47 protein-coding genes and 1 tRNA gene (1 of these 48 running past the window's edge) are annotated in these 57,671 nt (G+C 70.9%); 4 read left to right on the top strand and 44 right to left on the bottom strand.

What is annotated here, in order from left to right; genetic code table 11:
* Both D3105_RS03600 and D3105_RS03595 read left to right on the top strand, forming a co-directional pair.
* Positions 1–99, top strand: partial view of an ABC transporter permease gene (locus D3105_RS03600; RefSeq protein WP_118899906.1) — the 3' portion only. The gene continues 897 nt to the left of window position 1, outside the view; the window shows 99 of its 996 coding nt (coding positions 898–996); the start codon falls outside the window, past its left edge; the stop codon is at positions 97–99.
* Between the two features lie 46 nt (positions 100–145).
* Positions 146–550, top strand: a complete 405-nt coding sequence (locus tag D3105_RS03595) for a GntR family transcriptional regulator (RefSeq protein ID WP_118899904.1) — start codon at positions 146–148, stop codon at positions 548–550.
* 55 nt (positions 551–605) lie between these two features.
* Here D3105_RS03595 and D3105_RS03590 read toward each other — a convergent pair whose 3' ends face one another.
* The 31 genes from D3105_RS03590 to D3105_RS03440 form a co-directional block, all read right to left on the bottom strand.
* Complete coding sequence (locus D3105_RS03590) at positions 606–2,672, bottom strand: serine/threonine-protein kinase (protein ID WP_240646787.1); 2,067 nt, start codon at positions 2,670–2,672, stop codon at positions 606–608.
* 227 nt (positions 2,673–2,899) lie between these two features.
* Positions 2,900–3,337 carry a DUF6069 family protein gene (locus D3105_RS03585; RefSeq protein WP_240646786.1) on the bottom strand — a complete coding sequence of 146 codons (438 nt, stop codon included), beginning with the start codon at positions 3,335–3,337 and terminating at the stop codon, positions 2,900–2,902.
* Between the two features lie 150 nt (positions 3,338–3,487).
* On the bottom strand, positions 3,488–4,969 hold the full coding sequence (locus tag D3105_RS03580; RefSeq protein ID WP_118899902.1) for a vanadium-dependent haloperoxidase: 1,482 nt from the start codon (positions 4,967–4,969) through the stop codon (positions 3,488–3,490).
* 140 nt (positions 4,970–5,109) lie between these two features.
* On the bottom strand, positions 5,110–6,285 hold the full coding sequence (locus D3105_RS03575; RefSeq protein WP_118899900.1) for an acyl-CoA dehydrogenase family protein: 1,176 nt from the start codon (positions 6,283–6,285) through the stop codon (positions 5,110–5,112).
* Positions 6,282–6,866: an NADPH-dependent FMN reductase gene (locus D3105_RS03570; RefSeq protein ID WP_118899898.1), complete on the bottom strand. Its 585-nt coding sequence runs from the start codon at positions 6,864–6,866 to the stop codon at positions 6,282–6,284. The genes D3105_RS03575 and D3105_RS03570 overlap by 4 nt, the downstream gene beginning before the upstream one ends.
* Positions 6,867–6,896: 30 nt before the next feature.
* The gene (locus D3105_RS03565) at positions 6,897–8,147 is read right to left on the bottom strand and encodes an activator-dependent family glycosyltransferase (protein ID WP_118899896.1); all 1,251 of its coding nucleotides are present in this window, start codon (positions 8,145–8,147) and stop codon (positions 6,897–6,899) included.
* Between the two features lie 58 nt (positions 8,148–8,205).
* Positions 8,206–9,156 carry an NAD-dependent epimerase/dehydratase family protein gene (locus D3105_RS03560; protein ID WP_118899894.1) on the bottom strand — a complete coding sequence of 317 codons (951 nt, stop codon included), beginning with the start codon at positions 9,154–9,156 and terminating at the stop codon, positions 8,206–8,208.
* Positions 9,144–9,713: a dTDP-4-dehydrorhamnose 3,5-epimerase family protein gene (locus D3105_RS03555; RefSeq protein ID WP_118899892.1), complete on the bottom strand. Its 570-nt coding sequence runs from the start codon at positions 9,711–9,713 to the stop codon at positions 9,144–9,146. Before D3105_RS03555 ends, D3105_RS03560 begins: the two co-directional genes overlap by 13 nt.
* Before the next feature lie 51 nt (positions 9,714–9,764).
* Positions 9,765–11,330 carry an MDR family MFS transporter gene (locus D3105_RS03550; protein WP_118899889.1) on the bottom strand — a complete coding sequence of 522 codons (1,566 nt, stop codon included), beginning with the start codon at positions 11,328–11,330 and terminating at the stop codon, positions 9,765–9,767.
* A 137-nt stretch (positions 11,331–11,467) separates the two neighbouring features.
* Positions 11,468–12,637 (bottom strand): nucleotide disphospho-sugar-binding domain-containing protein, encoded by a 1,170-nt coding sequence (locus D3105_RS03545; protein ID WP_118899887.1) that lies wholly within the window; start codon positions 12,635–12,637, stop codon positions 11,468–11,470.
* A 94-nt stretch (positions 12,638–12,731) separates the two neighbouring features.
* The gene (locus D3105_RS03540) at positions 12,732–13,148 is read right to left on the bottom strand and encodes a cobalamin B12-binding domain-containing protein (protein ID WP_118899885.1); all 417 of its coding nucleotides are present in this window, start codon (positions 13,146–13,148) and stop codon (positions 12,732–12,734) included.
* Complete coding sequence (locus D3105_RS03535) at positions 13,145–14,320, bottom strand: nucleotide disphospho-sugar-binding domain-containing protein (protein WP_118899883.1); 1,176 nt, start codon at positions 14,318–14,320, stop codon at positions 13,145–13,147. Before D3105_RS03535 ends, D3105_RS03540 begins: the two co-directional genes overlap by 4 nt.
* A 33-nt stretch (positions 14,321–14,353) precedes the next feature.
* Positions 14,354–14,653 carry a VOC family protein gene (locus D3105_RS03530; protein ID WP_338103965.1) on the bottom strand — a complete coding sequence of 100 codons (300 nt, stop codon included), beginning with the start codon at positions 14,651–14,653 and terminating at the stop codon, positions 14,354–14,356.
* 47 nt (positions 14,654–14,700) lie between these two features.
* Positions 14,701–15,462, bottom strand: coding sequence for an SDR family oxidoreductase (locus D3105_RS03525; protein ID WP_118899879.1), 762 nt, complete (start codon positions 15,460–15,462; stop codon positions 14,701–14,703).
* A gap of 102 nt (positions 15,463–15,564) precedes the next feature.
* Complete coding sequence (locus D3105_RS03520) at positions 15,565–16,539, bottom strand: alpha/beta hydrolase (protein ID WP_206272640.1); 975 nt, start codon at positions 16,537–16,539, stop codon at positions 15,565–15,567.
* Positions 16,536–17,507: a Gfo/Idh/MocA family protein gene (locus tag D3105_RS03515; protein ID WP_206272638.1), complete on the bottom strand. Its 972-nt coding sequence runs from the start codon at positions 17,505–17,507 to the stop codon at positions 16,536–16,538. The genes D3105_RS03520 and D3105_RS03515 overlap by 4 nt, the downstream gene beginning before the upstream one ends.
* Positions 17,504–18,910 (bottom strand): NDP-hexose 2,3-dehydratase family protein, encoded by a 1,407-nt coding sequence (locus tag D3105_RS03510; RefSeq protein WP_118899874.1) that lies wholly within the window; start codon positions 18,908–18,910, stop codon positions 17,504–17,506. The genes D3105_RS03515 and D3105_RS03510 overlap by 4 nt, the downstream gene beginning before the upstream one ends.
* A 32-nt stretch (positions 18,911–18,942) precedes the next feature.
* Entirely contained in the window at positions 18,943–19,704 is a 762-nt protein-coding gene (locus tag D3105_RS03505; RefSeq protein ID WP_240646784.1) for an NAD-dependent epimerase/dehydratase family protein, read from the bottom strand.
* Positions 19,701–21,005 (bottom strand): lipopolysaccharide biosynthesis protein RfbH, encoded by a 1,305-nt coding sequence (rfbH, locus tag D3105_RS03500; protein WP_118899872.1) that lies wholly within the window; start codon positions 21,003–21,005, stop codon positions 19,701–19,703. The genes D3105_RS03505 and rfbH overlap by 4 nt, the downstream gene beginning before the upstream one ends.
* Positions 21,006–21,097: 92 nt before the next feature.
* Positions 21,098–22,084 carry a dTDP-glucose 4,6-dehydratase gene (gene rfbB / locus D3105_RS03495; protein WP_118899870.1) on the bottom strand — a complete coding sequence of 329 codons (987 nt, stop codon included), beginning with the start codon at positions 22,082–22,084 and terminating at the stop codon, positions 21,098–21,100.
* Entirely contained in the window at positions 22,081–23,148 is a 1,068-nt protein-coding gene (locus tag D3105_RS03490; protein WP_118899868.1) for a glucose-1-phosphate thymidylyltransferase, read from the bottom strand. The genes rfbB and D3105_RS03490 overlap by 4 nt, the downstream gene beginning before the upstream one ends.
* 383 nt (positions 23,149–23,531) lie before the next feature.
* On the bottom strand, positions 23,532–25,106 hold the full coding sequence (locus D3105_RS03485) for an acyl-CoA carboxylase subunit beta (RefSeq protein WP_118899866.1): 1,575 nt from the start codon (positions 25,104–25,106) through the stop codon (positions 23,532–23,534).
* Positions 25,107–25,193: 87 nt separating this feature from the next.
* Positions 25,194–25,775, bottom strand: coding sequence for an NADPH-dependent FMN reductase (locus tag D3105_RS03480; protein ID WP_118899864.1), 582 nt, complete (start codon positions 25,773–25,775; stop codon positions 25,194–25,196).
* 62 nt (positions 25,776–25,837) lie between these two features.
* A complete protein-coding gene (locus D3105_RS03475) occupies positions 25,838–28,084 on the bottom strand; it encodes an SDR family oxidoreductase (protein WP_118899862.1) in 2,247 nt (748 codons plus the stop codon).
* A 2-nt stretch (positions 28,085–28,086) separates the two neighbouring features.
* Positions 28,087–29,025, bottom strand: a complete 939-nt coding sequence (locus D3105_RS03470; RefSeq protein WP_240646783.1) for an aromatase/cyclase — start codon at positions 29,023–29,025, stop codon at positions 28,087–28,089.
* 35 nt (positions 29,026–29,060) lie between these two features.
* A complete protein-coding gene (gene fabG / locus D3105_RS03465; RefSeq protein WP_118899860.1) occupies positions 29,061–29,846 on the bottom strand; it encodes a 3-oxoacyl-ACP reductase FabG in 786 nt (261 codons plus the stop codon).
* A gap of 48 nt (positions 29,847–29,894) precedes the next feature.
* Positions 29,895–30,167, bottom strand: coding sequence for an acyl carrier protein (locus D3105_RS03460; RefSeq protein WP_118899858.1), 273 nt, complete (start codon positions 30,165–30,167; stop codon positions 29,895–29,897).
* 90 nt (positions 30,168–30,257) lie between these two features.
* Entirely contained in the window at positions 30,258–31,475 is a 1,218-nt protein-coding gene (locus D3105_RS03455) for a ketosynthase chain-length factor (RefSeq protein ID WP_118899856.1), read from the bottom strand.
* Positions 31,472–32,740, bottom strand: a complete 1,269-nt coding sequence (locus D3105_RS03450; RefSeq protein WP_118899853.1) for a beta-ketoacyl-[acyl-carrier-protein] synthase family protein — start codon at positions 32,738–32,740, stop codon at positions 31,472–31,474. Before D3105_RS03450 ends, D3105_RS03455 begins: the two co-directional genes overlap by 4 nt.
* Before the next feature lie 29 nt (positions 32,741–32,769).
* Entirely contained in the window at positions 32,770–33,099 is a 330-nt protein-coding gene (locus D3105_RS03445) for a TcmI family type II polyketide cyclase (RefSeq protein WP_118899851.1), read from the bottom strand.
* A 38-nt stretch (positions 33,100–33,137) separates the two neighbouring features.
* Positions 33,138–34,622 carry an FAD-dependent monooxygenase gene (locus D3105_RS03440; protein WP_118899846.1) on the bottom strand — a complete coding sequence of 495 codons (1,485 nt, stop codon included), beginning with the start codon at positions 34,620–34,622 and terminating at the stop codon, positions 33,138–33,140.
* A 371-nt stretch (positions 34,623–34,993) separates the two neighbouring features.
* Between D3105_RS03440 and D3105_RS03435 the strand changes: the two genes are divergently transcribed.
* Positions 34,994–35,908, top strand: a complete 915-nt coding sequence (locus D3105_RS03435) for a hypothetical protein (protein ID WP_123947562.1) — start codon at positions 34,994–34,996, stop codon at positions 35,906–35,908.
* A 294-nt stretch (positions 35,909–36,202) separates the two neighbouring features.
* Here D3105_RS03435 and D3105_RS03430 read toward each other — a convergent pair whose 3' ends face one another.
* From D3105_RS03430 to D3105_RS03375, 12 genes are all read right to left on the bottom strand, one after another.
* The gene (locus D3105_RS03430) at positions 36,203–36,988 is read right to left on the bottom strand and encodes a response regulator transcription factor (RefSeq protein WP_118899842.1); all 786 of its coding nucleotides are present in this window, start codon (positions 36,986–36,988) and stop codon (positions 36,203–36,205) included.
* A 503-nt stretch (positions 36,989–37,491) separates the two neighbouring features.
* A tRNA-Thr gene (locus D3105_RS03425) sits at positions 37,492–37,565 on the bottom strand.
* 98 nt (positions 37,566–37,663) lie between these two features.
* Complete coding sequence (locus tag D3105_RS03420; RefSeq protein WP_118899839.1) at positions 37,664–39,193, bottom strand: alpha/beta hydrolase; 1,530 nt, start codon at positions 39,191–39,193, stop codon at positions 37,664–37,666.
* A gap of 102 nt (positions 39,194–39,295) precedes the next feature.
* Positions 39,296–40,501 (bottom strand): DNA polymerase III subunit delta', encoded by a 1,206-nt coding sequence (locus tag D3105_RS03415; protein WP_118899837.1) that lies wholly within the window; start codon positions 40,499–40,501, stop codon positions 39,296–39,298.
* A gap of 152 nt (positions 40,502–40,653) precedes the next feature.
* Positions 40,654–43,896, bottom strand: a complete 3,243-nt coding sequence (gene tmk / locus D3105_RS03410) for a dTMP kinase (RefSeq protein ID WP_118899835.1) — start codon at positions 43,894–43,896, stop codon at positions 40,654–40,656.
* 191 nt (positions 43,897–44,087) lie between these two features.
* On the bottom strand, positions 44,088–46,979 hold the full coding sequence (gene topA / locus D3105_RS03405; protein ID WP_118899833.1) for a type I DNA topoisomerase: 2,892 nt from the start codon (positions 46,977–46,979) through the stop codon (positions 44,088–44,090).
* Positions 46,980–47,261: 282 nt separating this feature from the next.
* Positions 47,262–47,459 carry a hypothetical protein gene (locus D3105_RS03400; protein WP_010056059.1) on the bottom strand — a complete coding sequence of 66 codons (198 nt, stop codon included), beginning with the start codon at positions 47,457–47,459 and terminating at the stop codon, positions 47,262–47,264.
* 367 nt (positions 47,460–47,826) lie between these two features.
* Positions 47,827–49,362, bottom strand: a complete 1,536-nt coding sequence (locus tag D3105_RS03395; protein ID WP_118899831.1) for a N5-glutamine methyltransferase family protein — start codon at positions 49,360–49,362, stop codon at positions 47,827–47,829.
* 85 nt (positions 49,363–49,447) lie between these two features.
* The gene (locus D3105_RS03390; protein ID WP_118899828.1) at positions 49,448–50,119 is read right to left on the bottom strand and encodes a small secreted protein; all 672 of its coding nucleotides are present in this window, start codon (positions 50,117–50,119) and stop codon (positions 49,448–49,450) included.
* Between the two features lie 384 nt (positions 50,120–50,503).
* The gene (locus tag D3105_RS03385; protein WP_118899826.1) at positions 50,504–52,933 is read right to left on the bottom strand and encodes a sodium-translocating pyrophosphatase; all 2,430 of its coding nucleotides are present in this window, start codon (positions 52,931–52,933) and stop codon (positions 50,504–50,506) included.
* A gap of 514 nt (positions 52,934–53,447) precedes the next feature.
* Positions 53,448–53,891, bottom strand: a complete 444-nt coding sequence (locus D3105_RS03380) for an ATP-binding protein (RefSeq protein WP_118899922.1) — start codon at positions 53,889–53,891, stop codon at positions 53,448–53,450.
* A 199-nt stretch (positions 53,892–54,090) separates the two neighbouring features.
* A complete protein-coding gene (locus D3105_RS03375; protein WP_003967428.1) occupies positions 54,091–54,444 on the bottom strand; it encodes an STAS domain-containing protein in 354 nt (117 codons plus the stop codon).
* Positions 54,445–54,523: 79 nt separating this feature from the next.
* On the opposite strand from D3105_RS03375, the gene D3105_RS03370 reads away from it, so the two are divergent.
* Positions 54,524–57,004 carry a DEAD/DEAH box helicase gene (locus D3105_RS03370; protein ID WP_118899823.1) on the top strand — a complete coding sequence of 827 codons (2,481 nt, stop codon included), beginning with the start codon at positions 54,524–54,526 and terminating at the stop codon, positions 57,002–57,004.
* A gap of 59 nt (positions 57,005–57,063) precedes the next feature.
* Here D3105_RS03370 and D3105_RS03365 read toward each other — a convergent pair whose 3' ends face one another.
* A complete protein-coding gene (locus D3105_RS03365) occupies positions 57,064–57,615 on the bottom strand; it encodes an Rv3654c family TadE-like protein (RefSeq protein WP_118899920.1) in 552 nt (183 codons plus the stop codon).
* Positions 57,616–57,671: the final 56 nt, after the last annotated feature.

Below are 57,671 nucleotides of genomic sequence, written 5' to 3'. Positions count from 1 at the left end.
ATGGCGGGAATGCAGTGGCTCGCGGCAGGCATCCTGCTCGCCGGGACGGCCCTGCTCACGGCGTTCACCCTCTGGTGGACCTCGCGCCGCCCGCTGTGACCGACCGCCCCCTCCCCTACGTAAAGTGTCGGCAATCGAGCGGAAGGTGAAGTCCGTGGTCGTTTTCCGCATCGACCGGCGCAGTGGGGTGGCGACCTATCTCCAGATCGTCCGGCAGGTCGAGCAGGCGCTGCGCATGGGCGCGCTGGAGGAGGGCGACCGACTGCCCACGGCGGCCCAGGTCGCCGCGACCACGAAGGTCAACCCCAACACGACCCTCAAGGCCTACCGCGAGCTGGAACGCATGGGCCTCGCGGAGGTACGCCAGGGAGCGGGCACGTTCATCACCCGCACCCTCGCCCAGCCCCAGTCCGGCCCCGACTCCCCGCTCCGCACCGCCCTCACCGACTGGCTGACCCGGGCCCGCGCCGAGGGCCTCACGGGCCAGGACGTCACGGCGCTGTTCCACGCGGCGTTCGAGAACGCGTACCCGGGCGAGGCGCCGGACTGACGGGCGTCGGACGTCGGCCGGTTCCGGACCGTCGATTCCGGAGTGACGGGCCCGCTCAGGCGCGGTTGTAGCGATAGCCGCTGCCGTGGGCGGGCCCGACGTCGTGCAGGATGCCGGAGCCGGCGACGGTGAAGAACGAGGGGTCGGTGTCGCGGCACACCCCGCCGGAACGGGCCTTGTCCACCACGGCGGTACCGACGTTGATCCGGTTCCCGCCGTCCGCCACGGAGCTGAGCTTCGCCGTGTACTCGCAGTGCCCCGACCCCTGGACGTCGGCGATGAGGGTCACCGCCGACTGCCCGGGCGACACCCGCCGGATGACCACGGTGTGCGGCTGGAGGGCGTCGTACTGGGACGCGATGGACCAGGTCCCGACGAACTGCTGCGGCACCCGGCCGTCCGGGGCGGGGTCCTGGGCGGGCGGCTTCGCGGCACCGCCGGAGCCCCCCGAACCGGACGAGCCGGACCCGTCCTGTGTGCCGCCTCCGCCGGAAGCTCCGGCCCCCTCGCCTCCGCCCGAGGACGCGCCCTCGCCGGAACCGGCCCCGTCGCTCTGCCCGCCGCCGGAGTCGCCGCCGTCCTCTCCGCCCTGCTCCTCTTCTGTACCTTCCTTGTCCTTCCCGTCTTCCTTGCCGTTGTCCTTGTCCTTGCCCTTGTCCTTCTCGCTGCCCTTGGAGTCGTCCTCCCCGGCCGGGGAGGACGGGGCGCCGGACGGTCCGTCACTGGCGGCGGGCGGCGCGGCAGCCTCTCCGCCCCCGGGGTCGGCGCCACCGGGGCCGCGGTTGAGGAAGGCGGTGGTGCCCCCGGCAGCCAGCACGGCGACGACGACGGCCGCGACGACCCAGGCACGACGCCGACGCCCACTCCCTGGCCGGTCCCCGGCACCGGCGGCACCAGCCGGCTCGGGACCAGGGGACAAGGCCGGGGCCGGGCCCGATGCCGATGCCGATGCCGGGGAAGAGTCCGGGTCCGGGTCCGGGGCCGGGTCCGGTGACAGGCTGCCCGCCTCGTCGTCCTTCGCCGGTGCCGGCCTCAGATCGACCGTACCGAGGTCACGCGGCTCGGGCACGGGAGCCTCAGGAACAACGGGAGCCTCAGGAACAACCGAAGAAGCAGGCTCCTCGGCGCCCCCCGCCCGCACAGGCGCCGGTACGTCCGAGGTCTCCGGAACATCCGCGTCGAGCAGCAGCGCCGACTGCTGCGCCAGCCGGGCCAGGAGCACCGGCGGCAGCCAGGCACCACGCAAGGCGTCCGAGGACCGGTCAGGCGCCAGGCACCCCAACAGCTCGTCCACTCCCGGGCGTTCGGCGGCGGCTTTGGTCAGGCAGCGTTCGATCAGCTCGCGCAGGGAGGCGTCCTCCACCGCGTCGAGGTCCGGCGGGGACTGGACGATCCGGAACATCACCGCGTGCTGGTTGCTCGCACCGGCGCCGAACGGCAGCCGCCCCGTGGCCGCGTACATCAGGACACAGCCGAGGGAGAAGACGTCCGCCCCCGCTCCGGTCTCCTCGCCGAGGATCTGTTCGGGCGCCATGAACCCGGGAGAGCCGATGACCATGCCCGTACTGGTCAGCAGGGACTCCACGGAGACCTGGAGCGCGCGGGCGATGCCGAAGTCGATGACGCGGGGGCCGTCGACGGTGAGCAGGACGTTGGACGGCTTGAGGTCCCGGTGGACGATCCCGGCGGCGTGAATGCCGCGCAGGGCCCTCAACAGCCCCTCGGCCAGGGCGTTGACCGAGGCGGCGGGCAGCGGCCCGTGCTCCCGTACGGCCTGTTCGAGGGAGGGGCCGGGGACGTAGCCGGTGGCCACCCAGGGCCGTTCGGCGTCGGCGTCGGCGTCGAGCACGGGAGCGGTGTACCGCCCGCCGACGCGGCGGGCGGCCTCGATCTCCCGACGGAAGCGGGCCCGGAACTCCCCGTTCGCGATGTGCTCCTCGTGCACCACCTTCACGGCGACGGTGCGCCCGCCCGCCGAACGGGCCAGGTACACCCGGCCCATCCCGCCCGCACCGAGCCGTCCCAGTAGCCGATAGGGCCCGATCCGCGCCGGGTCACCGGTCACGAGCGGCCGTATGCCCTCCATCGCCGGGTACCCCTGGCTGTCCTTGCCCTTGCCCATGCTGAACCGATCCCCCGATGGCCTTTGCCCCTACGGTCGTTCGCGTCGGGCCGAAGCCGTTCGCGCCCGCCCAGGATAGGAGGCCCGGGGGCTCTCGCTTCCTGCGGATCCCGGCCTCGGTCCGCGTGGTGCCGAGTGCTTCAGCGGGAAGCCGCAGGCGCCGTTGCGCAGCGCGGGTCCGACACAGCTCCACCCGGTGCGGCCTCTGGGGCCGCACCGGGCTCGGCTCAGGCGTTCAAGGGCAGGAAGCGCCGGTACACGGGCACGGCGACCGCCGCGACCACCAGGTGCATGCTCATGAGGGCGGCGACGCCGCCCCAGCTGGTGGCAGGCTGGTTGCCCGTGATGCCCGTCGCGATGTCCGGGATCAGGGACACGGCCACCACCGTGGGCACGAGCCACCGGAGGACGGCAGCCGGGTCACCGGCTCTGCGGCGCACGATGTGCCAGCCGACAGCGCCGGCCAGGACCCCGATCAGGGTGGAGGGCAGGTAGGCGCTCGGCCACAGCGGCGGGAAGTCGTCCGAGACACCGGCCGCGCGGGCGATTAACGAGACGACGGTGTTACCGATGCCGGCTGCCGCGGTTGCCACCACAACGGCGAGGGCGATCGCGGCGCCGGTGCGCCCCCCCGAAGTTCGGGTGGAACGTGCGGTGTCGGTCATGAGGTCTCCAAACTAGGGGAGTTGGCGGGGTCAGGCTCAAGTCTACGGAGAGAGCGCTGCTGTCGGCCCCCGTAGCGATTGCGGAACCACCCGCCAGAAGGCCTTGCGCGAAGGGCTCCGCCACCCGACGAGACCGGCGGACGCCTGGCCTCAGGCGGTGCCGTTGATGTAGTTCCTGGCCGCGACAAAGGTGGCCTTGGCCACCTTCCGGCCGACCTTCTGGCCCTCGTCGATGTCGAACGTCCAGTGGCCGCCCCCGTAGACGCGGGAGAGGCCGTCCTCCTCCGCGGCCTCGCTCAGGGTCTCCCACTTGAGCGTCACGTCCGAGGTCGGGCTCAGGCCCGGCTCGTAGATGGACGAACCGGCCTTGGCGGTGTAGGAGTCACCGAACCTGTCACTACCGGTCCACAGCTTCAGCGACTCGGCCGCGGTAGCACCCCACACGGCGTGCCCCGAGACGTACGAGGCGAACGGGGGCGTCGTGACGTACGGGAACCACTTCTCGCCGGCCATCATCTTCGTGCCCTCGCCGCGACCGCCGTAGCCGGGCACCTGTCGGCCCGACTGGTCGTAGCGGATCACCGTCGCGGGGCGTGCGTAGTCGTAGTGCACCTTGCTCTTCCAGGCCACGATACCGGCGTCGGCCATGGCCAGGTTGAGCGTGAAGAACATCTTCACGTCCTCGCCCAGCGTGTTTCGGTCCCGGCGGGAGATGTACTGGGCCCACTGGTTCTGGTGGCCGGCGGGCGTCTCACTGTTCTCGAGCCAGTACTCCGAGATCACCTTCTTGCGATCGGTGAGATTGACGTTGTGGTCCATCAGCGTCTTGATGTCCGCCTTGAGCTTCTTGCTCCCGTAGGCGGGCGGCGGGGGCGGCATGAAGTCCGCCGGGTCCTTGATCGCGAACGGCTTGACGTCACCCCACTGGGGAGTGGCGAACGGCGGTACGAACCCGTTGATACTGAGCGGAGTCCAGCGCATCGGGTCCAGGACGGTCGACTTGTCCAGCACGTTCACGTCCTGGACCGGGTTGAACGGGACGTAACCCGTCGTGTCGGCGTACTCGTTCTCCTGGTTGGAGCCGTCCGTCCTGCGTTCGTCGATCACCGCGTCGCAGGCCGTGTGCGCCACCCCGGCAGCGGTCCTGGTGTTCCGCGAGGTGTTGGCCGGGTCTCCGCCGAGGGCTGTCAGCTTGGCGTCGAAGTCGGCCTTGAACTCGGGGAGCACGTAGCTCAGAGCGTCGTAGGCCGCGTAGTTGACGGCGATCTTCCGGTTGGCTTCGGTGCGCTTGTAGTACGGCTGTCGCAGGTCGTCGCCCAGTTGGGTCCCGACCGCCCGGTTGTCGTACGCGGCCCATGCGTCGTATATGCAGGTGTGGACGATGCCGAGCACCCGGCTGCCGAGCGGCGGGCGCTTGAGGCCGTTGGTCTGCGCGGCTTTCTTCACCATGGCGTCGTACGTCACCTGGTTCCACTGGAGGACGAGATTGTCCCCGCGCTGCCCACCCCCCGCGCTCTCCGCCGCGGTGGCGGTGCCGCCCGCCGTGACAGCGGTGCCCAACAGCATCGCCGCCATGGCGGCGGAGGTGGCCGCACGGTGGCGGCGGTTGATCAGTGTCCTGGACAGACTCACGTGAACTGTTCCTAACTGAGAACGGAACCGGCGGTTCCTGGTAGCTGGGTGATGCGTGAAACAACGCGGGCGACGCCCAGGTGCGTGACCTGGGCGTCGCCCGCGAATCAATGGGTGGCCGGGCCGCTCCCGGCCCGGGCCTACGCGGTCGCCGCGCAGGCCACCCGCGTCATGTACGCGTGGGCGGCGGGCTCGAACTGGAGCCCGACGTGCGTCGACGCGGCGTTCACGTCGCGCCAGTACCGCTGGAGCGGACTGGTGACGGAGTGGCCGCTGGTGCCCGCGGCGCCGAAGACCCGGTTCACCGCCGTCACCAGCAGTTCGACGGCCAGCGAGCAGTCGCGCCCGTTGCGGACCACCTCCAGCGGCGTTATCTCGGCGCCCCGGTCGGCGACCTCGGAGGCCCGCTCGATCAGCAGTTGCGCGGCGTCGATCTCGCCCGCCGAGCGGGCCAGCGCGGCAGCGTAGTGGCCGCGGGTCAGTCCCGGCCCTCCCGCCGCCTCGGGCGCACTGCGAAACTTCGCGGTGGCGTAGTCCGTCCAGTGCGCGAGCGCCCCGCGCGCGGCGCCCAGCGTCGGCGGGGCGAAGGACAGTCCGTTGGCGGCCGGCAGCGGCAGGGCGTGGCACGCCTCCGTCGAGTGCTGGGGCCGGCCCTCGAACAGGTCCCCGCCGTCGAAGGTCCGCGCCTCGGGAACGAAGACGTCGTCGACGACGAGCGTGTGGCTTCCGGTCGCACGCATGCCGATGTTGGTCCAGGTGTCCCGCACCGTGTAGGCGGCGCGCGGGATCACGAAGACCCTGGGCGCCCGGTGCTCACCGGTGGCGAACACGGCCCGCACCAGAGCCCAGTCCGAGAAGTCGACCACGCTGATGGAGGGCCATGTGCCGGTGAGCCGAAACCCTCCCGGTACCGACTTGGCCCGGCCGAGCGGGGCGAGCGAGCCGACGACCACGGTGTCGGGGCCGTCCTGCCAGACCTCGGCACACCCCTCCGCGGGGAGGTAGCCCGCCATCCGGCCCACTCCCGCCACGATCGAGGCACTCCAGGACGTCGCGGCGCACTCCGCACCCACGGTCGCCAGGGCCCGGGTCAGGTCACCGAAGGTCCCCGCGCTTCCGCCGTACGCGGCGGGGACGAAGTGCCGGGCGAAACCGGCGGCGAGCACCGCCTTGACCACGTCCGGCTCCAGCCGACGCGTCTCGTCCGCCGCGTCGGCGTAGCCTCCGGCCAGAGCCGCGACCTCCTCGGCCGCGCTCATCAGCGTGCTGGGCTCCTGTCGTGACACCACTGCTTCCACCGTTCCCCTGTCGGTCATGATGTGTACGGCCGCTTGGCCCGGGCCTCGGTGAGCGAGCGCGTCCACCAGTCCAGCTGGTCGAGCATGGTCTTGGCCGCGTGGCCGCACCCCACCGGATCGCCGGGCCTGCCGGCCTCGTCGAACTGCTCCCACACACGGTGGAAGCTGACGGAGTCGCGCATCGTGGGAGCGTGCAACTCCGCGAAAACCAGGCGTAGTTGCTCGACCGCGCGCAGGCCGCCGGAGATCCCTCCGTAGGACACGAAGGCGACCGGTTTCGCGTACCACTCACGCCGGTACCAGTCGACGGCATTCTTCAGCAGCGCGGGAAAGCTGTGGTTGTGCTCGGGTGTGACCACCACGAAGCCCTCGGCGGCGTCGACGCGGCGCCCCAGGTCCGCCACGGCCGGAGGCCACGGGTCATCGGCGGGACCGCCCGTGACCACGGGCAGCGCGGCTTCGGCCAGGCTGATCACGTCGACGTCGGAGTACCCGTGCTCCTCGGCCTGACCGAGGAACCACTTCGCCACGGTCTGGCCGGCCCCGCCGGGGCGGGCGCTCGCCACCATCACCGCGAGGCGTGGGGACTGTGCTGGCATGACGGTCCTTCCTTCCGGTCCTACGAGTCCTCAGCGGCGGTGACGGGCAGTCAGTTCCTGCAGCACCGGCAGCAGGTCGGCGGGCGAGGGGGCCTCCTGCATCTCCCGGTGCAGCGCGGCGGCGCCCTCCTGGAAGGACGGGTCCTCAAGCAGCCGGGTCAGGCCCTTGCGCAGTGCGTCAGGCGTGAACCGGGCGCTGTCGAGCCGCAGTCCGGCACCGGCGTCGGCGACGTGCTGCGCGGTGGCGGTCTCGCCCCAGAACGGCATGGGAGTGACGAGCTGCGGCACGCGATGGGCCACCGAGGCGGCGAAGGTACCGCCGCCACCGTGGTGGATGATCGCCGAGCAGGTCGGCAGCAGGTGGGTGAGGGGGACGTAGTCGACCAGCCGGACGTTGTCCGGAACCGCGGCCAGGGAGTTCCGGTGATCGGCCTCCACGGTGGCCACCAGTTCCACGTCCAGGCCGGACACGGCCTCGACCACCTCGGCGAAGGAAACGCCGCTCTGCCGGAAGATCTGGCGGCCGCGTCCTCCGACACCGAGCGTCAGGCAGACCCGCGGACGCTCGGGCCGCTCGTGGACCCAGTCGGCGAGAGCGGCCGTGCCGTTGTACGGCACCCGGCGCATCGACACGTACCGCTGGTCGACGGGCAGCCGCATACCCTGCGGCATCGGGTCGATGGTCCACTGCCCGAGAAGCAGCTCCTCCTCGTACTCAAGGCCGTACGGGGCCAGCATGCCGTCCATCAGGCTCAGTACCGGGTCCTCGTGCGGGGCCGCGCCCCGCGCCGCCAACTGCTCCCGGGACCGCTCGCGCAGCCAGCCGATGTTGTCCCGGCCCCACAGGACCCGGGCCTGTGCGGCACCGCTGACGCGCGCCGCCACGGCGGCCGGGACGCAGAAGGGGTCCCAGAGCACCAGGTCCGGCCGCCAGAGTTCGGTGAACGCGACCAGGTCGGGCAGGACCGGGGTGTAGACGGACAGGACGTTGCGCATCATCTCCCACTGGGCCTCCCAGCCGGAGGCGTCCGCGGTGTCCAGGGACAGTGAGTCGTCCAGCGTGTCGAGCTGGTCCTGGTTCGAGTTGAACTCGACCACTCCGGCAAGCCGACGGCGGTCGCCGAGCGGTACGGCCGCGAGGCCGGCGTCAGTGACCAGGTCCACCGCGTCCGGGTGGATCGCGACCCGTACCTCGTGGCCCGCGTTCTGCAGAGCCCAGGCGAGGGGAACGATCGGGTGCACATGGGCGACCGCGGGAAAGACAGCGAACAGAACACGCATGAGGATTCTCCGATGGTGGTCGTGAGGCGGGTACCGGACGCTTGTCGGCGGCCACCGCTCAGACGGCCGCCAGGAGTCCCGCGAGTGAGGCGTCGAGATCCCTGCGCGGCTCCCAGCCGAGCAGGCGGCGCGCGCGGGAGATGTCGAGCCACAGGCAGTCGAGGTCCGATCGGTTCGGGTCGGCGGACCGTTCCACCAGCCTGACCGGCAGTCCGCTGAGCTCGATCAGCCGCTCGACGACCCGCCCCGACCGGACTGCCTGTCCACTGCCGACGTTGACGACACGGCCCGACACCCCGGAGGCGGGCGCGCTGCCGACGGCGAGCACGGCGTCGACGACGTCGCGTACGTCCACGAAGTCACGCTCGGCCCGCAGGGGACCCAGCACCAGCTCGGCGTCGGTGGACCCGCTGTCCCGGGCGAACCGTTGCAGGTGCGCGGCGACGCCGCCGAGGAGGCTGCCGGCGGGGGAGCCGGGCCCGATGATGTTGGCCATCCGCAGGACGACGCCGTCGAGCTCGCCGGCCTCGGCCGCGTCGAGGACGTGCCGCGTCGCGCGGAGCTTCGACCTGCCGTAGGCGTTGACCGGGGCGGGTTCGCGTTCCTCGGTGATGCCGGTGTCCGGGTCACCGGCCCCGTACTCGTGGACGCTGCCCAGCTGGATCAGCCGGGGCCGGCCGGGCAGCTCCGCCACCGCGGCCGTCAGAGCGGCCACGAGTTCGTCGTTCGCGCGCCGCATCTCCTCCTCCGTCACCTGCCAGACGGCGCCCGCGGCATTGACGATCACGTCAGGCCGGAGGCCGGAGAGCAGGTCGAGGAGTTCTGTCCGCCCGGCCTCGGCCAGGTCGAACGCGAGGGAACGCTCCCCCGTACCCCCGTGGGCCGGGCCTGCGGTCCTGGAGACTCCGACGACGTCGGCACCCGCGGACCGGTAGGCGGTGCGCAGGTGCCGGCCGAGGAAGCCGCTGCCGCCCAGGACCACCACCCGGGTGCCGGTCAGGCGGCGCACGGAGCCAGGACTCCGGAGGCGAGGGTGGCCGCCAGCGAGGGCGCGTCCCGGTCCTTGTCCGACATCAGCGGCGGCTCCGTGAAGCCCCACGGCAGGGCGAGGTCGGGATCGAGTGGGTCGATGTCGATCTGAGTGCCGGGGACGTAGGTGCTCGACAGTACGTAGCAGATGCAGGCGTCGTCCGTGAGCGTGAGGAACCCGTGGCCCACGCCCTCCGGGACGTAGACGGCTCGTCCCGACTCGGCGTCGAGGACGTTGCTGTCGTACTGGCCGAAGGTCGGCGAGCCCACCCGCAGGTCGACCACGAAGTCACGGAACGCGCCTCGCACACAGGAGACGTACTTCGCCTGGCCCGGCGGGCTGGTGACGCTGTGGATGCCCCGCAGGGTGTTGCGGCGCGACACCGAGTAGTTGATCTGACGCACTTCGAACGGATGTCCCACGACGCGTTCCAGCTCGTCGGTGCGGAGTGACTCGAAGAAGCCACCACGGACATCGGTGATCTGCCGAGGAGTGAAGACGTACGAACCCGGCACCTTGGTTTCCGTCACCTGCACGGCGCTGTGGCCCCGTTTCCTGGTCGTCGTGGGACATGGTCGGTGGTTCGTTCAGCCGGCCGCTCCCGAGCGGTCCTCAGCCGGTACGGCCCCCGCGGGGGGCGCGGCCTCGACGGCGGGCTGGGGGCGGTCCTTGATGAACCAGGCTCCGATGAAGGCGGCGATGCCGATCACCGTGGCGCACAGGAAGGCCCAGTGCGTTCCGTCGGCCACGGCCTGCTTGTACGCCTCGCGCACCGGCTCGGAGAGGTTCATCAGGCTCTCCGCGCTCAGCCGTGACTCGCCGCCCGCCTCGGCACCGCCCTCGCCGGTCACGGCGCCCTCCACCTGGTCGGCGAAGAAGATGCCGGCGAAGGACACGCCGAAGGCGCCGCCGATGGTCCTGCTGAGCGTGACCGTGGACGAGGCCACGCCGAGGTTCCTCATCTCGACGCTCTCCATCGCGACGGACAGGGTGATCTGCATCAGCAGACCCAGGCCCGCGCCGAACACCGCCATGTAGACACCGGTCGTCAGCCGGCTGGTCCCGGTGTCCATCTGGGACAGGAGGAAGACGCCGACGGAGAGAAGCGCGCCGCCGAGGACCGCGTACCTCTTGAAGGTGCCCTGCTTGGCGATGAGCGGGCCCGCGAAGGTGTTGACGCCCACCATGGACAGGAGCAGGGGCAGCAGCAGCAGGCCGGCGTTGGTGGCGGAGGCGCCCTGCACGGTCTGCTGGTAGATCGGCAGAAAGGTCATGGCGGCGACCATCACGAAGCCGAAGAGCAGGGCCACCACGTTGGCCCAGGTGAAGTTGGAGCTGCGGAAGACGGTGAGGGGCAGCACCGGCGCGGCGGCCCGGCGCTCCACGGCCAGCAGGGCGAAGGCCCCCGCCACGGCCACCACGGCCAGGCCGATGACCACCGGGGAGAACCAGTCGTAACGGCTGCCGCCCCAGGTGGTGAGCAGCATCAGCGACGTGATGACGGCGGTCAGCAGGACCGCGCCCAGGTAGTCGATGCGGGCTTCGGAACGCTTCTTGGGCAGACGCAGCGCCACCGCGATGATGACGAAGGCGACCAGGCCGAGCGGCACGTTGATGTAGAAGGAGTAGCGCCAGCCGAAATGGTCGGTGAGGAAGCCGCCGGCGATCGGGCCGGCGACCATCGCCACGCCGACGACCGCGGAGGCCATGGCCTGGAACTTGCCCCGCTCGCGGGGTGGGACGAGCTCGCCGATGATCGACAGCGCGCCGACCATCAGACCGCCCGCTCCAAGGCCCTGGAGGACCCGGAAGCCGATGAGCTGGCCCATGGACTGGGACAGCCCGGCCACCACGGAGCCGATCAGGAAGACGCCGATCGAGGTGAGGAAGACGCCCTTGCGGCCGTACATGTCGCCGAGCTTGCCCCAGATCGGCGTCGAGGCGGCGGTGGCCAGCATGTAGGCCGAGGCCACCCACGAGAGGTGCTCCAGCCCACCCAGATCGGCGATGATGGTGGGCATGGCGGTGCTCAGGATCAGGTTGTCCAGCGCCGCGAGTAACATCGCGACCACGGCCGCGACCATCACGGCGTACAGGTGGCGCGTCGGCGGAGCTCCGACGACCGTTCCGCCCGGGGAGGGGTCCTGGGACATGCTTGCTCCTTCTCGGCTGCGCAGCCTGGTGCGCGCGGGTGCGGGATCGATGTGCTCGTGCCGGCACCGCTGGTCCCGATGCCGGTGAGGGACGATCGGGATGATCAAGCCCCGAAGCGACTCTAGGTTAACTGCTGTTATCCAGCAGCGAGTTGCTCCAGATCCGCGACGACTCGGGACGGTGCGGGCATGGCTGCCATCTCGGCACGCAGCTGTTCCGCCGCCTTCGCGTAGGCCGGTTCGTCCAGCAGTGCGGCCACTGCGGCCCGCACCCGCGCCGTGTCGTCCTGCTGGGCGGCGTCCTCGATGGTGATGCCGGCTCCCACGCGCTCCAGGCCGTCGCCGTGCCAGAACTGGTCGGCCATCTGCGGCAGGACCAGTTGGGGCAGCCCGAAGGCGCTCGCGGTCATCGCCGTGCCCGAGCCGCCGTGGTGGACGACGGCATCGCAGGAGTCCAGCAGCAGGTGCAACGGGACGGGATCCACGAGCCGTACGTTGCCGGGGACCCGGCCGAGCGCCTCCCGGTACTCCTCCTCGACCGTCGCGATCACCTCGGTGTCCGGGAGCCCGCCGAGGCCGTCCAGGATGTTCCGCATCAGCGGGACCCCGTTGTAGGCCAGGGTGCGCCCGCCCAGGGAGACCGCGACCCGGCGGCCCGGGCGCGGGGTCCGGTGGTCCTCCCGCAGCCATCGGGGCAGCTGCCCGTTGCCGTTGAACGGCACGTAGCGCATCGGGGCGCCCCGGGTCACCCCGGGCAGCTGGAGGCTGGGCGGGCACGGATCGAGCAACAGGGCCGGACGGGGCAGGTCGAGGAGGCCGAGGTCCGCCAGGGCGTCCTTGAACCAGGTCCGGCCGGTGGCCCGGGTCTGGTCCGAGATGGGGTCGACGCCCCAGCGCTGCTGGACGACGGGGACGCCGAGCGTCTCCCCGACGATGAAGGAGACGTATTCGAGCGGATCCGACAGGACGAGGTCGGGACGGAAGTCGCCGGCGAGCGCGAGGTACTCCGGCAGCACGTCCAAGGTCGGGCGCATCCAGAGCGTTCCGACGTTGGAGAGCTGCTCCAGGGCCGGCCGGCCCCAGGCCTCCGCGGGGCGCTTGCCCGCCACCCGCTCGATCAGCATGTCGTCCAGGGTGAGCCGGCCCCCGATGCCCAGGGCGTTCAGGCCCGCCGAGGCCGCCGCGCCCAGCACGTCCTCGCGGCCGGCGACCAGCACCTCGTGGCCGGCCGAGCGCAGCGCCCAGGCCAGCGGCACCAACGGAGTGAGATGGGTCGATACGGGCGTGTTGATCATGAGGACGCGCACGGTCGTCTCCTGCTGAGATGGGGTGGTGGGTGAGGGGCCGGCCGGTCTCCCGGCTGCCGGGCCGGCCCCGCGACCGGCGGTCCCGGTCGCGGTGTCAGACGCCCGAGGACTGCCGTACGTGCTCGTGCAGCCACTCGGCGACGGCCGTCGGCGAGGTGCCCATCGTGAAGACCTCCGCGACGCCGCGTTCCTTGAGCACCTCGATGTCGGTGGTGGGGATGATGCCGCCGCCGAACACGACGACGTGGCCGGCTCCCCGCTCGCGCAGCTCGTCCAGCAGCCCGCCGAACACCTCCTCGTGCGCTCCCAGCAGGCTGGTGACGCAGATCGCGTCGGCCCCCTCCCGCACGACGGCGTCGGCGAGAGCGCCGGGCGTCTGCTCGTCGCCCGCCTGGACGGTGTCGAGGCCCGCCTCGCGGAAGGCGTCGACGAGCTTGGCTGGGGCGGGCGTGCCCTTCCCGCCGGCCTCGGGCTTGGCCATCACCACACGGATCGCTGCGGACTCGCTCATGAGGTACTCCCGGTTTCTGTGTCGGGTCGGTTGTCCGTGCCGGGCGCCGCGAGACGTTCCAGGACGCCCACCACCTGGGCGGGCAGGGGCAGGGCGGCGATCTCGTCGGCCAGCACCCGCGCCCGCTCGGCGTACGAGGGGTTGGTGAGCAGCTCCCGGCAGGCCTTCTCCACGCCCTGGGGGTCGTTCTCCTCGGGGGTGAGCGTGCGGGCGGCGCCGAAGTCGCTGATCCGCTGCCCCGCCTCCACGAAGTTGCCGCCCTGCGGCACGATCAGCTGCGGCACGCCGGCGTTCATGGCGGTGAGCGCGGTGACCCCGCCCGCGTGGTGGACCACCAGGTCGCACGTGGGGACGACGACGTCGAGCGGCACCCAGCCGACCCGGGCCTCGGGCAGCTCGGCGCGCAGCTCGTCCGCGACCTCGTCGAGCGTGGCGATGACCGTCTCCACGTTCAGCGCTGCCATGTCCGCCACCAGGCCGCGCAGGAACCCCGTCTTCCTGGCGAACACCAGGCGGCTGCCGGACGTGACGCACACCCGCGGGCGGTCGCCCTTCGTGTACATCCAAGGCTCCAGCTCACGCTGCCCGTTGGCCGGGATCCAGCGCATCATCTGGGCTTCGGGGGCGTCCGCGGGCCGCAGGCTCGGCGGGCAGATATCGATGAAGAGATCCGGCTCCGGGAGGGCGTCGAGCCCCAGCTCCGCCAACTCCGGCCGCAGCTCCTCGCCGGCCGCCGGGTCCGTGCGCCACGCATCGCCGGTGTCCCAGGCCTGCCGGACATAGGGCACTCCGAGTTCGGCGGCGATCAGGGCGGCGGCGAACGACATCGAGCCGCCGACGACCACGTCCGGGCGCCAGGCCCCGGTGAGGTTCCGCAGCGCCTCCATGCTGCCGGCGGCGATCCGCCCGAACCAGCGTCCGGCGAAGTCCAGTTCCTCCTCCGGGGTCTCGGGCATCCTGAGCGGATTGCCGGCTCGGTCCATCGTGCTGAACCTGCGGATGGAGGACGGCGCGAGCGAGAGCGCCGGAAGGCCGGACGAGGCTATGTACGGAACCATGTCATCGATGGCGCCCATGAACACGTCGTGTCCTGCATTGCGCGCGGCCGTGGCGAGCGGAGCGAGCGCGAATACCGTCGCAGGGCTTCCGCTGGCGATGAAGAGGATTTTCACGCGTACCCCCGTTGTCTCTGAATGAATTCTTCATCAGTCGATGATGAGGACCGTGTTGCCGTCCGGGTCCTTCACGAAGAACCTGTGCATGTCGGAATGGCGCTCGACTTCCGACGGGCCGGCCTCGCGCAGCTCCTCACGGGCCGACTCCAGATCCGCCCCGGTGAACGCGATGGCGGTGGTGGCGCCCCCGGTGTCGCCGCCCAGCACGAGTTCGCCGCCCGCGCCGGTGTCCAGGACGATCCAGTTCTCCCCTTCCTTCACCGTCGCCAGCTTCAGACCGTCTCGGTAGAAGGCCTTCATCGCCTCGAAGTCGTCACATTTGACCAACACCGCGGTCAACGCCCCGAACATGTCAGCTGTCCGCCTTTCCCTGGGTTCTAGCCGAGCAGCGTGCCGCCGCTGGCGTCGATGAACGCGCCGGTAATCCAGCGGGCGTCCTCGGAGGCGAGGAACGCCACGACGTCCGCGACGGCCGCGGGCTCGCCGATCTCTCCGAAGGTGCTGAGTTTCGACAGCACCTCCCGCACCTCCGGGATCCGGAACAGCTCGCCGCCGTTGTCCGTGCTGCCCGGGGCCACGCTGTTGATGGTGATCCGCCTGGGCCCCAGGTGCCGGGAGAAGTGCAGCGCGATCTGTTCCAGAGCGCCCTTGGTCATTCCGTACATCACCTGGTCGGGGCTGGCGACCCGCGTCAGCCCGGAGGTGATGTTGATGATGCGGCCGCCGTCGGGGACGACCGTCAGCGCGCGCTGCACGATGAAGAACGGGGCCTTGGCGTTCACCGCCATCATGCGGTCGAACATCTCGGGCGTGACGTCCTCGGGCTGTCCCATGGCCATCACACCGGCGTTGTTCACCAGGATGTCCAGCGAGGTGCTCCCGGTGCGCTCCTCCAGCCCGGCCCCCAGGCCGTCGAAGAGCGTGTCGACGTCTCCGGGCACCCCCAGTTCGGCGCGCACCGCGAAGGCGCGGCCGCCGTCCTTCTCGATGGTGGCGACGACTTCCTCCGCGGCCTCGGCCCCGGTCGAGTAATGCACGGCGACGAGAGCGCCGTCCCGCCCGAGGCGCTCGGCGACGGCCCGGCCGATACCCCGGCTCGATCCCGTGACCAACGCGGTTTTACCCGTGAGCCTTTCCATGGTGTCTCCCCTGTCGTGGTGATTCGGTACTCCGGTCGGAAAGTCACTACGGCGGAGACTGCTTCACAGTTTCTTCGGCCGCGCGACGCGGGGCAAAGCAGTTCACCGAGAGTTGACCATCAGCGCACCGTGCTCTGTATCTCTGTCGAGTTCCGGCGGGAAGAACCCGCCCGCCCGCCGCGCGGGGCCGCCCTGGACGGCCGTGTCGCGCGCCAGCAGGCACTCCTCCAGGAATGCGAGCGCCCGCAGGTGGTACGTGCGCGCCGCCCAGCCGAGGCTGATGTTGTGCCCGGCGTGGGGCTGGCGGGCGACCTCCACCCGGAGCGCGCCGCGCAGATGTCCCGCCAGGTCGGCCACGGACTCCTCGTCGTGGCGCCACCACTGCTCGTGCTCGGCGAAGGTGAACCGGACCGGGACACGCACCCGGGCGGCGATGCCCGGATACCTCTCCGGCCACAACGGGCCCTCCTGTGCTTCCCGTTCCGGGACCGGAGCCACCAGTGAACGTCCCCGCCGGAAGGCTCCGGGCGGGTACAGCCGCAGGGGCCCCCAGTGCCGCTGCCACGCGCCCCGGCCGTCCGTGCCGTCCCTGCCGGGAAGCTGCTCCGGATCAACGGCGAGCCGGTGGCCGAGCCCCGAGATGTCCACCCCCAGCAGGGTGTCCCCGACGTCTTCGTGGGCGGCGGCCGCCAGGGCGAGTTTGCCTCCGTTGGAGTGGGCCACCAGGAAGCAGCCCGCGCCGACCGGGCGGCAGCGTGCGAAGTCGGCCAGCGCGCCGTGCAGGGTGGCGGCCTGCTCGACGAGACGCTGCCCGGCGGGCAGCCGGGCGGCCGACGCACCGTAGCCCGGACGGTCCAACGACAGCACGGTGTAGCCCAGTTCGGCTCCCAGCGTCAGCAGCGAGAGCCCGGGACGGACCCGGCTGTCGAAGTAGCCGGCCCGCATCCCACCGCCGTGCACGGCGACCACCACCGCCTTCGGGTCCGTGTGCGGTGGCTCCGCGAGCAGACCCGAGAGCCGGATGCCGTCCACGGCAAGTGTGATCTCCCGGACCGGCACGGACTCCCCGCCCGTCACGGCGACCTCTGCGCCGCGCGGGAGCGCAGCTCGTCCAGCAGGCTCGCCTGCCGCAGCAGCACGGGATCCGGCGGCGCCGCGTCCCGTACGGCGGACGCGAACGCGCGTACCGTGGCCGCCACCTGGTCGTCGGCGGGCAGTGTCAGCTCCTCGACACCGTCACGCCCTTCGAGGCGGATCCGGGGCCGGTGGTCGGCGGGCGGTGTGAAGGCGCGCTCGACGGTGATACGGCCCAGGCTCCCCCACAGCTCGTAGGCGCTGCGGTACCCGTGGTCGAGCCCGAACGTGAGGTGCGCCCCGACCCCGTCCGGCGTTCGGAGCAGCGCCGTGCCGGCCGTGTCGACCGGGCTGCCGCCGACGGCGTCGAGGGTGGCGCCGACGACGGCCAGGTCGTTGCCCAGGAAGTGCAGGGCCGCCCGCACGGTGTACACGCCGACGTCCCACAGGGCGCCGCCGCCGAGTTCGGGGCGGTAGCGGATGTCCCCGTCGGGCAGCCGGGGTATCGCGAATGCCGCGTGAAAGGCGCGCGGCTCCCCGATCACCCCGTCGGCCACCAGCTCGCGCACGGCGGTGTGCTGGGCGTGGTGGACGAACATGACGTTCTCCATCAGCGCGAGCCCCGAGTCCGCCGCGAGAGCCGTCAGACGTTCGGTGTCGGCCGGGGACGTGGTGAGCGGCTTCTCGGCCAGCACGTGCTTGCCGGCGCGCAGCGCCGCCTCCGTCCACCGCGCGTGCAGCGCCGCCGGCAGCGGGATGTACACGGCGTCCACGTCGTCCCGTTCCAGGAGGGAGCCGTAGCCGTGGTGCGGCCGGGCGCCGTACTGCCCGGCCAGGTCCCGGGCCCTGGCCGCGTCGCGGCTGGCGACCGCGGCGATCTCCACCCCGCTCTCCGCCGCCATCGCGGGCAGCATTCGACGTCGGGCTATGTCCGCGCAGCCCAGTACGCCGATCCGTACCGCAGCCATCATGCGCGGGCTCCCGCCGCGGTGAGGCAGGCCAGCAGCGTACGGGCCTGGACGTTGACGTAGTGGCCGTGCTGGACGAGCGCTCCGAGCTGGTCGGGGGTCACCCACTGGAAACCGGGCGGCGGGTCGAGCGGGGCCTGCGCCTCGTCGGCCTCGACCAGGAGGTAGCGGCTCTCCGCGTTCAGGAACCGGCCGCCTTCCTCCGAATGCACGGCCTCGTAGAGGATGCGGGACCGGTCGGCCGCGAGCACCGCATCGAGGAAGGGCGGGCGGTCCTCGCCGGTCAGGTGGGCGTGGTTGTCCGGGGTGTACTGGACGGTGGGGCCCAGCTCGACCGTGTCGAGGAAGCCGCCTTCGACACGGGCGTGGGCCAGCACGTGGCGCACGCCCCCGATACGCCGGGTCAGAAAGGCCGCCACGCCCGTGCCCCGGGGCTCGAACAGCGGCTGGGTCCAGCCGCTGACCTCGCGGTTGCCGGCCTGGACCGACACCGCCACGACGTCGAAGTACCGGCCCTCCTCGTGCCTGACGGCCGACTCGCCGCGGACCCAGCCGGGCAGCCCGGCGAGCGGTACGCGCTCGGCGTGTACGTCGTGCCGTGACCGCTCCGCGGTGAACCAGGACAGCAGCTCGACGTCGGAGAGCAGGGCGCCCTGTCCGCCGTCGGCGAGCGGTGCGCACGCCAGCACGGTGCGCGCGTCCATGTTGACGACATTGTCCTCGTGCAGCAGTTCCCCGATCTGGCCGAGGGTCAGCCAGCAGAAGTCGTCGTGGAGCGGCACGTCCCCGACGGCCTCCACGATCATGTTGCGGTTGCTCTTGCGGAAGAACCAGGAGCCGTGCTCGGACTGCAGCACGTCGGTGATCACCTGGCCTCGGCCCGGGCCGGTGAAGTACTCGATGTACTTCACGTCCGCGCCCCGGTGGACCTTGGTGTAGTTGCTGCGGGTCGCCTGGACGGTGGGCGAGAGCTGGAGCAGGTTGCGGTTGCCCGGCTCCATCTTGGCCTGCATCAGAAAGTGCAGGACTCCGTCGAACTCCTTCACCAGGAGGCCCAGGATGCCGACTTCGGGCTGGCTGATGATCGGCTGGTGCCACTCGCGGTAGGGGCCTTCCCCGGTCACGACGTGCAGGCCCCCGATGGAGAAGAACCGGCCGCTGCGGTGCACCAGGTTCCCTGTCGGCTCTTCGAACGACCAGCCGTCGAGTGCGTCGAACACGATCCGGTCCACCCGGAACCGGTGTGCCCGGCGGCGCTCTTCGAGCCACTGCGCCAGGTCGTCGGTGCGCAGGGCCGCGCCGGTGGTCGCGGCGGCCGACGCGGCCAACCGGGCGGCGACCGAGGGATCGTGGCGCGGCCGCAGGGCGTTCTCCTCGGCCGCCTTCAGGACGAGCGGTGAAAGCATGGTGGTGCTCCTGGGAGTTCGGTGGGTGGCGTTCAGGCCGCCGGGGCGGAAGCGGTCGCTTCGATGAAGGCGTCGAGGACCGGCCGGTAGTAGTCGGGACCGAAGCCCATCGCCGCCGTCTGCGGCACCAGGGCGCACAGCTTCTCGATGGAGATGACGTGGTGGGCGCCCTCGTCCTGGTAGCGGCGCTGGATCGACAGCCCCAGCCGATCCTCCAGGTGGTCGACGATCCGCTCCACCGGAACGGCAGCGCCGGACGCCACGTTGACGATCTCACCGTGCAGGCCCTGCCCGAGCAGCAGATCGATGATGGTGATCACGTCCCGTACGTCGATCAGGTCGCGGGCCGCGTCGCGCTGGATGCGGACGACGCCCTCGCGCATCTGCCGGATGAGGGCCGGTATGAGCTGGTGCGAGGGCTGCCCGCGGCCGACGAGATGCCCCAGGCGCAGGATCAGGTGAGGGGCGCCGGAGTCCTGCAGCTGCCGCTCCAGCGCGAGCTTGTGCGCGCCGTACGGGGTGCAGGAGGTGATGGCGCTGTCCTCCCGGCCGGGCCCGTCGACCGCGCCGTACATACCGGTGGCGGCGGTGGAGAAGAACAGCAGCCGACGCCCGGTGGCACGGCACCGGTCGGCCACTTCGGCCAACAGGGCCGCCTCCCTGGCGAAGTCGGCGTCCGAGGTTCCGCTCGCCCAGGAGACGCCGGCCGCCAGGGCGACCGTGTCCGGGTGCCGGTGAGCGATCGGCCGCAGGTTGTTGGCGAGGAATCCGTTGCCCACGATCTCCATGGTCATCCGCGGGCCTCCACGAATTCCCGGACAGAGGCGACCACATAGTCCAGCATCTCGTCGGTCAGGCCGGGGTACACGCCGACCCAGAAAGTGTGCTCGGCGATGACGTCGCTGTTGGCGAGGGTGCCCACGACGCGGTGCGGCCGGTCGATGTAGGCGGGGTGGCGGGTGAGGTTGCCGGCGAACAGCCTCCGGGTGCCGATCTTCCGGCTCTCCAGGAACTCCACCAGCTCGGCCCGCTTGAACGGCGCGTCCGGGGCCACGGTGAGGACGAACCCGAACCAGCTGGGATCGCTGCGCGGGGTGGCCTGTGGCAGCAGAAGGTGGGGGACGCCTTCCAGACCGTCGCGGAGCCGGCGCCAATTGCGCTTGCGGGCGGCGACGAACCCGTCCAGCTTGGCCAGCTGCGTCAGGCCGAGCGCGGCCTGCAGGTCGGTCGCCTTCAGGTTGTAGCCGACGTGGGAGAAGATGTACTTGTGGTCGTAGCCGTCGGGCAGCGTGCCCATCTGGTAGTCGAACCGCTTGAGGCACTTGTTGCTCTCGCCCGGCTCGCACCAGCAGTCGCGGCCCCAGTCGCGCAGCGACTCCACGATGCGGGCCAGCGCCAGGTTGGCCGTCAGTACGCAGCCGCCCTCGCCCATGGTGAGGTGGTGGGCGGGGTAGAAGCTGACGGTGGACATGTCACCGAAGGTGCCGGTGAGTTTCCCGTCGTAGGTGGAGCCGACCGCATCGCAGTTGTCCTCGATGAGGAACAGCTCGTGGTCGGCCGCCAGCTGGGCGATCTCCGCGACCTCGAACGGGTTGCCCAGGGCGTGCGCGATGATGATCGCCCGCGTCTTCGGGCCGATGGCCTGCGCGACCCGGTCGGCCGTGGTGTTGTAGGTGCCGAGTTCGACGTCGACGAAGACCGGCATCAGGCCGTTCTGCAGGATCGGGTTGACCGTCGTGGGGAAGCCCGCCGCGACGGTGATCACCTCGTCGCCGGGCTGCAGCCGGCGCTCCTCCAGCAGGGGCGAGGTCAGCGCCGCGGTCGCCAGGAGGTTCGCCGAGGAGCCGGAGTTCGTCAGATGGGCCTTGCGCAGTTTCATCTTCCGCGCGAAGGCCGACTCGAACCTGCGGGAACTGGGCCCTGCGGCGATCCGCATCTCAAGAGCGGCGGCCACCAGAGCCACCCGGTCCTCCACGTCGAGTACCGCCCCCGACGGCCAGATCTCGGTGACCCCGGAGACGAACGGCCCTTCGCCCTCACTGTCCACGTGGTACTTCCGGACCGCGTCCAGCACGCGGTCCCTGTGCACGCTCATTCATTCCTCCGTGGTTGCGGCGGTTCACAGCCGGGCCGTGCGGCGCCGGCTGGGCGTCGCGGGCGGCAGCGCCCGCGGGTGCGGGGGGACCGTCAGGCCTGCGCCCCACCGCCGTACTTGGTGCCCTTCCACCAGGCGGGGTTGTCGCGATACCAGTCGACGGTGTCGGCCAGGCCCTGTTCGAAGGGGACCCGGGGGGCGTAGCCGAGCTCCTCGCGGATCTTCGTCTCGTCGAGGGAGTAGCGCAGGTCGTGCGCCTTGCGGTCGGCGACCCGGCGCACCTTGGACTCGTCCGATCCGGTCAGCTGGAGGAGCCGCTCGGTGACCGCCCTGTTGGTCTGCTCGTTGCCGCCGCCGACGTTGTAGATCTCTCCGGCCCCGCCCTTGTTCAGTACCAGGTCGATCGCGCGGCAGTGGTCGTCCACGTGGAGCCACTCGCGGATGTTGCGACCGTCGCCGTACAGCGGCACCCTCTGGCCCTCCAGCAGGTTCGTGACGAACAGCGGGATGAACTTCTCGGGGTGCTGGTAGGGGCCGTAGTTGTTGGAGCACCGAGTGATGGAGAGGTCAAGGCCATGGGTGCGCCAGTACGACCGCGCCAGGAGATCGGAGGCCGCCTTGGACGCGGAGTACGGAGAGTTGGGGGCCAGCGGCCACTCCTCCGTCCAGGAGCCCTCCTCGATGGAGCCGTAGACCTCGTCGGTGGAGACGTGGACCACTCGCGGCACACGGGTGGCGAGGACCGCGTCCAGCAGCCGCTGGGTGCCCGTCACATTCGTGCGGACGAACTCCTCGGCCGATTCCAGTGAGCGGTCCACGTGTGACTCCGCCGCGAAGTGGACCACGGCGTCGTGCCCGGGAAGCACCCGGCGCAGCAGGTCGTTGTCGCAGATGTCGCCCCGGACGAAGGTCAAGCGCGGGTGTGTCCCCGGGAGGTTGTCGCGGTTCCCGGCATAGGTCAGCTTGTCCAGGACAGTGACGTGCGCACCCTTCCAGTCCGCATAGCCGTCATCCAGGAGCGTGCGCACATAGTGCGAGCCGATGAAGCCCGCGCCGCCGGTGACCAGGATCTTCTTCACGCCGCTACCTCGACTCGTGTGTGGTCACCGACGACGAGCCGGTGGTGGGGGGTGTCCTGGCCGGCCGGCCCGACGGAGGCGAAGCGGCCGATGATCGAGCTGCGCAGTCCGCGCACCTCGGAGACAGTGGCGCCGTCCAGGGCGATGGAGTACTCGATGTCGGTGTCGGTGAGCACGCAGTCCTTGCCGATGGACGTGTAAGGCCCGATGCGGCTGTCGGTCACGACCGTGCCGGCCCCGATGATCGCCGGGCCCTCGATGCGGGAGCCGATGACGCGGGCGCCGCGCTCGACGACGACCCGGCCGATCAGTGTGCTGACCGCGTCGACCTCGCCGTCGACGGACGGTCGCAGGCCGTCCAGCAGCTCGCGGTTGCATTCCAGGACGTCGTCGACGCGGCCCGTGTCCTTCCAGTAGCCGTCGTACACGCTGGCCCTGACGTCACGGCCGTGCGTGACGAGCCATTGGATGGCGTCCGTGATCTCCAGCTCGCCGCGTGCGCTGGGCTCGATGGCCGCGACCGCCTCGTGGATCGCCGAGGTGAAGAAGTAGACGCCGATCAGCGCGAGGTCGCTGCGCGGCTGCTGCGGCTTCTCCACCAGGCGCTCGACGCCGCCCTCGGCGTCCAGCTCCGCGACCCCGAAGGCACGGGGATCGGCGACCTTGTGGACAACCACCTGCGCGTCGGGGCGGTCCGCCGTGAACTCCTCGGCGATCGGCTTGACGCCCTCGGGCAGCATGTTGTCGCCCAGGTACATCACGAAGTCGTCGTCGGCGAGGAAGGGCCGGGCGAGCGACACGCAGTGGGCCAGGCCGAGGGGCGCCTCCTGCTCGATGTAGGTGATGCGCACGCCGAGGTCGCTGCCATCTCCGAACACCGTCTGGATCTGGGAGAGCCGGCCTCCGACGACGACGCCGATCTCCGTCACACCCAGCTCTTTGACATTCTCCAGGACGTGTTCCAGGACCGGTTTATTGGCGATCGGTATGAGCTGTTTGGGCATCGAATAGCTGAACGGCCGGAGTCGGGTACCCGATCCGCCCGACAGGACGAGAGCCTTCACGTTGTTTCCTTTGCTCACGAGGAATGAGGCATTTCTGCGTGCTCGCTGCATCGCGGGCAGCGACCGGCCGCCGATCGCAGGTCAGCGGGGTCGACTGCGGGAGAACAAAAGGGCCGGGGATACCGGAGCACGTCGTCTCGGTGCGCGTGCCGGCGCATGCGGAGCATGCTGCCGCAGCAGCCTTCGGGCACCGCTCAAGAGCGTTGGCAATAGCTTCTTCGACGCGTCGGCGGGCGGCAAGGAAATTGACCGAAGGCTGACATTGGCAAGGACCTGGCGTGCTTCTTCAGATCCCCTGAGTCACACGGATTCCCTCCGGGCGGCGTGAGCCGGCCGTGTGCCGTCCCCGCCGGCGGCCTCCCCGGCCGCCCCGTCCCGGCCCGTCACTGCGGGGGGTTGCCGTGCTTGCGCGACGGCAGGTCCGCGTGCTTGGCGCGCAGCATGGCCAGGGACCCGATCAGGACCCGGCGCGTGTCGCCCGGGTCGATGACGTCGTCGACCAGGCCGCGCTCCGCGGCGTAGTAGGGGTGCATGAGTTCGGCCTTGTACTCCTTGATCCGCTGCTGCCGTACGCCCTCGGGGTCGTCCGAGGCGTTGATCTCGCGGCGGAAGATGACGTTGGCCGCGCCTTCCGCGCCCATCACGGCGATCTCGTTCGTGGGCCAGGCGAAGGCCAGGTCGGCGCCGATCGAGCGGGAGTCCATGACGATGTAGGCGCCGCCGTACGCCTTGCGGAGCACGAGCGAGATCCGGGGCACCGTCGCGTTGCAGTAGGCGTACAGCAGCTTGGCGCCCCGTCGGATGATCCCGTTGTGCTCCTGGTCCACGCCCGGCAGGAAGCCGGGTACGTCGACCAGCGTGAGGATCGGAATGTTGAAGGCATCGCAGAACTGGACGAAGCGGGCGCCCTTCTCGGAGGCGTCGATGTCGAGGACCCCGGCCGAGGCGGCCGGCTGGTTGGCGACGATGCCCACCACGTGTCCGTCCAGCCGGGCGAACGCGCAGACGAGGTTGCGCGCCCAGTCCGCGTGGACCTCGAAGTATTCGCCGTGGTCGACGACCTCCTCGATCACCGCGCGGATGTCGTAGGAGTGGCCGGGGTGCGCCGGGACCAGGTCGAGCAGCGCGTCGGTCGGCCGGTCAGCCGGGTCGTCGGACGTTTCGACGGGGGCGAGCTCACGGTTGTTGAGCGGCAGCAGGGACAGCAGGAAGCGGACTTCCTCCAGGCATGCCTCCTCGGTGTCGTACGCGAAGGCCGCGACCCCGGAGCTGCTCGCGTGGACGTCGGCGCCGCCGAGCCCGTTCTGGGATATCTCCTCGCCGGTGACGGCGCGTACGACATCGGGTCCGGTGATGAACATCTGCGAGGTGTCGCGGACCATGAACACGAAGTCGGTCAGGGCGGGAGAGTAGGCGGCGCCGCCCGCGCAGGGGCCGAGCATCACGCTGATCTGAGGGATGACCCCGGACGCCTTCGTGTTGCGGTGGAAGATGCCGCCGTAGCCGGCGAGCGCGGTGACCCCCTCCTGGATGCGGGCGCCTGCGCCGTCGTTGAGGGAGACGAGCGGGGCGCCGGCCGCCAGCGCCATGTCCATGATCTTGTGGATCTTCTCGGCGTGGGCCTCGCCCAGCGCGCCGCCGAAGATCCGGAAGTCGTGGGCGTACACGAAGACCGTACGGCCGTGCACGGTGCCCCACCCGGTCACGACGCCGTCGGTGTACGGCTTCTTCGCCGCCATGCCGAGACTGGTCGCCCGGTGCCGGCGCAGCTGTTCCACCTCGTGGAACGAGCCAGGGTCGAGCAGCAGATCGATGCGCTCACGCACGGTCAGCTTGCCCTTGGCCTGCTGACGCCCGGTCGCAGCGGGATCGGCGCCGTCCCGGGCCAGTTCCCTGAGGTGTCGCAGCTCGTCGAGCCGCGCCTGTACGGCGGTGGGAGCGTCTTCAACTACGGACATGGTGGTGCCCCTCCATGGACAGGTCGGTGCTCAGGGGGACGGCGCCCGACGCCGTGCCGGCCGGGTGCCGCAGCCGCCGGGGGCCGGTCAGCTGCCGTACGGGGTCTTCGCGCGCGCCTCGCGCAGGGCATGGCCCCACCATCCGAGCTGATCGAGCAGAACCTTCGCCGCAGCGACGGAACCTTCGTCCCGCGGGGCGCCGTCCTCGCCGAACCGCTCCCACGCCATGTGGAAGCTGACGGCATCCCGCACCGTCACCGCGTGCAGCTCGGCGAAGACCGGACGCAGTTGTTCAACCGCCCGCAGTCCGCCCGACAGCCCGCCGTACGACACGAAACCGACGGGCTTGGCCTGCCACTCCGTGTGGTGCCAGTCGAGCACGTTCTTCAGCGAGGCCGGGAAACTGTGGTTGTACTCCGGCGTCACCACGACGAACATGTCCGCCTGCGCCAGGCGCGGCGAGATCCTCGCCAGCGCCTCGGCGACTTCCGGGCTCGGCTCGCGCGACAGCGAGGTGGGCAGCTCGTGGTCCGCGAGGTCGATCACGTCGACCACGACGTCGTCGCGTTGGCGGGCCTCGCCCGCGAACCAGTCGCCGACGACGGGGCCGAAGCGACCCTCGCGGTTGCTACTGACGATCACCGCGAGGCGGAGAGGTGCATATGACATGGGGTGAAGTGTCCTTTCGCTGATGGTCGGATGTCGGTGCCTGCCGAGAGACGCGCAGCGGCTCACGGGCCGCCGGGACCGGGTTCCACACGGACGACGGCGCCGGTGACTCCGCCCGCGTCGTCACCGGCGAGGAAGGCCACCGCCTCGCCGAACCGTTCGCCGGCGGGGACTCGCGCCGTCCGCTCGGCCAGTTCCTGGAGTACGACACCCTCGGCGCCGCCCGACTCCGCGTCGGTCACCAGGGTGTTCACGGTGATGCCTCGCCGCGCCAGTGCGGGGGCGTAGTGCCGGACCAGCGTCTCGCGCACACCCCGGTTGACCGCGTGCGCGAGGGCCCGCCGGTCGTGGGGCTCGAAGGAACCGCCGCAGACGGCGATGACGCGGCCCCCCTCCCGCATGTTCCGCAGGCTTCGCTGGACGAGGAAGAACGGCGCCTTGACGTTGACGGCGACCAGGCGGTCGAAATCCTCCGGTGCGGCGTCCCCCGGGCCGGGCCCGCTCCACGCACCGGAGCTGTCGACCAGGACGTCCAGGCCTGCCCCGCCGGTGCGCTCCGTGAGCGCCTCCTCCAGGCAGGTGAAGAGGCGGTGAACATCGTCGTACCCGGCCAGACCGGCACCGATCGTGAAGGCGCGGCCGCCGTCCCGCTCCACCGCGGCCACGGTCTCGGCGGCCGCCTCCCGGTCCGACGCGTGATGCACCGCGACGAGGGCCCCCTCCCGCGCGAGGCGGACTGCGGCCGCCCGGCCGGGGCCGCGGCCCGCGTGGGTGACCAGTGCCGTCCGCCCGGAGAGACAGCCCCCGCCCACGGCCGAGCCCTCTCCCCGCCGAGCGCCGAACCAGCGGCGCAGCGCCGCCCCGAGGCCGTCCTCACCGCCACGTCCGCTCCACACGATGTGCCCGTCCGGACGTACGAGTACGGCTTCGACGCCCGCCAGCGGACCCTCCTGCGACACGAGGGCCGCGCTGACCGTGTCGACCACCGGGGCCCAGGGGCCCGCCGCGGTGCGCAGCCGCCACGCGGCGGCGACATCCTGCGACAGATCGAGCAGCACGCCGCGCCCTTCGCGCAACAGCGCGGTGGTGGTGACCGCGCCCTGCCCGCAGGTCAGTTCCGCGTGCGGAACGCGCGCTCCGAGGAGGCGGTCGCCGCCCGGTCCGACGTCATGGCGGACGTCGAGTCCGGTGATCATTCCGGCCAGGTGCGCACGGCCGGCGTCGCGGTCGATCAGCTCGCCGAACAGCTTCCGTACGCTCTCCACCTCCGCGCCACCGAGCAGCAGCGACGCCTGCGCCCTGATGTTGGTCAGGGTCCGACGCCCCACCGCGTGGCGTTCGTCGTGATAGGTGTCGAGGAACGACTGCGGCTGCCGCCCGCCGAGGTGGGCGGCCAGTTTCCAGCCGAGGTTGACGGCGTCCTGCAGACCCAGGTTCAGCGCCTGCCCGCCGACCGGCATCTGTTGGTGGGCGGCATCGCCCGCCAGGAGAACGCGGCCCTGCCGGTAACGGGCCGCCTGCCGCGACGCGTCGCCGAAGGCATTCACCCACAACGGTGTCCCGCCGCTGATGTCCTCGTCGGTGACGTGCTTCCACACGTCGGCCACCTCGGCGAAGTCCGGCTCGCCGGTGCGCCGCACGGGAGCGCGGCCGAACTCGTGCACCATGACGCGGGTCACCCCGTCAGGGCGCCGCGCGGCGATGGCGAGACCGTGCTCCAGTCGCTGGAACCGGCGGTTGGGAATGTCGATGCCCGCCACGTCGGCGCGGATCAGTTCACGTGCGGCGTCGGCGCCGGGGAACCCGAAGCCACCGAGGCGCCGCACCGCGCTCTGTTCCCCGTCGCATCCGACGACGTACGAGGCCCGCAGCCGCACCGGCCCGTCCGGCCCGACGGCTTCGGCGTCGACGTGGTCCTGGGCCGCCGTCAGTCCGCGCAACTCGTGGCCGCGCAGGACGACGGCGCCCAGGCCGGTCGCCCAGTTCCCGAGCAGCTCCTCGACCCGGGCCTGCGGGACCTTCCACTGGCCGGGCCAGGGGCCGGGGAGGGTGAGGTCGAGCGGGACACCGCCGAAGTGGCCCATGGCATCGGTCGGCACGGTCCCCAGCTCGGCCAGCAGGCCCCGGCTGTCGAGGATCTCCATGGTGCGGGCGTGCAACGTGGACGCCCGCGACTCCGTGGTGGGCGTGTCCAGACGCTCCACGACCACCACGTCCGCCCCGCCGAGCCGGAGCTCGCCGGCGAGCATCAGCCCGACCGGCCCCGCTCCGACCACGACCACTTGGGTCTTGGTGTGTATGTCGGCCATGGTCAGTGGCGTCGCCGCTCGGCGTAGTCCTTGGCGAGGCCCAGGGTGGCGCGGCTGTTGGCACTCAGCGCGGACCGGACGTGCTCCCTGGCCTCGGCGATGCCCGCGTCCGCGCCGAGGAACTTCGTGATGTTCTCGGTGTTCAGCACGACGGTGTGCTGCGACGTGGCGGCGACGCCGTCCTCGTTCTCGGTGAACGTCCAGCGGCCGGTGTGCAGCGTCATCAGCGCCGGAAGGGTGACCTGCTTGTAGGCGATCTTCTCCTGCGGGAAGCACACCCGATACGACTTGGTGGTGTGGGTGTGGCCGTCCTTCGTGCGGGTGTCCATCTCAAGGATCTGCAGTCCGGGCGACAGCTCCTCCAGGTCGACCTTCGCCACGTGGGGCAGCCGCTCCTGCCACTTCTCGCCCTCGTTGATGAAGTCGAACAGGTCCTTCGCGGATCCGTCGACCTGCACCGTGTCCTCGAAGGAGAACGTCACCTCGGCGGTGGCGTGCGCCAGTTCGACGTTGGTCTTCAACGCGGCGAGCTCGGAGCGTGAGTTGCGGTCGACCGCCTCGTCGATCCACCGCAGCGACTCGGGGTCGTCCCCCTCCGCGGCGTAGTCGTGCAGCAGGCGGACCCGGCACTCGTCGGCGGAGAGCGGCTCGATGATCCAGGTGCCGCCCATGGCGGCGACCGGCGGGGCAGGCACCTCCTGCCGGAAAGTGATGAGCAGCCCGTGGGGGTCGAGAGTGCGGCGCGACGTCCAGACCTTGGCCGTGTCGTTGGCCGTGGCCCAGATACGGATGCGCTCCTCGTGCTCGCTCCGCTCGACCTGGTCGACGTGGATCGTCGGCGGGAAGATCCGCGGCCAGTGCTCCACCTCGGCGATCAGTCGGTAGACCTCGGCCGCGGGTGCCTGCACGGTGATCTCGTGCTCAACCTCTTTGGTCATCATGCTGTTTCCTTGGGGTCGTGAGGGGCGTCGGGTGATCAGAAGTTGCCGAGTCCGCCGCAGACGTTCAGGGCCTGCGAGGTGATCGACGCCGCGGTGTCGGAGGCCAGGTAGCCGACCAGGCCGGCGACCTCCTCCGGCGTCGAGTAGCGGCCGAGCGGGATCTTCGCCTGGAACTTCTCGAGGATGGCGTCCTCCGTGACGCTGTAGGCGTCGGCGTAGCCCTGACGGACCCGCTGCGCCATCGGGGTCTCGACGTATCCCGGGCAGACCGCGTTGACGGTGATGCCGGACGGGGCGAGTTCGTTGCCGAGCGCCTTGGTGAAGCCGACGACACCGTGCTTGGAGGCCGAGTAGGGGGCGCCGAGCACCACGCCCTGCTTGCCTGCGGTGGACGCGATGTTGATGACACGACCTCGCTGCTTGTCCCGCATGCCGCCGGTCGTGAGCGCCTCGCGGGTCATGCGGAAGACGCTGTTGAGGTTGGTGTCGATGACGTCGTGCCACAGCTCGTCGTCGATGTCGGCGGTGACGCCGCCGCCGCTGCGGCCGGCGTTGTTGACCAGCACGTCGACCGTGCCGAAACGCTCGACAGCGGCCTGCACGAAGGCGCGCACGTCGTCGGCGGAACGGACGTCGAGCGGGGTGCCGTCGACCTCCAGCCCCTCGTCCTGCAGCTGTTTGACGGTCTCCGCCACGTTCGCGGCGCTGCGCGCGCCGATGAACACCCGGTGGTTCTGGGTGGCCAGAAGGCGGGCGACGGCCAGCCCGATCCCGCTGGTTGCACCGGTGACGAGGGCGACCCGTCGGTCCTGCTGAGACATCGGTTCTCTTCTCCCTGAGAGGTGTGCGTACGTTCCGGACAGGTGTGCCTAGGCGACCGCGGCTTCCTGGATCGACGCGTTGACGGCCGTCAGCAGGCCGTTCGGGGTCAGGCCGTTGGCGAAGATCTCCTCGTCGAGGGAGACGCCGTACTCGCGCTCGATGCGGCCGCCGGTCTCCAGCAGGGCCAGGGAGTCGTAGCCGAGGCTCACGAAGTCGGTGGTGAGGGCGGTGTCGCTGTCGAGGTCGACACCCTCGTCGGCGCCCGCTCCTTCGAGCAGGATGCGCTTGAGATCGACGAGGGTGAATTCCTGCGTGGACATGGCTGTCCCTTCATGGGGGTTGGCGAACGGTGGATGAGGACCGGAAGAGAGCGGTGTGCGGCACGGCCCCGAGTTCTGTCTGCCGGGTCGTCAGCCGGCGGCGCGGACCACGACCGCCGAGTTGAACCCGCCGTAACCGCGGGCGATGACGAGCGCCGCGCGCGTGGCCGCCGCGCGCGGCTGACCGGTGACCAGGTCGATCTCGTACTCGGGGGAGAGCGTGACGTTCGTGGTGGGCGGGATCAGGCCCTCCCTCATGCACAGCACCGCGGCGACGACGTCCACCGGGGCGGCGCCGGAGTAGAGACGGCCGGTCATCGTCTTGGGCGCGGTGACCGGGACTCCACGGACACCGAAGACCGCGACGAGCGCGTCGGCCTCCGTCCGGTCCAGCTCGGGGGTGCCCGCCGCGTCGGCGAACACCACGTCGATGTCCGCCGGCCCGACTCCCGCATCGGCCAACGCCTGCTCGATCGCGCGGCGCAGACCCGGCTCGCGGCCGCTGCCCGGCTTCGGGTCGAACGTCGCGCCGTACCCGGCGATCTCACCGTAGATGCTGTCCGCACCCCGCTCCCGGGCGGCATCGGCGTCCTCCAGAATGAGCAGCGCCCCGCCCTCCCCCGGCACGTAGCCGCGTGCCTCGGCGTCGAAGGGCAGGTAGGCCCGCTCGGGGCGCTCGCTGGTGCTGAGCCGGTCGCTGGTGAGCTGCGCCACCCAGCCCCACGGGCAGACCGACGCGTCGAAACCGCCGGAACAGATCAGCTTGGTCCCCTTGCGGATCTGTCGCCGGGCCTGGGCGATCGCGTCCAGTCCGCCCGCCTGGTCGCTGACCACCACCCCGCTGTAGCCGCGCATGCCGTTGCGGATCGATATCTGACCGCTGTTGACCGCGTAGAACCAGGCGAACGACTGGTACGCGCTGACGTAGTGGCTGCCCTGGCTCCAGAGCTTCTTGAGCTCGTTCTGGCCGAACTCGAACCCGCCCGACGTGCTGGCGGTCACGACGCCCATGTCGAACTCGGGCATGGTTCCCGGCTCGACCCCGGCGTCCGCGAAAGCGTGGTCGGCGGCGACCAGAGCGAGCTGGGTCATCCGGTCCGTCTGCGGGATCAGTCGGCCGGGCAGGTGGTCCCGGGCGGTGAAGTCCTGGATCTCGCCGGCCAGCTTCGCGGGATACCGGGACGCGTCGAAGCGCGTGACACGGCCGATCGCGTTCTTCCCGACCCGCGTAGCGGACCAGTAGTCGTCCAGGCCCAGGCCGTGGGGGGTGGCGAGGCCGATGCCGGTGATGACAACCCTGGCGTTCATTCCGTACTCCTTTCGGCGCGGGTCAGCACCATGGCGCTCTGAAACCCGCCGAATCCGCTGCCGACCGTCAGGACCGTGTCCGTGGTGTTCTCACGAGCGGTGAGCGGCACGTAGTCGAGATCGCACTCCGGGTCGGGGGTGTGGAGGTTGGCCGTGGGCGGTACCACGTTGTTCTCCATGGCCAGGACGGATGCGGCGATCTCGATGGAGCCGATCGCGCCCAGCGAGTGGCCCACCATCGACTTGATGGAGCTGACCGGGGTGCGGTAGGCGTGCTCACCGAGGCTGAGCTTGAACGCGGCCGTCTCGTGCCGGTCGTTCTGCTTGGTTCCCGAGCCGTGGGCGTTGATGTAGTCGATGGCCTCCGGGTTCACCCGCGCCTCGTCCAGGGCGACCCTGATCGCCTCGGCCATCTCACGCCCGTCGGGCCGCAGCCCGGTCATGTGGAAGGCGTTGCAGCGTGAGGCGTAGCCGGCGATCTCGGCGTACATGTGGGCGCCGCGCCGTCGAGCGGCCGTCAGCTCCTCCAGGACGAAGACGGCCGAGCCCTCCCCGAGCACGAAGCCACTGCGGGTGCCGTCGAACGGCCGGGAGGCGCTCGCGGGGTCATCGCTGCGCGGCGTGGTCGCCTTGATCGCGTCGAAGCACGCCATGGTGATCGGCGAGATGGGGGCGTCCGTCGCACCGGCGACCATCACGTCGGCGGTGCCCTCACGGATCAGCTCCACGGCGTACCCCACCGAGTCGATCCCGGACGTACAGCCGGTGGAAACAACGGTGTTGGGACCTTCGGCCCCGACGGCCCAGGCCACCTCGGCCGAGAAGGAACTCGGCACGAAGTGGTCGTACAGGTGCCGCGGAGCGTAGGTGTGGTCGACGAGGTCGAGCCGCCCGCCGTCGCTGACCACCCGGTACTCCTCGTCGAGCCCCATCGTCGCGCCGACCGCGCTGCCGATGGTGACGCCCGTCCGGTACGGGTCGAAGCCGGCCAGGTCGAGACCGCTGTCCGCGAGCGCCTCGCGTGCGGTGACGACGCCGAACTGGGCGGCGCGGTCCATCCGCCGGATCTCCTGCGGGCTCAGTCCATGCATCTCGGCATCGAAGTCGATCTCCGCCGCGACCTTGGAGCGGAACGGCGACGGATCGAAGAAGGTGATCCCCCGCGTCGCCGTACGGCCCTCGCTCAGCAGCTTCCAGAAGTTCTTGGTGCCGACACCGCCCGGCGCCAGCACCCCGATTCCAGTGATTACTACCCGGCGCCCCACTGGGGCCTCCCTCGTGTCGGTGGACGGCCTTATGACGACGTCGTCCAGTTGTAGAAGCGGGTGGCCATCGCATCGGCCGGGGAACGCCAGGTGGCCGGGTCGTACGCTTCGATGAAGGGCTTCAGGTCCTGGCTGATCGCCGCGAAGCGCGGGTCGCTCTTGGCCTCCTCGATCAGCTCTCCGCCGTTGTCGGAGTCGAAGTCCTGCAGGTGGAAGTACAGTCCGCGATACGAGAAGAGCTGCCGACGCCTGGTGCCCATGCGGTGGGGCATCTCGGTGCGGTCGAACTCGCCGAAGAGTTCCGCCACGTCGATGCTCGACGCGGGGTCCATCCGGGCGACGATCAGTGTGCTGTGCATGGTTCTCCCTCTTCCGTTCCGTAGGGGGCGCTGCGGGATCAGACCCGGCGTCCGACCGGCGGGCGGCCGAACCAGCGGGTCAGAGCCATGGGCAGGTCGTGGTGGCTGCCGGGAGCGGCCCAGGCGACATGACCGTCGGGGCGGATCAGCAGAGCGGAGGTACCGCGCAGCGCGCTGCCCTCCGGTACCGCGGCGGGGGCCGCCGTGACGATGTCCACCCGGGCCGCCCACGGGGCCGCCCGCTGCCGCAGCCGCGGGTTGTCGTCCAGGTCGAGCAGGACGCCGCGGGCCGGACGCAGCAGTTCGGTGCTGCTGGACCCGCCGTGCTCGCCCACCAGCGCCAGGTGCGGCATGCGCCTTCCCAGCAGGGCGTGGCTGCCGCCGCCGACGTCGTATCCGATCTCCAGACCGCTGACCATCGCGGCGAGATGGCGGTTGACCTCCTCGTACGCGGTCAACTCCCGCAGCACCTCGCGCAGCGGGTGCACTTCGGGGCCGCTGAGGAGCAGCATCCCCTGGGCCCGGGTGTTCATCAGAAGCCGCTCGCCGACGGGGTGCCGTTCGCTGTGGTACGAGTCGAGCAGGCCGGGCCCCGCCCAGCCGTTGACGACGGCGGCCAGCTTCCAGCCGAGGTTCACCGAGTCCTGGACGCTGGTGTTCATTCCCTGGCCACCCGCCGGCAGGTGGACGTGGGCCGCATCGCCGGCCAGCAGGACGCGGCCGCGCCGGTACTCGGTGACCTGCCGGGCGGCGTCGCCGAAGGAGCTGACCCACTGCGGCTCGCCGTGCGAGATGTCGGTGCCGGTCAGCCGCTTCCAGACGTCGGCCACCTCCTCGTAGCGAGGAGGTGTGTCACGCCGTCGGGGAGGGGTGCCGAACTCGTTGGCGATGATGCGGGTGACTCCGCCCGGCAGCTTGCCGACCATGACCATGCCGCCGGGCAGGCTCTCACCGATCATGCGCGGTTCGAGGTCGAGGCCCTTCACGTCGGCGAGGAACATCTCCAGCGTCGCCGGGGTGCCGGGAAAGTCGAAGCCTGCGGCCTTGCGTACCGCGCTGCGGCCTCCGTCACAGCCCACCAGGTAGTCGGCGCGCAGTGTGTGGACGCCGTCGGGCCCGCGGACCTCCACAGCGACACCGTCGTCGTCCTGGTCCAGGGAGAGCAGTTCGTGGCCCCGCCGGATGACTGCGCCCAACTCGGTGGCCCATTCCTCCAGTTTTTCCTCCGTCACGCTCTGCGGCACCGTCTTGGCCGCCTTACCCGTTCCCTCCAGAAGGCTGAAGTCCAGCGGAATTCCGCCGAAGTGGCCTTGCGTACTGGTCTCGATCTCACCGAACCGGGAAAGCAGCCCGCGCTGGTCGAAAACCTCCAGAGTGCGCGCGGTGAAGCCGAGCCCACGGGATTCCCCGGTCCGTTCCACAAGTCGCTCGATCACAAGGACCTCGACTCCCGCGAGCCGGAGTTCACCGGCCAGCACAAGCCCGGCCGGACCGGCCCCGACAACGATCACCGCAGCGTCCATTTTCCGCCCCTCGGTAGTTATTCGAGAATCCTGTCGACTCCGCCTGCACGCCTGTGAAGCCACAGCATCCGCATGACGTGGACTCGCCCGATAAAGCGCTGCATTCGTCATATTGCGACGGTCGCGCATCCCGCGCCCCGACCGGAAATCAACACAGTTCGAAGGACGCTAGATGAAATCTTCTTCGCTCGGTCACTACCGCGTCAAGACGGCCTCATGCAAATCTGCGTCAACTTTTGCACCGCATCATGCGCAGCGACAGGGAAGCTACATCGCTACTTCAGACGCTGTACAAACCCCTGAAGCCCGCCCTGTGCTCTCTGATATCACCGAACTGCGTGCAAGTAGTTCCAACGGACCGGGGGCGGCGGATGAGCGGGGACAGCATGCGGGTGACGGGGACAGCTGTAACGTGCGTCGGTTCCGGGTGCGGACAAGGGGAGGAGAACGGCCGGCCGGCCCGCCGCGCGGCGCCGGGGTCGCGGCTCTGCGCCGCCTGCCGGGACGCCCTCGTCACGCTGCTGAAGCGGCTTCCCGCCCTTCACGAGGAGTGCGGCCGGCGGCTCAACGAGTCGGGCCCGCGGCGCGAGCGCACCTCCGGCGGCCCGCTGCCGGGCATGCCCTTCAACACGGCCGCCGCCGAGGCTCGCTCGGACATCCTGAAGCTGCTGCGCTCCTGGGCGGGAGTGCTCGTCGACGAGAGGGGCCTCCCGACGCCGGGGGACACCGTGCCGCTGCTGTCGGCCCTGCTCGTCCGTCACGCGGACTGGCTCGCGGCACACGCCACCGCGGCTGACGTCAGCGCGGAGTTCGCGCGACTCGTCCGCAGGACCCGACGGGTCGTCGACCCCGAGCCGCTGCGGCGGGTGGTCGTCGGCACGTGTGTCGAGGTGAACTGCCCCGGCGGCCTGACGGCCCTGATCCGCTCCCACCAGTCCCAGCGGCAGACCGAGATCGTCTGCGATGTGGACTCCTCGCACCGCTGGTCGAGCCAGGAATGGCTGCTCCTCGGAACCTTGCTGGCCCGCAGGCCCGGGGCCACGGGCCTCGGGACCGCCGCCGAGGCGCGCGCCGCACGCTGGCTCTCCGCGGGCGACATCGCCCAGATGTGGAACATCGCGACCGGCAGCGTGTACCGCCACGCCAGTGAGCAGCAGTGGCGTCGGCGCAGCCGATCGGGCCGCACCACCTATCACGAGGCCGATGTCCGCGCGACACTCAGCCGCTGGACCCCTGGCCGCGTCACGCGTCCGGTCGAAGACGGGGAGTCGAACCGGGCGAGGTGAACCTGCCGCCCCCGACCCTGTTCAGTGAGCCTGCTCCGCGTTGCCTCTCCAGGGTGAGAACGGCGGCGGCGATGTCCGCCATGACCCCCTCGACTGCACCATGGTGCAGGTCGAGTGCGGCAGGACCGGAGACCCGCAAGGCACCCTTGCCGCTGAGTCGAGATGCCGAACATCTCTCAGCGGCACGGGTGCTTCGTACGTCGCGCTCGCGCCGCCATCACCCCGTCAGTGGCCGATCCGAAAGCGCCGGTCGGCCGGCCCTCGCCCCTCGGCATTGGGCCTGCCCAGCGCCGTCTACGGAGATCCGAGCCGGAAGCCGACGCCACGCACCGTAATAATCCAGTTGCTGGATCCGAGCTTGTTGCGCAGGCTGCTGACATGCGTGTCGATCGTGCGTCCCGGCCGGGATCCGGGGTCCTCCCACACCTGGGTCATCAACTGCTTGCGCGAGACGATGCTCCCCGGATGGGACGCCAGCAGGTAGAGAAGGCCGAACTCCTTGCGGGTCACATCGACCGGCACCTGGTGCAATCGAATTTCGCGTTTACCCGCGTCAATGTGCAGCGGTCCGTGCACGATGACCTGTTGAAGCGCTCGCTGCTGAGGGCGGAATCTTCGCATGACTGCTTCTATTCGGGCCATCAATTCCCGGAAACCGTACGGCTTGGCCATGTAATCGTCGGCGCCCGCCTGCAGACCGAGAACACGGTCGAGTTCGCTGTCCCGCGCGGTAATGGCGATGACGGGAGTATCGGCGTCGGCCCTTATCGCGCGACACACCTCCAGCCCGTCGAGATCCGGCAGGTCGAGGTCGAGGAGAACTAGGTCGGCGCTGCGGTGTGCCTGCAATGCCTTGGCTCCCGTCGCGACACTGGCAGCCCGGTAGCCGTGCCGACGAAGCTTCTGGACAAGCGAATCGGCAGAACAGGCGTCACTTTCCACGACGAGGACATTGAGTACATCATTTTGCGCGCGACTGGCCTGCTGAGGAGTGCGCGAATTGGCATTAGCCTCGAACTCCGACCCTTCACTGCTACACGGTGTGCGAAGTATGAGTAAGTTTGCAGACTGCCGTCTCATTTACTACCCCCGATTCGCCGAACGTGCTGCCATCACCAGTGATCAAAAAACTACAAAACTGCGCGACGGTTTGTCAAATGATTTATGACATATGTCACAGGAAGTTTATTCGCCAAATACCGGCACCCAGGCACACGCAGAGTGACGGGTCGGCGGCGACCTCTTCGCGAGCCCTCTGCCTACGGCCGCGAATTGACGCCTATGTAGAGATCGAGATCAATTTCCGGTGGTTCGCCGCCGGTCGCAGGAAGGGGATAAAGTGCATCTGGGGCAAGAACAACAAGAATTCCGTAAATTGCAGGCGGTCACGGACCGCGAAGGGCGCGTCGGGTGTCCGCCCCCAAAAAAACCGTGGCGCGCCCGCTGCCCACCGGCAGACCGTGGACCTGGACTCGGCGGGGCAGAACGCGGCAGAGACCGAGGCCAGGACGGAGGCGAAGGACAAGCGGGGGAGCCCACGAAAAAGCCCCAAGTCACGGGCTACGTGACCTGGGGCTTCACTGAGCCGCCTTCGGGATTCGAACCCGAGACCTACGCATTACGAGTGCGTTGCTCTGGCCAACTGAGCTAAGGCGGCGCGCCCTGTCGCACTATGGTGCGATCAGCAGCGGAGCCAAGTCTACACAGTTTCCGGGGGTGCTCCGCACACGGCACCCCCGGAGGCGTTTGTGCTGGTCAGATGCACTTCTTGGCGTCGGTGGGCGCTGTGCCCTCCAGGAGGTACGTGTTGATCGCCGTGTCGATGCAGTCGCTGCCCCGGCCGTACGCGGTGTGGCCGTCGCCCTCGTAGGTGAGCAGGGTGCCGGAGGAGAGCTGGTCCGCCAAGGCCTCGGACCACTTGTACGGGGTGGCCGGGTCGCGGGTGGTGCCGACGACGACGAGCGGGGCGGCGCCCTTCGCCTCGGTGCGGTGCGGGGTGCCCGTGGCCTTCGTCGGCCAGTACGCGCAGTTCAGCGAGGCCCAGGCGAAACCGCGACCGAAGACCGGGGAGGCCTTCTCGAAGTCCGGGACCGCCTTCTCGACCGCGTCGGGGCCGTCGAAAGCGGGCGGCAGGTCGAGGCAGTTCACGGCGGCGTTGGCGAACATCAGGTTCGCGTACTTCCCGTTCGGCTCACGCTCGTAGTAGCTGTCGGCCAGCGAGAGGAGGCCGGAGCCGTCGCTGCGCTGCGCGCCCTCCAGCGCCTCCCGGAGCTGCGGCCAGGCCGCCTCGTCGTACATCGCGGCGATCACCCCGGTGGTCGCCAGGGACTCGGTCAGCTCGCGGTCGCCGCCGGTCGGGATCGGATTCGCGTCCAGGTCCGTGAAGAGCTGCTTGAGGGCGGTCGCCGCGTCCGCGGTGTTCGTGGTGCCGAGCGGGCAGTCGGGCTGCTTCACGCAGTCGGCGGCGAAGGACTGGAAGGCCCCCTCGAAGCCCGCCGTCTGGTCCCGGTTCATGTCGATCGCCTTCAGGGACGGGTCCATCGCACCGTCCAGGACCAGTCGGCCGGCCCGCTGCGGGAAGAGATCCGCGTACGTGGCGCCCAGGAAGGTGCCGTACGACGCCCCGACATAGTGCAGTTTCTCGTCGCCGAGCAGGGCGCGCAGGACGTCCATGTCGCGGGCCGTGTCGACCGTGGAGACGTACGGGAGGATCTCGCCGGACCGCTTCTCGCAGCCCGCCGCGAACTTCTCGAAGGCGGCGGTGAGCTTCCGGACCTCCGCGTCGTCGTCAGGTGTCTGGTCGACCTGCGTGTAGGTGTCCATCTCCTTGCCCGTGAGGCACTCCACGGGCTCGCTGCGGGCCACGCCGCGCGGATCGATGGCCACCATGTCGTAGCGGGCCCGCACCGGGGCGGGATAGCCGAGTGCCGCGTACCCCTGGAGATAGCCGATCGCGGAGCCGCCGGGACCGCCCGGGTTCACCAGGAGAGAACCGATCCGCTTGCCTGGGCCGGTGGCCTTCTTACGGGAGACGGCGAGCTCGATGTCCCCGTCGTCCGGCTTGTCGTAGTCCCTCGGCGCCTTCATCGTCGTGCACTCGAACCCCTCCACGCCGCAGTCGCGCCAGCTCAGCTTCTGCGTGTAGTACGACGACAGCCCCTCGGGGGCCGCGGTGCCGGTGGCCGAGGCGTTCGGCGACGAGCCGCTGCTGCTGCAGCCGGAGATGAGCAGGCCGGCGGTGCCGATCCCGATGGCGAAGGTGCGGAGCAGGCGCCTGGTATCCATTCAGGGAGCGTATCCGCCGGGTGACGAGTCGTACGATTCCCTGCTCATTCGGGTGAACAGGGCGCCGCAACGGCCTCGCCCCCGGACAGGCCCCGTGAGACCTCAGCCCGCCCGCAGCGCCATCGTCATCGCCTCCACCGCGAGCAGCGGCGCCACGTTCCGGTCCATCGCCTCTCGGCAGGCGATCACCGACTCGATCCTGCGGAGGGTCTGCGCGGGCGTCGAGGACTCCGCGATCCGGTCGAGGGAGTCCTGCACGTCGACATTGGCGATGGCCAGCTTCGAACCCAGCTGGAGCGCCAGCACATCGCGGTAGAACCCGGTCAGCTCGGTCAGCGCCAGGTCCAGGCTGTCGCGCTGCGTACGCGTCTTGCGGCGCTTCTGCTTGTCCTCCAGCTCCTTCATCGCCCCCGCCGTACCGCGCGGCATCCGGCCGCCGGCCACCCCGCCGAGCGCCGCCTTGAGGTCCTCGGTCTCCTTCGCGTCGACCTCCTCCGCCAGCTGCTTGGCGTCGTCGGTCGCCGTGTCGATCAGCTCCTGGGCCGCCTTGAGGCAGCCGCCCACGTCGGCGACCCGCAGCGGAACCTTCAGCACCGCCGCCCGCCGCGCCCGCGCCCGCTCGTCCGTCGCGAGACGGCGGGCCCGCCCGATGTGCCCCTGGGTGGCGCGCGCCGCGTTGTGCGCCCGCTCGGGGTCGATGCCGTCGCGGCGGATCAGGACGTCGGCCACGGCCTCCACCGGCGGGGTGCTCAGGGTGAGGTGCCGGCAGCGGGAACGGATCGTGGGCAGGACGTCTTCGAGCGAGGGGGCGCACAGCATCCACACCGTGCGCGGTGCGGGCTCCTCGACGGCCTTCAGCAGGACGTTGCCCGCGCCCTCGGTGAGGCGGTCGGCGTCCTCCATGACGATGACCTGCCACCGCCCGACCGCCGGGGAGAGCTGGGCGCGCCTGACCAGGTCCCGGGTCTCCTTCACACCGATGGAGAGCAGGTCCGTGCGGATGACCTCGACGTCGGCGTGCGTACCGACCAGGCTCGTGTGGCAGCCGTCGCAGAAGCCGCAGCCGGGGGCTCCGCCCAGCGCGCGGTCCGGACTCGTGCACTGGAGCGCGGCGGCGAACGCCCGCGCCGCCGTGGACCGGCCGGAACCGGGCGGTCCGGTGAACAGCCAGGCGTGCGTCATCTTCGAGCCCTGGTCCAGCCGCTTGCCGTCGGACACGGCGGTGACCAGCGCATCGGCGTCCCTGGCGGCAGCGGCGAGCTGTTCCTGCACTCGGTCCTGGCCGACCAGGTCGTCCCATACGGTCATCGGTCACCGCCCTTCCGGTGGTGTCGTGCACGGCCCGCGAACCGCGGTGCGTCGTCGCTCTCCATTGTGGGGGACGCCACTGACAGCCCGGCCCGCCCGACCCCGGAGGGACGGACGGGCCGGTAGGTCACTGCGGCGCCGCAGCGGGCGCCTCAGCCTCGCGGGCGGCGTCCCCGGCCCCCGCGGCCCTCGTCGTCCTGGCCGCCGAGCAGTTCGTCCGCCAGGGTCGGCAGATCGTCCAGCGGGGTCTCCTCCGCCCAGTCCGAGCGGGGGCGCTTGCGGGCCCGCTGCTGCCGGTCCGGGGCCGGCGCGTTCGGGTCCTCGACCTGCGGCAGTTCCCGGGTGCGCTCGTTCTCGCTCTCCGCGGGCGAGGGCGCCTGGCTCTCGTCCCGGAAGAAGCCCTGGGGCACCCGGTCGGAGGGCTGGTCGTCCCGCACCGGCGGCAGCACGGCCGTCTCGTCGGCGTCCCGGGCCTGCCGAGGACCCGCCTGGCCTGCCGATCCCGCCTGCCCTGCGGACCGCTGGTCCGTGAAGCGCGGCAGCATCGCCGTCTCGTCGTCCCCGGCGGCCGAACCGGAACCCGAGCGACCGGAACCCGCGGCGCCGGAACCCGAAGGACCGTCGTCCTCCGGTCGCGCCGCCGGAACCGGCTGCGTGATCTCGTTCGGGTTCACGATCGGCGTGGGGACCGTGATCTCGTTCTCCGGCACCGTCGGCCCCGACGCGCCCTCGGAGCGCGAGGACGTCTCCGTACGGGATCGGGACGCCCGCTCCGCCTCCGCGCGCTCGGCCTCGGCGCGCGCCGCCTCCGTACGGACGGCCGCCTCGGCCTCCGCCCGGCGGCGGGCCTCCTCGGCGCGCAGCAGGGCCTCTTCGGCCTTGCGCTGCTTCTCCAGCCGCTGCGCCTCGGCCTCCTGGCGCTGCCGGGCCTCCTCCTCGGCCTTCAGGCGCAGCCGCTCCTGCTCGGCCTCGCGGACCCGCTCCTCGGCCTCCAGCCGGAGCCGGTCCTCCTCGGCGCGGCGGCGGGCCTCCTCGGCGCGCTGCCGGGCCTCCTCCGCCTGGCGTTCGGCCTCGCGGCGGCGGGCCTCCTCCAGCTCGCGCTGCTTGCGCTCCTCCTCCTCGGCGCGCAGCCGGGCGAGCTGCTCCTGGCGCTCCTTCTCCAGGCGCTCCTCCTCGGCCTTGCGGGCGGCCTCTTCCTCCGCCTTGCGCCGCGCCTCCTCCTCGGCCTTGCGCCGGGCCTCCTCGATGGCCTCGATCTCGGCCTCGGAGAGCGGAAGGAGCTGGTCGAGCCGGTGGCGTACGACCGTGGTGATCGACTCCGGCTCCTGGCCGGCGTCCACCACCAGATAGCGGGCCGGGTCGGCCGCGGCCAGGGTCAGGAACCCGGACCGTACCCGCTCGTGGAACTCCGCCGGCTCCGACTCCAGCCGGTCCGGTGCCTCCGTGAACCGCTCCCGGGCGGTCGCCGGGTCGACGTCCAGCAGCACCGTCAGATGCGGTACGAGGCCGCTCGTCGCCCACCGCGAGATCCGGGCGATCTCGGTCGGGGCCAGGTCCCGGCCCGCGCCCTGGTAGGCGACGGACGAGTCGATGTAGCGGTCGGAGATGACGATCGCGCCGCGCTCCAGCGCCGGGCGGACGACGGAGTCGACGTGCTCGGCGCGGTCGGCGGCGTACAGCAGTGCCTCGGCCCGGTTGGAGAGACCGGCGGAGGACACGTCGAGCAGGATGGAGCGGAGCCGCTTGCCGATGGGGGTGGCCCCGGGCTCGCGGGTGACGACGACCTCGTGGCCCTTGGACCGGATCCAGTCGGCGAGCGCCTCGACCTGGGTGGACTTGCCCGCTCCGTCGCCGCCCTCCAGGGCGAGGAAGAAGCCGGTGGCGGCGGGCGCGACGGCCGGTTCGTCGCCGCGCAGCGCCTCGCGCAGGTCCCGGCGCAGCGGCACGCCCGCCCGGTCGTCCGTCTTGGCGAGGACGAAGGCGGCGACGGGCAGCAGCAGCGCGCCGAGCAGCATCAGGGTGAAGGCGGCCCCGCCGTGGGCGAAGACGAAGTCACCGGCGGCCAGGCGGTGTCGCCCGATCGCGGCGGCCAGCAGCGGTCCTGCGACCGCGCCGAGCGCGACGAGCACCCGGACGACGGCCTGGAGGTGCTCGGTGGTCCGGGCCTGCCGGAACGCCTCGGTCTCCTGGTCGATCAGGGTGTGCCCGGTGTTCGCGGCGACCCCGGCGGCGTAACCGGCGAGCAGGGAGATGGCGATCCCGGTCGCGGTGTCCGGCACCAGGCCGAGCGCGAGGAGCGCGAGGCCGGTGACGGCGGTGGCCAGCGCCAGCAGACGGCGGCGCGACAGGGTCGGCAGTACGTGGCGTGCCGTACGGATGCCGAGGGCGGTTCCCCCGGTCAGTCCGAGGATCAGCAGCGCGAAGGTGGCAGGACCGCCGCCGAGGTCGTAGGCGTGCAGGACGGACACGGCCGCCGCGGCGGCGATGGCTCCGGCGACGGAGGCGCAGACCGCGACCAGCAGCGGGACGGCGCCGGTGCGGCCCTTGGCGGGTCCGGTGCCGGTGACCGGGCGGCGCAGGCCCTCCAGCGGGGAGCGCGGCCGGGGCGTCCGGTCGGCGGGGAACTCCAGGAAGTACAGGGTGGAGATGGAGGCGGAGAAGAGCCCCGCCGCGACATAGGACCCCAGGGCCGCCTGGTGGAAGGAGAACCACTCCAGGCCCGAGCCGAGGAGGTTGCCGACCAGCGTGGCGGCCAGCAGGACCACCGCGGCGGCGGGCACGGCGAGGAAGTTCGTCCGCAGCGACAGCCGGCGCAGGGCGTCGAGGTGGTCGGGCAGGGGGCGTACGGCCGCGCCTTCGGGGGGCGGGCCGGGCAGCAGCGCCGGGGCGGCGCTGTCCTTGGCCACGGCCCACAGGCGCTCACCGGCGCCGGTCACGAAGACGGTGATGAGGACCATCATGAGCGCCTTGTCGGGCGTCCAGTCGATCCACAGCGGGGCGACGACCAGCAGCGCCAGGCGCAGCCCGTCCACCCCGATCATCAGCCATCGCCGGTCCAGCTTTCCGCCGGGCCCCGTGAGGGACGTCAGTGGTCCCAGGAGTACGGCTCCGAAGAACAGGGTGGAAAGGATCCGGGCACCGAAGACGGCGGCGACGGCGAAGGCCGCCCCGCGGTATCCGGTGCCGAATGAGCCCTCAAGGACCGCCGCTTGCAGCGACAGCAGCACCAGCACGAGAAGGGCGAGTGCATCGCCGATACCGCCGACGAGCTGGGCGCTCCACAACCGCTTCAGCGGAGGAATACGCAACAGGGCCCGTACGGCGCGCTCGCGTGAGTCTGCGGCAAGTGTGTCGGAGGTGGGGCTCACGACCGTTGGCTGCTCGGCTCGCGTCATCCGCCCAGCCTATCGGCAGCGGTGCGGTGCCTGTCGGCCCGTCCGAACATATGGACGCAGACAGTTTCCGGCCAGGCCCCCACCGGTCCATGACGCACCGCCGCCCGGCGCCGCGATCACGGGGATCGAGGCGCCGGGCGGCGGTGGCGAAACCTACGGCGTACCAGCCCGTACGAAGAGACGAAGAGGCGTCAGTCGTCCGACGGGGCGGAGGACGAGGCCGTCTTCTTGGCGGCCGTCTTCGTGGCGGCGCTCTTCGTGGCCGTCGCCTTCTTGGCCGTCGTCGTCTTCTTCGCCGCGGTCTTCTTGGCGGCCGTGGTCTTGGTGGCCGTCGTCTTCTTCGCGGCCGTCTTCTTGGCCGTCGCCTTCTTCGCGGGGGCCTTCTTGGCCGTCTTCTTCTTGGCCGGGCCCTTGGCACGCTTCTCGGCGAGCAGTTCGTAGCCGCGCTCGGGCGTGATCTCCTCGACGCTGTCACCGGTCCGCAGTGTCGCGTTGGTCTCGCCGTCGGTGACGTACGCGCCGAAGCGGCCGTCCTTGACCACCACGGGCCGCTCGCTGACCGGGTCGGTGCCGAGCTCCTTCAGCGGAGGCTTGGCGGCGGCCCGCCCCCGCTGCTTGGGCTGGGCGTAGATCGCGAGGGCCTCTTCGAGGGTGATGTCGAAGAGCTGGTCCTCGGAGGTCAGCGACCGGGAGTCGGTGCCCTTCTTCAGATACGGGCCGTACCGGCCGTTCTGCGCGGTGATCTCGACGCCCTCGGCGTCCTCGCCGACGACGCGCGGCAGCGACATCAGCTTGAGGGCGTCGGCGAGGGTGACCGTGTCCAGGGACATGGTCTTGAAGAGGGAGGCGGTCCGCGGCTTCACCGCGTTCTTGCCGGTCTTCGGCGTCCCCTCGGGCAGCACCTCGGTGACGTACGGGCCGTAGCGCCCGTCCTTGGCGATGATCTGATTGCCGGTCACCGGGTCGGCGCCCAGCTCGAAGTCGCCGCTGGGCTTGGCCAGCAGCTCCTCGGCAAGCTCGACGGTCAGCTCGTCGGGGGCCAGGTCGTCGGGCACGTCGGCGCGCTGGTGGCCCTCGGCGTCCTTCTCGCCCCGCTCGATGTACGGGCCGTAGCGGCCGACGCGGAGCTTGATGTCATTGCCGACGGGGAAGGAGGAGATCTCCCGGGCGTCGATCGCGCCGAGGTCGGTGACCAGTTCCTTCAGACCGCCGAGGTGGTCGCCGTCGCCGTTGCCCGCGTCGGACGCGGCACCCGCGCCGGCCGGGTCGTCACCGGAACCGGTCGTTCCGAAGTAGAAGCGCTTCAGCCACGGTACGGACTTGGCCTCGCCCCGCGCGATGCGGTCGAGGTCGTCCTCCATCCGGGCGGTGAAGTCGTAGTCGACGAGCCGACCGAAGTGCTTCTCCAGCAGGTTGACCACGGCGAAGGACAGGAAGGACGGGACGAGTGCCGTGCCCTTCTTGAAGACGTAACCGCGATCCAGGATCGTCCCGATGATCGAGGCGTACGTGGAGGGGCGGCCGATCTCGCGCTCTTCCAGCTCCTTGACCAGCGAGGCCTCGGTGTAGCGTGCCGGCGGCTTGGTGGCGTGCCCGTCGACCGTGATCTCGTCGGCGGTCAGCGCGTCGCCCTCGGCGACCTGCGGCAGCCGGCGCTCGCGGTCGTCCAGCTCGGCGTTGGGGTCGTCGGCGCCCTCGACGTACGCCTTCATGAAGCCGTGGAAGGTGATCGTCTTGCCGGAGGCGGAGAACTCGGCGTCCCGGCCGTCGCTCGCCCGGCCACCGATCTTGACGGTGACCGAGTTACCGGTCGCGTCCTTCATCTGGGAGGCGACGGTCCGCTTCCAGATCAGCTCGTACAGCCGGAACTGGTCGCCGGTGAGCCCGGTCTCGGCGGGGGTGCGGAAGCGGTCGCCGGAGGGGCGGATCGCCTCGTGCGCCTCCTGCGCGTTCTTGACCTTGCCGGCGTACGTACGCGGCTTCTCGGGGAGGTAGTTCGCCCCGTACAACTGCGTGACCTGGGCCCGGGCCGCGGCGACCGCGGTGTCCGAGAGGGTCGTGGAGTCCGTACGCATGTAGGTGATGAAGCCGTTCTCGTACAGCTTCTGCGCCACCTGCATGGTCGCCTTCGCACCGAAGCCCAGCTTGCGGCTCGCCTCCTGCTGGAGGGTCGTCGTCCGGAAGGGGGCGTACGGGGAGCGGCGGTACGGCTTCGACTCGACGGACCGGACCGTGAAGGAGGAGTCGGCGAGCGCTGCGGCGAGCGCGCGGGCGTTCGTCTCGTCCAGGTGCAGGGTCTGGGCGGAGCCGGCCTTGAGCTGCCCGTCGGGGCCGAAGTCGCGGCCCTGGGCGATGCGGCGGCCGTCGACCGCGCTGAGGCGGGCGGTGAGGTTGGAGGGGTCGGAGGCGTCACCGGTGCGGCCGGTGGCGAACTTTCCGGTGAGGTCCCAGTACTCGGCGGAGCGGAAGGCGATGCGCTCGCGCTCCCGCTCGACGACGAGGCGGGTGGCGACGGACTGGACGCGGCCCGCCGAGAGCTTCGGCATGACCTTCTTCCACAGGACCGGCGAGACCTCGTAGCCGTAGAGGCGGTCGAGGATGCGGCGGGTCTCCTGGGCGTCGACCATGCGCTGGTTGAGCTCGCGCGGGTTGGCGACGGCGGCCCGGATGGCGTCCTTCGTGATCTCGTGGAAGACCATCCTGTGGACGGGGACCTTGGGCCGCAGGACTTCCTGGAGGTGCCACGCGATGGCTTCGCCCTCGCGGTCCTCATCGGTGGCGAGGAAGAGTTCGTCGGCCTCGGCCAGCAGCTGCTTGAGCTTCCTGACCTGGGCCTTCTTGTCGGCGTTGACGACGTAGATGGGCTGGAAGTCGTGCTCGACGTCCACGCCGAGGCGGCGCACCTCGCCGGTGTACTCGTCCGGGACCTCGGCCGCGCCGTTCGGGAGGTCGCGGATGTGCCCGACGCTCGCCTCGACGACGTATCCGGGGCCGAGATAGCCCTTGATCGTCTTCGCCTTGGCAGGCGACTCGACGATGACGAGTCGGCGGCCGCCCTGTGCGGTCTCGCTGGTCGGGGACAACTTCGCTCTTCTCTCCGGTCGACACTCGGTGGGCATCCGGGCGGCGTCATGACGCCGCCCGCGGTGCTGTCGCTGCGGAGTGTGACGGTACAACCCGCCCCCGTGTCAAACGGCAAAAGCCCGCAACGGCCACTCGAACGGTAACCCGACTTCCGCCATTCCTGCCGCCCGGACCGCCGGGTCCGCGTCACGCGGGGCCTCGGCCTGCGGCTTTTCGGAGACGGCCGCGGCGTACCGGCGGGGGACCTGTCGACCCGGGCGCCGCCCGGCCGGGGGCGGGGATCAGACGTGCGTGAAGACCCACACACCGAGGCCGAGGAAAACTACGCCGAAGAGCGTCGTGAGTGCGGTGGAGGCGACAGGGCTCACACCGTGCGCCACCGGCGCGCGGTGCAGGGCTCGCGCCCCTGTCCAGACCAGGAGGGCTGCGCCGAACAGCGCCAGGGCGGTACCGGCGAAGACTGCGGTGGCGCTCTCCATGTCGTACCCCTAGACCGTCGTGTGACCCGTCGCACGACTCGTCGGGGAGCCGCCCGGGGCGGGCCGGCCCGGCCCGTCGGAGCCGGACCTCGGCGGCCCGGCACGGGGAGGCTGTCACCCCGGGGCATCGCCCACGCGAACCCCGGGTGAACAGCACTCCCCCGCCGACGGGCGGAACTCCTTCGGCGGTACGGGCCGGGGAGGGCAGGGGCCCTGCGCCCGTGACCGGAATGTGCGGGCCGGGCGCGGCGCGGGGAGACCTGGACACGAACACGCTGGTTAATAAGGACAGCGCGCCCGGAACGACGATCACCACCGACCGGTACCGGAAGGTGACCCGCTCCCGCCCTCTCCGGCGGCGGCCGGCCTACTCCCCCCGCGCCACGACCCCGGACGTCGGCTCCAGGAAGCCCTCCTCGACCAGCAGCCGGATCGCCTGCGGTGTCCGGTCGCGCAGGAGCACCGGGTCCTCCGCCATCAACTGCGCGATCGCGTCCAGGATCCGCCCGGCGGGCAGCGATCCGTCGCACACGCCGGCGAACCCGGCGGCCACCGCATCGACCTTGGTCGCCCGCATCATGCCCCGGTGCTGACGCAGCACCACATGCTCGGGGTCCTCCGCGCCCGGCAGGCCGACCTGCTCCTGCACGACCTCGGCGGCGAGGGAGAAGCGCCCGGCGAGCAGCGCCGCGTCGTCCTGGTCGCGGAGGTAGTCCTGGCGGGCGAAGTGCTCCTCCACCGCCCGGCCCAGCGGCTGCTGCACCGCGTGCGGCCACTCCTCGACGACGATCGACGGGCGCCCGGCGGCCGCGGCGGAGGACTTGCGCAGGGTGATCCAGCCGAAGCCGACGGACGTGGTGCCCCGGGCCTCGAACTCGTCCAACCACGCCTCGTACCGCTCGTCGTACTCGGCGGGGTCGCTGCGGTGGTCGCCGCTGTCCCGCAGCCACAGCTCGGCGTACTGCGTGACGTCCTGGACCTCGCGCTGGACGATCCAGGCGTCGCAGCCGTACGGCACCCAGGAACGCAGCCGGTCCTGCCACTCCTCGCCCTCCACGTGCTGCCAGTTGGCGAGGAACTGGGCGTAACCCCCTTCGTTCAGATGGTCGCCCGCCTGCTGCACCAGCGTGCGGCACAGGTCGTCGCCGCCCATACCGCCGTCCCGGTAGGTGAGGCGGGCGCCGGGCGAGATGACGAACGGCGGGTTGGAGACGATCAGGTCGAACGTGTCCGAGCCCACCGGCTCGAAGAGGGACCCCTCGCGCAGATCGGCGGGGGCGGCGCCGGACAGGGCGAGGGTGAGCCGGGTGAACTCCAGGGCACGGGGGTTGAGGTCCGTGGCGGTGACCCGGGTGGCGTGCTGGGCGGCGTGCAGCGCCTGGATGCCGGAGCCCGTACCGAGGTCGAGCGCCGAGGCGACCGGCGTCCGCACGGTGATCCCGGCGAGGGTGGTGGAGGCCCCGCCGACGCCGAGGACGACGCCCTCCTCGCGTGAGCCGATCCCGCCCGCCCCGCCGACCGCGCATCCGAGGTCGGACACGATGAACCAGTCCTCGCCGTCCGGCCCCCCGTACGGCCGTACGTCGACGCACGCGCGGACCTCCCCGTCCGCACCGCCCTCGCGGGTCACCCAGCCGTCCGCGACGCACGCGTCCAGCGGCAGGGCAGCACGGGCCCGCTCCTCGGCGACGGGGCGCTGCAGAAGGAACAGCCGCACCAGCGTGTCGAGCGAAGTGTCGCCCCGGGTGGCCCGTAGGGCGGGGACGGTCTCGCTGCGCGCGAGGGCGGCGTAGGCGGGCGCGCCGAGGCGGTCGAGGAGCCCGTCCGCGGTGAAGTCCGCGGCGAGCAGGGCCTCACGGAGGGCGGCGGCGTGGTCGGGTGCGGGAAGGCTGCTCTTACTCACCCTCCCATTGTGTCCGGTCGCACCGACAACGGCAGCGGCCCGGACACCCACCGGGTGCCCGGGCCGCTACAAGGGAGGACAGCGCTCAGGACTTCTTCTCCGAGGACTCCTTCTCGGAGGCGCCCTTGTCCTCCGACTCCTTCTTCCCGGGGGCCGAGCTCTCCGAGGACGTGTCGGCGTCGGCCGCCCCGGAACCGGAGGGACCGGTCGAAGCGGTCTGCTTCTGGCAGCCCTCCTGCTTCGACATCGCGACACCGACCTCGCCGGACTGGAGCTTCTTCAGCGCCTGGTCACCACCGGTGCTGATCTTGTTCAGCTCGTCGGCGATGGTCTTCAGCCCGTCGGCGAACTTGCTCTGCTCCTTGGTGTCGAGCGCGTCCACCTGGGTCTTGAGGTCGGCGTATGCCTTGGAGGAGGCGTTGAGCTCCTTCACCGCAGCCTTCTGCGTGGCCTCGCCGCCGTCGACGGGCGGCGGGCCGGCCGAGTCGACCGCCGTGCCCAGCGCCTTGTACGCCTCGGACATCTCCTGGAAGGCGACCGAGTCGGCCTTCTGGACGTCGGCGGGCTTGTTGTTGTCGCCGGTCTTCTCAAGGATCGAGGCGTTGGCGTTGTTGATCTTCTGGAGTTGCGGCTGAACCTGGTCGCAGACCTTCTTGGCCCAGTCGTTGACCTTGTTGTCGCTGTCGTCGCTGCAGCCCGACAGCGTCAGTACGAGTACCGCACCGCCGGACAGTGCGGCTGCAAGCTTCTTGTTCACCGGATCGGTCCCTTCCAAGGCTCTCGGCCCGGAACTTACACGGCGAGGGGACGACAGCCGGGTGCCGCTCATCCTTTATGCACCCTTTTGAAGCCATTTGCACCAAGGGAAATGAGGGAGATGCCACTCACGGAGAGAACCGCACGCCTGAGCGGTTACTCATCCGAATGGCGGATTCCGCCTGGGCGGTGCCTCCAACGTGACGGAATCCGCACGCCGAAAGGGGAGGGACGGGCGCAGCCCCGGAGGGATACAGGCCGACAGCGAGCGAGAGGCGGACGGACGGCCCGTCAGCACCAGCCGTCCACCCGCCTCTTGATCGCACGTCACCTCACATGGGGGCCGACGCGGACCCACATCCCTCCCCGACCCTCTGCGTACGGGTCACGGAGCCGCTGCCGGATCCGGCGCGGGAACCGAGGGGCCGCCGTCCCCCGAGGCGTCGTCGTCGCCCACGGCGATGCCCCGCCGCTTGGAGACGTAGACCGCGGCGACGATGATCCCGATGGCGACGACGGCCACCAGCGCCCGGACCCAGGGATTCGCGTCCGCGCCGTAACTGAACTGCACGATCGCCGGGGCGATGAGCAGGGCGACCAGGTTCATCACCTTGAGGAGCGGGTTGATCGCCGGGCCCGCCGTGTCCTTGAACGGGTCGCCGATTGTGTCGCCGATGACGGTCGCGGCATGGGCCTCGCTTCCCTTGCCCCCGTGGTGGCCGTCCTCGACGAGCTTCTTGGCGTTGTCCCAGGCCCCGCCGGAATTGGCGAGGAACACCGCCATCAGCGTTCCGGTGCCGATCGCGCCGGCGAGGTACGAGCCGAGCGCGCCGACTCCGAGGGTGAAGCCGACCGCGATCGGTGCCAGCACCGCGAGGAGCCCGGGCGTGGCCAGTTCCCGCAGGGCGTCCTTGGTGCAGATGTCGACGACGCGGCCGTACTCCGGCTTCTCCGAGTAGTCCATGATCCCGGGGTGCTCGCGGAACTGCCGCCTGACCTCGTAGACCACGGATCCGGCGGACCGGGACACCGCGTTGATGGCGAGCCCGGAGAACAGGAAGACGACCGCCGCGCCCAGGATCAGGCCGACGAGGTTGTTGGGCTGCGAGATGTCCAGGCTCAGCCCGAGCTCGCCCACCCCGGCCCCGACGTCGTCGACCGCCGTGGCGATGGCGTCGCGGTAGGACCCGAAGAGCGCGGCCGCCGCCAGGACGGCGGTGGCGATGGCGATGCCCTTGGTGATGGCCTTGGTCGTGTTGCCGACCGCGTCCAGGTCGGTGAGCACCTGGGCGCCGGCCCCCGTGACGTCCCCGGACATCTCGGCGATGCCCTGGGCGTTGTCGGACACCGGACCGAAGGTGTCCATGGCCACGATGACGCCGACGGTGGTCAGGAGCCCCGTCCCGGCGAGCGCGACCGCGAAGAGCGCCAGCATGATCGACGTACCGCCCAGCAGGAACGCCCCGTAGACGCCGAGGCCGATCAGCAGCGCGGTGTAGACGGCGGACTCGAGACCGATGGAGATGCCCGCGAGCACCACGGTGGCCGGGCCGGTGAGTGAGGACTTCCCGATGTCCCGGACGGGGCGGCGGTTGGTCTCGGTGAAGTAGCCGGTGAGCTGCTGGATGAGCGCGGCCAGGACGATCCCGATGGCCACCGCGACCAGGGCGAAGACCCGCGGGTCGCCGCCGTGCCCGTTGATCGCCTCGTCGGTGACCCCGTCCAGCTCGGCGTACGAGGACGGCAGATAGGTGAAGGCGGCCACGGCCACGAGGCCGAGCGAGATCACCGCGGAGATGAAGAAGCCGCGGTTGATCGCGGTCATCCCGCTGCGGTCGGCGCGGCGAGGGGCGACCGCGAAGATCCCGATCATCGCGGTGACGACACCGATCGCCGGGACCATCAGAGGGAAGGCGAGACCGGAGTCGCCGAACGCGGCCGTACCGAGGATGAGCGCGGCGACGAGCGTCACGGCGTACGACTCGAAGAGGTCGGCGGCCATGCCCGCGCAGTCACCGACGTTGTCCCCCACGTTGTCGGCGATGGTGGCGGCGTTACGCGGATCGTCCTCCGGGATGCCTTGCTCCACCTTGCCCACCAGGTCGGCGCCCACGTCCGCGGCCTTGGTGAAGATCCCGCCACCGACCCTCATGAACATGGCGATGAGCGCCGCGCCGAGGCCGAACCCCTCCAGCACCTTGGGCGCGTCGGCGGCATAGACGAGCACCACGCAGGAGGCCCCGAGCAGACCGAGCCCCACGGTGATCATTCCGACCACACCACCGGTACGGAAAGCGATCTTCATGGCTTTGTGCGAGACGGCGGTGAGATCCTTTTCCGGTTCACCTTCCGCCGGAGTCGCCTCCCGCGCGGCCGCGGCCACCCGCACATTGCTCCGTACGGCTAGCCGCATGCCGATGTATCCGGTCGCGGCCGAGAAAAGCGCACCCACCAGGAAGAAGAGGGAACGCCCCGCGCGCTGCGACCAGTTGTCGGCCGGCAACAGGAACAACAGGAAGAACACGACGACGGAGAAGACACCGACGGTGCGCAGCTGCCGGGCCAGATAGGCGTTCGCGCCCTCCTGGACCGCCGCGGCGATCTCCTTCATCCGTTCGGTGCCCTCGCCGGCCGCCAGGACCTGGCGTACGAGCAGCTGGGCGACGATCAGCGCGGCGACGGCGACGACCGCCACCACGATGACGATCAGCCGGTTGCCGTCCGTGAGTACCGCCGCCGCGAGGGAGACGGGCCGGTCGGAAAATGCGGATTCTTGCGTCAGTGCTGCCATTGGGGTGGTGAAGAACTCCGCCATACGTCCTCCTTGACGCTCAGCGCTCAAGTCGTGGACGGATTGTAGGGAGCGGAACCTGATCAAAACAGTGGGCGGGAAGAGAATTGATCGCTCTCCCCCCAACGCCGAAAGATCAGCGGAGTGATTCTGCTCGAATGCAGTAATGAGGCAGACGCATTACCCGGAAACTTTCGACGAACCCTCGTCGAGCCCTCAACGAGCCCTCGATGAAAAAGGCCCTGCTCAGCAGGGCCGGGAAGAACGAAACATCACGTCACCCGCATGCTGGAGACCCACGGGCCTCAGCCTCAGGCACCTCGCGCGCGAGCACGGGGGTACGGGCACGGCATGGACGCAGGCACGGGAACGGGCACAGACACAGGCACACGGGCTCGACCGCAGGCACGCGAGCGCGGGCCTCAGGGCCGTACGGCGGCTCCAGGGCCGGGGGCGCTGCTGCACAGCCGAACCGCGACCTGAGGGTCGCACCGCAGCATCAGGACCCGCGCCTCGGCTCCCGGACCGAACCGCAGCCTCAAGGCCGCACCGCGGCGTCGGCCGTCGGCCAGCTCATGCGGATCACTCCGCCCCCCGCACCGGAACGGACCTCCACGTCGTCGACGAGTCCGCTGATGACCGCGAGGCCCATCTCGTCCTCGCCCTCACCGTCGGCCTCGGATTCGGGCCGCGTCGAGCCCGCTCCGGCCTCGGCCGGAGCGGTGCCGGGGTCGGGAACGCTGTCCCCGACCTCGATGGAGAACGCCTTCTCGTCCTCGGTCAGCGCGACGCTGACCGGCGCGGTGATGCCGTGACTGCGGTGCAGCCCGACCGCGCGGCTGCACGCCTCTCCGACGGCGAGCCTGACCTCGTCGAGCACCGCCTCGTCCACGCCGGCCCGGCGCGCCACGGCGGCCGCCACCAGGCGGGCCGTCCTGACATGTTCAGGCTGGGCGCTGAAGCGGAGTTCAACGGTGGCCATGCCATCCCCCTCGAACGTTCGGGCGTACGCCTCAGGGGCCCCGGGCGTGTCGCCCGGCACCCCTGCTCTCCTCCTCCGGAAGCCGACAAAGCCGACAGCCGACCCGAAGGTCGACCGCCTGCCCGTCGCGGCCCATGCGCTGCCGCTGCCGGCCTGTTCACTGCCTGCCGACCGGCCCGGAGGCCGGTCCGCTCCGACCTCAGTCGGTGGCGGCGACAGCCTCGTCGACCGTGGTGTGAATCGGGAACACCTTGGTCAGACCCGTGATCCGGAAGATCTTGAGAATGCGCTCCTGGTTGCAGACCAGGCGCAGCGAGCCCTCATGGGCCCGGACACGCTTCAAGCCACCCACGAGCACGCCGAGGCCGGTGGAGTCGAGGAAGTCGACGCCTTCCATGTCGACAACCAGGTGGTAGCTGCCGTCATTCACCAACTCGACCAACTGCTCGCGCAGCTTGGGCGCGGTATACACATCAATCTCGCCACCGACCTCGACGACCGTACGGTCGCCACCAGGGCCGGACACATTGCGAGTCGACAGGGACAGGTCCACGGATCCTCCAGCACCTTGCTATCGAGCGGTCGCCCCTCGGTCTCCCCGACGGAGGCCAGGGGACGGATCGCCAGCCGCGATGGCATTCAATCACTTACCAGCAGCCATGCACGACGCCTTGGGACCATTGTCCGTCACGCCAGTGACACACTCGGTGCCGATGGCCAAGAATCACCGTCCCGGACGACCAGCCGAGAGCAGGGGCTCGCGCCCCTCTCCCGCCATGATCCTCGACCGGCTCGCCACAGGGGCGGGCCGGGCCGCGCGCATCACTCATACGGAGCACTTGCCCCCGAGATCGGGAACCCATGCCATCTGGCCGGATCGCGTGCGGCCAGAAGTGATCTCGGCGATCGAAAAAGCCGGGATCGACCATCCGTGGGCGCATCAGGCGGCCGCGGCCGAGCACGCCCTGGACGGCGAATCGGTCGTGATCGCCACCGGCACGGCCTCCGGGAAGTCCCTCGCGTACCTCGCGCCGGTCCTCAGCGCCCTCCTGGACGGCTCGGAGGCTCCGAACGGCCGCGGGGCCACCGCCCTGTACCTCGCCCCCACCAAGGCCCTTGCAGCCGACCAGCGGCGCTCGGTGAAAGCACTCGCCGCCCCGCTCGGCAACGCCGTCCGCCCCGCGGTCTACGACGGCGACACCCCGGTCGAGGAACGCGAATGGGTACGGCAGTACGCCAACTACGTCCTGACCAACCCCGACATGCTGCACCGCGGCATCCTGCCCTCCCATCCCCGCTGGTCCTCGTTCCTGCGCGCCCTGCGGTTCGTCGTGATCGACGAGTGCCACACCTACCGGGGCGTCTTCGGCTCCCACGTCGCCCAGGTGCTGCGCCGCCTGCGCCGCCTGTGTGCCCGTTACGGGGCCGATCCGGTCTTCCTGCTCGCCTCGGCCACAGCGGCGGACCCCGCGGTCGCAGCCGGACGTCTGACGGGCCTGCCGGTCGTCGAGGTGTCCGACGACGCCTCCCCGCGCGGCGAGCTGGTCTTCGCCCTGTGGGAGCCCCCGCTGACCGACCTGCACGGCGAGAAGGGCGCCCCCGTACGCCGTACCGCGACGGCCGAGACCGCCGACCTGCTCACAGACCTGACGCTCCAGGGCGTCCGCTCGGTCGCCTTCGTACGCTCCCGGCGCGGCGCGGAACTGATCTCGGTGATCGCCAAGGAGCGCCTGGCGGAGGTCGACCGCTCACTGCCGAAGCGGGTCGCCGCCTATCGCGGGGGCTACCTCCCCGAGGAGCGCCGGGCCCTGGAGCGGGCGTTGCACTCCGGCGAGCTGCTCGGCCTGGCGGCCACCACCGCCCTGGAACTCGGCATCGACGTCTCGGGCCTCGACTCCGTGGTCATCTGCGGCTACCCGGGCACGCGGGCCTCCCTCTGGCAGCAGGCGGGGCGCGCCGGCCGCTCGGGCCAGGGCGCCCTGGCCGTCCTCGTGGCCCGGGACGACCCGCTGGACACCTATCTGGTGCACCACCCGGAGGCCCTGTTCCGGCAGCCCGTCGAGTCGACGGTGCTGGATCCGGACAACCCCTACGTCCTGGCCCCCCATCTCTGCGCCGCAGCCGCAGAACTCCCCCTCACCGAAGCCGACATCGCGCTCTTCGGCCCCGCCGTACCCGAACTGCTGCCGCAGTTGGAGGCGGCGAAACTGCTGCGCAGACGGACATCGGGCTGGCACTGGACCCGCCGCGAACGGGCCGCCGACCTCGCCGACATCCGGGGCGGTGGCGGCCGCCCCGTCCAGATCGTCGAGGAGGGCACCGGCCGACTGCTGGGCACCGTCGACGCGGCCGCCGCCCACACCGCCGTCCACGAGGGGGCCGTACACCTCCACCAGGGCCGCACCCACCTGGTCCGGAAACTGGACCTGGAGGACTCCGTGGCCCTCGTCGAGCAGGCCGAACCCCCGTATTCGACGGTCGCCCGCGACACCACGGCCATCACCGTCCTGGAGACCGACACCGAGATCCCCTGGGGGCAGGGCCGGCTCTGCTACGGCTCCGTCGAGGTCACCAATCAGGTCGTCTCCTTCCTCCGCCGCAAACTGATCACCGGGGAGGTCCTGGGCGAGACCAAGCTCGACCTGCCGCCCCGCACCCTGCGCACCCGCGCCGTCTGGTGGACGGTCACCGAGGACCAACTCGACGCCGCCCGCATCAACCCGGAGATCCTCGGCGGCGCGCTCCACGCCGCCGAGCACGCCTCGATCGGACTCCTCCCCCTCTTCGCCACCTGCGACCGCTGGGACATCGGCGGCGTCTCCGTACCCCTGCACCCGGACACCCTCCTGCCGACGGTCTTCGTGTACGACGGCCACCCCGGCGGAGCCGGATTCGCCGAGCGGGCCTTCCACACCGCCCGTGCCTGGCTGACGGCGACCCGGGAAGCCATCGCGTCCTGCGAGTGCGAGGCGGGCTGCCCCTCCTGCATCCAGTCCCCCAAGTGCGGCAACGGCAACGAGCCCCTGCACAAACGCGGAGCCGTACGCCTCCTCACCGAACTCCTCAGGACCGCCCCCGTGGAACCGAACGAACCGACCACCCCGGAGGACTGACCCGACGAGTCGGAAAGCGACGGACAACCGGACCACACGACCGCCACACCGCCGAGACGTCAGGACCCGGCACGCGGCGCGCCCGGAGCCCCGGCCGAATAATCTGCCGGAGGCCGGACCGGGTGATCTGCCGGAGCCCCGGCCGAGGGGCCGGCGGGACCACCGCCGGAGGAATCTGCCGGAGGCGGGACCGGAGGATCGGTCGGAGTTCCGGCCGAGGGGCCTGCCGGAGGCCCGGCCCGGGCCCTGACGGTGGGTAGGTAGGGACCGAATCCCGCGCGGGCGGTCACATCGGCGACCTCGCCCTGCACCGCACAGCGAACGACCACGGCGTCCTGCGCCAGAGCCACTCTCCGGACCGCCTCGCACGCGGCCTCCGCCCCCTCCAACGCCCGGTCCGCAGCCGCGAGTGCCGCCAGATCCGCAGCCCCGCCCGCCCGGTGACGGGCAGCCACGGCCTGGCCCAGCGCGAGCACCACGGCGAACACGGCGCACAGACCAGCCGCGGTGACGGCCACCCACACGGTCGCCACACCCCGGTCCGGACCACCACCCGAGCCCCGGCCCACGCCCCGACCTATGCCCCAGCCCCGGCTCGCGCCTTGGCCCATGCCCTGGCGCTGGCCCATGCCTCGCCCTACGCCCCGCCCCCAACCACAGCCCCTCC

The sequence above is a fragment of the Streptomyces globisporus genome (assembly GCF_003501885.1).
Lineage (GTDB): Bacteria > Actinomycetota > Actinomycetes > Streptomycetales > Streptomycetaceae > Streptomyces > Streptomyces globisporus_D.
The sequence above is the reverse complement of the archived record's forward strand: the minus strand, read 5'-3'. Positions and strand labels throughout refer to the sequence as shown.

Bases quoted from the DNA above. Each gene is read 5' to 3' on its own strand.
- D3105_RS03590 (WP_240646787.1), bottom strand. From the start codon at position 2,672: ATGGGCAAGGGCAAGGACAGCCAGGGGTACCCGGCGATGGAGGGCATA.
- D3105_RS03585 (WP_240646786.1), bottom strand. From the start codon at position 3,337: ATGACCGACACCGCACGTTCCACCCGAACTTCGGGGGGGCGCACCGGC.
- D3105_RS03575 (WP_118899900.1), bottom strand. From the start codon at position 6,285: ATGACCGACAGGGGAACGGTGGAAGCAGTGGTGTCACGACAGGAGCCC.
- D3105_RS03570 (WP_118899898.1), bottom strand. From the start codon at position 6,866: ATGCCAGCACAGTCCCCACGCCTCGCGGTGATGGTGGCGAGCGCCCGC.
- D3105_RS03565 (WP_118899896.1), bottom strand. From the start codon at position 8,147: ATGCGTGTTCTGTTCGCTGTCTTTCCCGCGGTCGCCCATGTGCACCCG.
- D3105_RS03550 (WP_118899889.1), bottom strand. From the start codon at position 11,330: ATGTCCCAGGACCCCTCCCCGGGCGGAACGGTCGTCGGAGCTCCGCCG.
- D3105_RS03540 (WP_118899885.1), bottom strand. From the start codon at position 13,148: ATGAGCGAGTCCGCAGCGATCCGTGTGGTGATGGCCAAGCCCGAGGCC.
- D3105_RS03525 (WP_118899879.1), bottom strand. From the start codon at position 15,462: ATGGAAAGGCTCACGGGTAAAACCGCGTTGGTCACGGGATCGAGCCGG.
- D3105_RS03515 (WP_206272638.1), bottom strand. From the start codon at position 17,507: ATGATGGCTGCGGTACGGATCGGCGTACTGGGCTGCGCGGACATAGCC.
- D3105_RS03510 (WP_118899874.1), bottom strand. From the start codon at position 18,910: ATGCTTTCACCGCTCGTCCTGAAGGCGGCCGAGGAGAACGCCCTGCGG.
- D3105_RS03505 (WP_240646784.1), bottom strand. From the start codon at position 19,704: ATGACCATGGAGATCGTGGGCAACGGATTCCTCGCCAACAACCTGCGG.
- rfbH (WP_118899872.1), bottom strand. From the start codon at position 21,005: ATGAGCGTGCACAGGGACCGCGTGCTGGACGCGGTCCGGAAGTACCAC.
- D3105_RS03485 (WP_118899866.1), bottom strand. From the start codon at position 25,106: ATGTCCGTAGTTGAAGACGCTCCCACCGCCGTACAGGCGCGGCTCGAC.
- D3105_RS03480 (WP_118899864.1), bottom strand. From the start codon at position 25,775: ATGTCATATGCACCTCTCCGCCTCGCGGTGATCGTCAGTAGCAACCGC.
- D3105_RS03475 (WP_118899862.1), bottom strand. From the start codon at position 28,084: ATGGCCGACATACACACCAAGACCCAAGTGGTCGTGGTCGGAGCGGGG.
- D3105_RS03470 (WP_240646783.1), bottom strand. From the start codon at position 29,025: ATGATGACCAAAGAGGTTGAGCACGAGATCACCGTGCAGGCACCCGCG.
- fabG (WP_118899860.1), bottom strand. From the start codon at position 29,846: ATGTCTCAGCAGGACCGACGGGTCGCCCTCGTCACCGGTGCAACCAGC.
- D3105_RS03460 (WP_118899858.1), bottom strand. From the start codon at position 30,167: ATGTCCACGCAGGAATTCACCCTCGTCGATCTCAAGCGCATCCTGCTC.
- D3105_RS03455 (WP_118899856.1), bottom strand. From the start codon at position 31,475: ATGAACGCCAGGGTTGTCATCACCGGCATCGGCCTCGCCACCCCCCAC.
- D3105_RS03445 (WP_118899851.1), bottom strand. From the start codon at position 33,099: ATGCACAGCACACTGATCGTCGCCCGGATGGACCCCGCGTCGAGCATC.
- D3105_RS03440 (WP_118899846.1), bottom strand. From the start codon at position 34,622: ATGGACGCTGCGGTGATCGTTGTCGGGGCCGGTCCGGCCGGGCTTGTG.
- D3105_RS03435 (WP_123947562.1), top strand. From the start codon at position 34,994: ATGAGCGGGGACAGCATGCGGGTGACGGGGACAGCTGTAACGTGCGTC.
- D3105_RS03430 (WP_118899842.1), bottom strand. From the start codon at position 36,988: ATGAGACGGCAGTCTGCAAACTTACTCATACTTCGCACACCGTGTAGC.
- D3105_RS03420 (WP_118899839.1), bottom strand. From the start codon at position 39,193: ATGGATACCAGGCGCCTGCTCCGCACCTTCGCCATCGGGATCGGCACC.
- D3105_RS03415 (WP_118899837.1), bottom strand. From the start codon at position 40,501: ATGACCGTATGGGACGACCTGGTCGGCCAGGACCGAGTGCAGGAACAG.
- tmk (WP_118899835.1), bottom strand. From the start codon at position 43,896: ATGACGCGAGCCGAGCAGCCAACGGTCGTGAGCCCCACCTCCGACACA.
- D3105_RS03400 (WP_010056059.1), bottom strand. From the start codon at position 47,459: ATGGAGAGCGCCACCGCAGTCTTCGCCGGTACCGCCCTGGCGCTGTTC.
- D3105_RS03385 (WP_118899826.1), bottom strand. From the start codon at position 52,933: ATGGCGGAGTTCTTCACCACCCCAATGGCAGCACTGACGCAAGAATCC.
- D3105_RS03380 (WP_118899922.1), bottom strand. From the start codon at position 53,891: ATGGCCACCGTTGAACTCCGCTTCAGCGCCCAGCCTGAACATGTCAGG.
- D3105_RS03370 (WP_118899823.1), top strand. From the start codon at position 54,524: ATGGCATTCAATCACTTACCAGCAGCCATGCACGACGCCTTGGGACCA.
- D3105_RS03365 (WP_118899920.1), bottom strand. From the start codon at position 57,615: ATGGGCCAAGGCGCGAGCCGGGGCTGGGGCATAGGTCGGGGCGTGGGC.